Annotated in this window: 53 protein-coding genes (1 of these 53 running past the window's edge); 37 read left to right on the top strand and 16 right to left on the bottom strand. The window is 70.1% G+C overall.

Going from position 1 to position 57671, the window contains the following annotated elements:
• Positions 1-3593 carry the 3' portion of an FtsK/SpoIIIE domain-containing protein gene (locus tag ACGFW5_RS32385; protein ID WP_393837903.1) on the top strand. It extends 874 nt beyond the left edge of the window, so the window shows 3593 of its 4467 coding nt (coding positions 875-4467); the start codon falls outside the window, past its left edge; it ends in the stop codon at positions 3591-3593.
• 235 nt (positions 3594-3828) lie between these two features.
• Here the strand turns inward: ACGFW5_RS32385 and ACGFW5_RS32380 are convergent, their stop codons facing one another.
• Positions 3829-4089 carry a WXG100 family type VII secretion target gene (locus ACGFW5_RS32380; RefSeq protein ID WP_393837902.1) on the bottom strand — a complete coding sequence of 87 codons (261 nt, stop codon included), beginning with the start codon at positions 4087-4089 and terminating at the stop codon, positions 3829-3831.
• 191 nt (positions 4090-4280) lie between these two features.
• Between ACGFW5_RS32380 and ACGFW5_RS32375 the strand changes: the two genes are divergently transcribed.
• From ACGFW5_RS32375 to ACGFW5_RS32365, 3 genes are all read left to right on the top strand, one after another.
• Complete coding sequence (locus ACGFW5_RS32375) at positions 4281-4541, top strand: hypothetical protein (protein ID WP_393837901.1); 261 nt, start codon at positions 4281-4283, stop codon at positions 4539-4541.
• Between the two features lie 38 nt (positions 4542-4579).
• Positions 4580-5416, top strand: coding sequence for a hypothetical protein (locus ACGFW5_RS32370; RefSeq protein WP_393837900.1), 837 nt, complete (start codon positions 4580-4582; stop codon positions 5414-5416).
• A 63-nt stretch (positions 5417-5479) separates the two neighbouring features.
• Positions 5480-6181, top strand: coding sequence for a hypothetical protein (locus ACGFW5_RS32365; protein WP_393837899.1), 702 nt, complete (start codon positions 5480-5482; stop codon positions 6179-6181).
• Between the two features lie 25 nt (positions 6182-6206).
• Here the strand turns inward: ACGFW5_RS32365 and ACGFW5_RS32360 are convergent, their stop codons facing one another.
• From ACGFW5_RS32360 to ACGFW5_RS32345, 4 genes are all read right to left on the bottom strand, one after another.
• The gene (locus tag ACGFW5_RS32360; protein ID WP_393837898.1) at positions 6207-7670 is read right to left on the bottom strand and encodes a PE-PGRS family protein; all 1464 of its coding nucleotides are present in this window, start codon (positions 7668-7670) and stop codon (positions 6207-6209) included.
• A gap of 285 nt (positions 7671-7955) precedes the next feature.
• Entirely contained in the window at positions 7956-8234 is a 279-nt protein-coding gene (locus ACGFW5_RS32355; RefSeq protein ID WP_393837897.1) for a hypothetical protein, read from the bottom strand.
• Between the two features lie 15 nt (positions 8235-8249).
• Positions 8250-9164: a hypothetical protein gene (locus ACGFW5_RS32350; RefSeq protein ID WP_393837896.1), complete on the bottom strand. Its 915-nt coding sequence runs from the start codon at positions 9162-9164 to the stop codon at positions 8250-8252.
• A gap of 103 nt (positions 9165-9267) precedes the next feature.
• On the bottom strand, positions 9268-11340 hold the full coding sequence (locus ACGFW5_RS32345) for a hypothetical protein (protein ID WP_393837895.1): 2073 nt from the start codon (positions 11338-11340) through the stop codon (positions 9268-9270).
• An 861-nt stretch (positions 11341-12201) separates the two neighbouring features.
• On the opposite strand from ACGFW5_RS32345, the gene ACGFW5_RS32340 reads away from it, so the two are divergent.
• From ACGFW5_RS32340 to ACGFW5_RS32270, 15 genes are all read left to right on the top strand, one after another.
• Entirely contained in the window at positions 12202-12957 is a 756-nt protein-coding gene (locus ACGFW5_RS32340; RefSeq protein ID WP_393837894.1) for a hypothetical protein, read from the top strand.
• A 48-nt stretch (positions 12958-13005) separates the two neighbouring features.
• Complete coding sequence (locus ACGFW5_RS32335; RefSeq protein WP_393837893.1) at positions 13006-13824, top strand: hypothetical protein; 819 nt, start codon at positions 13006-13008, stop codon at positions 13822-13824.
• On the top strand, positions 13821-15128 hold the full coding sequence (locus ACGFW5_RS32330) for a CpaF family protein (RefSeq protein ID WP_393837892.1): 1308 nt from the start codon (positions 13821-13823) through the stop codon (positions 15126-15128). Before ACGFW5_RS32335 ends, ACGFW5_RS32330 begins: the two co-directional genes overlap by 4 nt.
• Positions 15129-15138: 10 nt before the next feature.
• Positions 15139-16122 (top strand): type II secretion system F family protein, encoded by a 984-nt coding sequence (locus ACGFW5_RS32325; RefSeq protein ID WP_393837891.1) that lies wholly within the window; start codon positions 15139-15141, stop codon positions 16120-16122.
• The gene (locus tag ACGFW5_RS32320) at positions 16119-17045 is read left to right on the top strand and encodes a type II secretion system F family protein (RefSeq protein ID WP_393837890.1); all 927 of its coding nucleotides are present in this window, start codon (positions 16119-16121) and stop codon (positions 17043-17045) included. Before ACGFW5_RS32325 ends, ACGFW5_RS32320 begins: the two co-directional genes overlap by 4 nt.
• Before the next feature lie 44 nt (positions 17046-17089).
• Entirely contained in the window at positions 17090-17335 is a 246-nt protein-coding gene (locus ACGFW5_RS32315) for a hypothetical protein (RefSeq protein ID WP_393837889.1), read from the top strand.
• Positions 17336-17416: 81 nt separating this feature from the next.
• Positions 17417-17797, top strand: coding sequence for a TadE family protein (locus ACGFW5_RS32310; protein ID WP_393837888.1), 381 nt, complete (start codon positions 17417-17419; stop codon positions 17795-17797).
• Complete coding sequence (locus tag ACGFW5_RS32305) at positions 17797-18261, top strand: TadE/TadG family type IV pilus assembly protein (RefSeq protein WP_393837887.1); 465 nt, start codon at positions 17797-17799, stop codon at positions 18259-18261. The genes ACGFW5_RS32310 and ACGFW5_RS32305 overlap by 1 nt, the downstream gene beginning before the upstream one ends.
• The gene (locus ACGFW5_RS32300) at positions 18258-18764 is read left to right on the top strand and encodes a pilus assembly protein TadG-related protein (protein ID WP_393837886.1); all 507 of its coding nucleotides are present in this window, start codon (positions 18258-18260) and stop codon (positions 18762-18764) included. Before ACGFW5_RS32305 ends, ACGFW5_RS32300 begins: the two co-directional genes overlap by 4 nt.
• Before the next feature lie 37 nt (positions 18765-18801).
• Positions 18802-19464, top strand: coding sequence for a hypothetical protein (locus tag ACGFW5_RS32295; RefSeq protein WP_393837885.1), 663 nt, complete (start codon positions 18802-18804; stop codon positions 19462-19464).
• Positions 19461-20516 (top strand): hypothetical protein, encoded by a 1056-nt coding sequence (locus ACGFW5_RS32290; protein ID WP_393837884.1) that lies wholly within the window; start codon positions 19461-19463, stop codon positions 20514-20516. The genes ACGFW5_RS32295 and ACGFW5_RS32290 overlap by 4 nt, the downstream gene beginning before the upstream one ends.
• A 101-nt stretch (positions 20517-20617) precedes the next feature.
• Positions 20618-23599, top strand: a complete 2982-nt coding sequence (locus ACGFW5_RS32285) for a BTAD domain-containing putative transcriptional regulator (protein WP_393837883.1) — start codon at positions 20618-20620, stop codon at positions 23597-23599.
• Between the two features lie 16 nt (positions 23600-23615).
• Entirely contained in the window at positions 23616-24335 is a 720-nt protein-coding gene (locus ACGFW5_RS32280; protein ID WP_393837882.1) for a prepilin peptidase, read from the top strand.
• An 89-nt stretch (positions 24336-24424) separates the two neighbouring features.
• Positions 24425-25624: a cyclic dehypoxanthinyl futalosine synthase gene (gene mqnC / locus ACGFW5_RS32275; RefSeq protein ID WP_393837881.1), complete on the top strand. Its 1200-nt coding sequence runs from the start codon at positions 24425-24427 to the stop codon at positions 25622-25624.
• A gap of 15 nt (positions 25625-25639) precedes the next feature.
• Positions 25640-26275 carry a hypothetical protein gene (locus ACGFW5_RS32270; RefSeq protein WP_393837880.1) on the top strand — a complete coding sequence of 212 codons (636 nt, stop codon included), beginning with the start codon at positions 25640-25642 and terminating at the stop codon, positions 26273-26275.
• A 718-nt stretch (positions 26276-26993) separates the two neighbouring features.
• Here ACGFW5_RS32270 and ACGFW5_RS32265 read toward each other — a convergent pair.
• Positions 26994-27998, bottom strand: coding sequence for a chitinase (locus tag ACGFW5_RS32265; RefSeq protein ID WP_393837879.1), 1005 nt, complete (start codon positions 27996-27998; stop codon positions 26994-26996).
• A 144-nt stretch (positions 27999-28142) separates the two neighbouring features.
• Between ACGFW5_RS32265 and ACGFW5_RS32260 the strand changes: the two genes are divergently transcribed.
• A complete protein-coding gene (locus ACGFW5_RS32260) occupies positions 28143-28835 on the top strand; it encodes a demethylmenaquinone methyltransferase (RefSeq protein WP_393837878.1) in 693 nt (230 codons plus the stop codon).
• Positions 28836-28903: 68 nt separating this feature from the next.
• On the opposite strand, the gene ACGFW5_RS32255 is transcribed toward ACGFW5_RS32260, so the two are convergent.
• Complete coding sequence (locus ACGFW5_RS32255; protein ID WP_393837877.1) at positions 28904-29464, bottom strand: GNAT family N-acetyltransferase; 561 nt, start codon at positions 29462-29464, stop codon at positions 28904-28906.
• A 101-nt stretch (positions 29465-29565) separates the two neighbouring features.
• On the opposite strand from ACGFW5_RS32255, the gene ACGFW5_RS32250 reads away from it, so the two are divergent.
• On the top strand, positions 29566-30849 hold the full coding sequence (locus ACGFW5_RS32250) for a geranylgeranyl reductase family protein (protein WP_393837876.1): 1284 nt from the start codon (positions 29566-29568) through the stop codon (positions 30847-30849).
• 155 nt (positions 30850-31004) lie between these two features.
• Here the strand turns inward: ACGFW5_RS32250 and ACGFW5_RS32245 are convergent, their stop codons facing one another.
• The 6 genes from ACGFW5_RS32245 to ACGFW5_RS32220 form a co-directional block, all read right to left on the bottom strand.
• The gene (locus ACGFW5_RS32245) at positions 31005-32171 is read right to left on the bottom strand and encodes a methyltransferase domain-containing protein (protein WP_393837875.1); all 1167 of its coding nucleotides are present in this window, start codon (positions 32169-32171) and stop codon (positions 31005-31007) included.
• Positions 32168-33133 carry an ATP-grasp ribosomal peptide maturase gene (gene tgmB, locus ACGFW5_RS32240; RefSeq protein WP_393837874.1) on the bottom strand — a complete coding sequence of 322 codons (966 nt, stop codon included), beginning with the start codon at positions 33131-33133 and terminating at the stop codon, positions 32168-32170. Before tgmB ends, ACGFW5_RS32245 begins: the two co-directional genes overlap by 4 nt.
• Positions 33134-33140: 7 nt before the next feature.
• Positions 33141-33437: a putative ATP-grasp-modified RiPP gene (gene tgmA / locus ACGFW5_RS32235; RefSeq protein WP_393837873.1), complete on the bottom strand. Its 297-nt coding sequence runs from the start codon at positions 33435-33437 to the stop codon at positions 33141-33143.
• A gap of 16 nt (positions 33438-33453) precedes the next feature.
• Positions 33454-33828 (bottom strand): hypothetical protein, encoded by a 375-nt coding sequence (locus tag ACGFW5_RS32230; RefSeq protein WP_393837872.1) that lies wholly within the window; start codon positions 33826-33828, stop codon positions 33454-33456.
• A 345-nt stretch (positions 33829-34173) separates the two neighbouring features.
• Complete coding sequence (locus ACGFW5_RS32225) at positions 34174-34383, bottom strand: DUF397 domain-containing protein (RefSeq protein ID WP_393837871.1); 210 nt, start codon at positions 34381-34383, stop codon at positions 34174-34176.
• Between the two features lie 11 nt (positions 34384-34394).
• On the bottom strand, positions 34395-35249 hold the full coding sequence (locus ACGFW5_RS32220; protein WP_393837870.1) for a helix-turn-helix domain-containing protein: 855 nt from the start codon (positions 35247-35249) through the stop codon (positions 34395-34397).
• A 245-nt stretch (positions 35250-35494) separates the two neighbouring features.
• Between ACGFW5_RS32220 and ACGFW5_RS32215 the strand changes: the two genes are divergently transcribed.
• Positions 35495-35950 carry an ATP-binding protein gene (locus tag ACGFW5_RS32215; protein ID WP_393837869.1) on the top strand — a complete coding sequence of 152 codons (456 nt, stop codon included), beginning with the start codon at positions 35495-35497 and terminating at the stop codon, positions 35948-35950.
• Positions 35951-36028: 78 nt separating this feature from the next.
• Here the strand turns inward: ACGFW5_RS32215 and ACGFW5_RS32210 are convergent, their stop codons facing one another.
• From ACGFW5_RS32210 to ACGFW5_RS32200, 3 genes are all read right to left on the bottom strand, one after another.
• Entirely contained in the window at positions 36029-36601 is a 573-nt protein-coding gene (locus tag ACGFW5_RS32210; protein WP_393837868.1) for a dihydrofolate reductase family protein, read from the bottom strand.
• Positions 36602-36697: 96 nt separating this feature from the next.
• Entirely contained in the window at positions 36698-37240 is a 543-nt protein-coding gene (locus tag ACGFW5_RS32205; protein ID WP_393837867.1) for a hypothetical protein, read from the bottom strand.
• A 143-nt stretch (positions 37241-37383) separates the two neighbouring features.
• Positions 37384-38208 (bottom strand): C40 family peptidase, encoded by an 825-nt coding sequence (locus ACGFW5_RS32200; RefSeq protein WP_393837866.1) that lies wholly within the window; start codon positions 38206-38208, stop codon positions 37384-37386.
• Between the two features lie 724 nt (positions 38209-38932).
• On the opposite strand from ACGFW5_RS32200, the gene ACGFW5_RS32195 reads away from it, so the two are divergent.
• The 15 genes from ACGFW5_RS32195 (at position 38933) to recQ (ending at position 57391) form a co-directional block, all read left to right on the top strand.
• Positions 38933-39292: an NADH-quinone oxidoreductase subunit A gene (locus ACGFW5_RS32195; RefSeq protein ID WP_030494815.1), complete on the top strand. Its 360-nt coding sequence runs from the start codon at positions 38933-38935 to the stop codon at positions 39290-39292.
• A 17-nt stretch (positions 39293-39309) separates the two neighbouring features.
• Entirely contained in the window at positions 39310-39864 is a 555-nt protein-coding gene (locus tag ACGFW5_RS32190; protein ID WP_393837865.1) for a NuoB/complex I 20 kDa subunit family protein, read from the top strand.
• On the top strand, positions 39861-40586 hold the full coding sequence (locus ACGFW5_RS32185; protein ID WP_393837864.1) for an NADH-quinone oxidoreductase subunit C: 726 nt from the start codon (positions 39861-39863) through the stop codon (positions 40584-40586). Before ACGFW5_RS32190 ends, ACGFW5_RS32185 begins: the two co-directional genes overlap by 4 nt.
• Positions 40586-41908, top strand: coding sequence for an NADH-quinone oxidoreductase subunit D (locus ACGFW5_RS32180; RefSeq protein WP_393837863.1), 1323 nt, complete (start codon positions 40586-40588; stop codon positions 41906-41908). The genes ACGFW5_RS32185 and ACGFW5_RS32180 overlap by 1 nt, the downstream gene beginning before the upstream one ends.
• Positions 41909-41925: 17 nt before the next feature.
• Positions 41926-42738, top strand: a complete 813-nt coding sequence (gene nuoE, locus ACGFW5_RS32175) for an NADH-quinone oxidoreductase subunit NuoE (RefSeq protein ID WP_393837907.1) — start codon at positions 41926-41928, stop codon at positions 42736-42738.
• Entirely contained in the window at positions 42738-44099 is a 1362-nt protein-coding gene (nuoF, locus tag ACGFW5_RS32170) for an NADH-quinone oxidoreductase subunit NuoF (protein WP_393837862.1), read from the top strand. The genes nuoE and nuoF overlap by 1 nt, the downstream gene beginning before the upstream one ends.
• Positions 44096-46630, top strand: coding sequence for an NADH-quinone oxidoreductase subunit G (locus ACGFW5_RS32165; protein WP_393837861.1), 2535 nt, complete (start codon positions 44096-44098; stop codon positions 46628-46630). The genes nuoF and ACGFW5_RS32165 overlap by 4 nt, the downstream gene beginning before the upstream one ends.
• Positions 46627-48021: an NADH-quinone oxidoreductase subunit NuoH gene (nuoH, locus tag ACGFW5_RS32160; RefSeq protein WP_393837860.1), complete on the top strand. Its 1395-nt coding sequence runs from the start codon at positions 46627-46629 to the stop codon at positions 48019-48021. The genes ACGFW5_RS32165 and nuoH overlap by 4 nt, the downstream gene beginning before the upstream one ends.
• Before the next feature lie 19 nt (positions 48022-48040).
• Positions 48041-48709: an NADH-quinone oxidoreductase subunit NuoI gene (nuoI, locus tag ACGFW5_RS32155; RefSeq protein WP_393837906.1), complete on the top strand. Its 669-nt coding sequence runs from the start codon at positions 48041-48043 to the stop codon at positions 48707-48709.
• Positions 48706-49587 carry an NADH-quinone oxidoreductase subunit J gene (locus tag ACGFW5_RS32150; RefSeq protein WP_393837859.1) on the top strand — a complete coding sequence of 294 codons (882 nt, stop codon included), beginning with the start codon at positions 48706-48708 and terminating at the stop codon, positions 49585-49587. Before nuoI ends, ACGFW5_RS32150 begins: the two co-directional genes overlap by 4 nt.
• Positions 49584-49883 carry an NADH-quinone oxidoreductase subunit NuoK gene (gene nuoK, locus ACGFW5_RS32145; RefSeq protein WP_100578793.1) on the top strand — a complete coding sequence of 100 codons (300 nt, stop codon included), beginning with the start codon at positions 49584-49586 and terminating at the stop codon, positions 49881-49883. Before ACGFW5_RS32150 ends, nuoK begins: the two co-directional genes overlap by 4 nt.
• Before the next feature lie 15 nt (positions 49884-49898).
• Entirely contained in the window at positions 49899-51854 is a 1956-nt protein-coding gene (gene nuoL, locus ACGFW5_RS32140; RefSeq protein ID WP_393837858.1) for an NADH-quinone oxidoreductase subunit L, read from the top strand.
• A 4-nt stretch (positions 51855-51858) separates the two neighbouring features.
• Complete coding sequence (locus tag ACGFW5_RS32135; RefSeq protein WP_393837857.1) at positions 51859-53454, top strand: NADH-quinone oxidoreductase subunit M; 1596 nt, start codon at positions 51859-51861, stop codon at positions 53452-53454.
• A complete protein-coding gene (nuoN, locus tag ACGFW5_RS32130; RefSeq protein WP_393837856.1) occupies positions 53451-55103 on the top strand; it encodes an NADH-quinone oxidoreductase subunit NuoN in 1653 nt (550 codons plus the stop codon). Before ACGFW5_RS32135 ends, nuoN begins: the two co-directional genes overlap by 4 nt.
• A 419-nt stretch (positions 55104-55522) precedes the next feature.
• Positions 55523-57391: a DNA helicase RecQ gene (recQ, locus tag ACGFW5_RS32125; RefSeq protein WP_393837855.1), complete on the top strand. Its 1869-nt coding sequence runs from the start codon at positions 55523-55525 to the stop codon at positions 57389-57391.
• Positions 57392-57671 lie beyond the last annotated feature (280 nt).

The raw sequence follows: 57671 nt of genomic DNA, 5'->3' as shown, positions 1-57671 counted from the left end.
AGTGGGTCAGTGACAACCGCGACGGCAAGCAGCGGAACAAGAAGTCGCTCAAGCAGTACAAGCAGGAACTCGCCGAGTACGAAGCCGAGTTGGTGCGCCTGGGCAAGGAGGACCAGCGCAACCGCAGGGCCGACAACCCCGACCCGGCCCAGGTGCTGCTCTTCGCCACCGGGCCCCGCCGCCGGCTGTGGGAGCGCCGCCGTACCGACGTCGACGTACTGCGGCTGCGGGTCGGTGTGGGCACCCTGCCCGCCGACATCGAGCTCGCCCACGGACAAGGCGCCGCCTACGGAGAGGAGCAGCCCGAACCGCCGCTCCTGTCCCACCTGCCGGTCACCGTGTCGCTCCCCGGACTCGGCGTCGTCGGTGTCTCGGGCGACCGTCCGCGCGCACTGGCCACCGCGCACTGGCTCGCGGTCCAGGCCGCCGTGCTGCACAGCCCACGCGAGCTCTCCCTCGTCCTTTTGGCGGCGTCCTCCCAGGCCGGAGCGGACTGGCACTGGGCGCACTGGCTGCCGCACGCCGCGCCGCAGCAGGGCCAGGACTGCGTCGCCCTGGTCGGCAGCGACAGCGAGGCCATCGCCCGGCGCGTGAACGAACTCCTCAACGAGCTGGCCCGGCGCAAGGCCGCCCAGGAGAATTCGGGCGCCATGATGAGCGGCGCCCCGGGGGACGAGCCGCACATCCTGCTCGTCCTGGACGGAGCACGGCTGCTGCGCCGCATGCCCGGCGTACCGCAACTCCTCCAGGAGGGGCCGCGGTACGGGATCTTCGCGCTCTGCCTCGACGAGGACGACCGGCTGCTCCCCGAGGAGTGCAAAGCCGTCGTGTGCTGGACTCCGGGGTCGCCGACCCACGTACAGCTGCGGGGCTCGGGCCTTGAGTCGGTCGGCGAGGTGCTTGCCGACCAGGTCGGCCCCGACTGGTGCGACCTGCTCGCCCGTTCCCTCGCCCCGGTCCGTGACGTCAGCCGTGACGACGCGGGCGGAGCTCTGCCCACCGCGGCCCGGCTGCTGAGCCTGCTCGACATGCCCGACCCGAGCGGCGCCGACATCGAGCGGATCTGGCGGGCCGGCGGTTCGACCACGGCGGCCCCCATCGGCGTCGCGGCCGACGGCACCTTCACCCTGGACATCCGCAGGGACGGTCCGCACGCGCTGGTGGCGGGTACGACCGGCGCGGGCAAGTCCGAACTCCTCCAGACGATCATCGCCTCGCTGGCCGTCGCCAACCGGCCCGACGCCCTCAACTTCGTGCTCATCGACTACAAGGGCGGCAGCGCCTTCATGGACTGCGCCCGGCTCCCGCACACCGTCGGCATGGTGAGCGACCTCGACGCCCACCTCACCGAGCGGGCGCTCGCCTCGCTCGCGGCCGAACTGCACCGCCGCGAGACGATCCTCTTCGACACCGGCACCAAGGACATCGAGGACTACAACGACACCCGGAAGTTCCGCCCCGAGCTGGAGCCGATGCCGCGGCTCGTCCTGGTCATCGACGAGTTCGCCTCGCTGGTCGCCGAACTCCCCGACTTCATCGCCGGGCTCGTCGACATCGCCCGACGCGGCCGCTCCCTCGGCGTGCACCTGGTGCTCGCGACCCAGCGGCCGGCCGGTGTGGTCAGCGCCGACATCCGGGCCAACACCAACCTGCGCATCGCGCTGCGTGTGACGGACGGCACCGAATCCATGGACGTCATCGACGCCGCGGACGCGGGCGCCATCGCCAAGTCCACGCCGGGCCGCGCCTACGTACGCTCCGGCGCCCAGTCCCTGGTCGGCGTCCAGTCCGCGCGGATCGGTGGCCGCCGTCCGGCGACGGGAAAGAGCGGGCCCAAGGCGGTGCTCGCGCCGTTGCACTGGACCTCGTTCAGCCGCCCGCTGCCGAGGTCGGCGGAGTCGGAGGACGACGGCACGATGGTCACCGACCTCGCCGTGCTCGTCGACGCGATCAGGGGCGGCTCCGACACCATGGGTTTCCCGCCGCCCCGCAGCCCCTGGCTGCCCCCGCTGCCCGAGCACGTCACGCTCGAAGCGCTCACCGCCGCGGAAGGCCCCGCCCCCGCCCACGGCGACGTGCCGCCCATCGGGTTCGCCCTCACCGACCTGCCCGCCCAGCAGGCACGCAAGCCCTTCGCGCTCGACCTCGTCGAAGGCGAACACACCATGCTCGCCGGCGGCGCCCGCTCCGGGCGCTCGACGGCCCTGCGCACACTGGCCGGCTCCCTCGCCCGCACCGCGTCCCCGCGTGACGTCCACGTCTACGCCATCGACTGCGGCTCCAACGCGCTGCTGCCACTGGTGCGTCTGCCGCACGTCGGCGCGGTGGTCAACCGCGACGAACCCGACCGCGTACGACGGCTGCTCGACCGGCTGCTCGGCGAGATCAGCCGACGTCAGCAACTGCTCGCCATGGAGGGCGCGTCCAGCGCGGCCGAACAGCGGGCCTCGGCCGCCCCCGAGGACCGGCTCCCCTGGATGGTGCTGCTGCTCGACAGCTGGGAGGGCTTCTTCTCGACGTTCGAGAACTACAACTACGGCCAGCTCATCGAGCAGGCCCAGCGGATCTTCCGGGAAGGCTCCGCGGTCGGCCTGAAGGTCGTCATGACGTCCGACCGCAGCGGCCTGAGCGGCATGGTCTCCTCGGCCTTCCAGGACCGTCTGATCCTGCGGTTCGCCGACCCCAACGACTATTCGATGGCAGGCCTTCAGCCACGCGAAGTACCCAAGAACATGCCTCCGGGCCGTGCTCTGCGGATCACCGACACCGGTACGGAGGAGACGCAGATCGCTCTCCTCGACGAGGACCCGAGCGGCCAGGCCCAGGTGCGGATGCTCCGCGAGATCGCCGAGGAGGCGCGGAAGGTGCACGGGCGTACACCGGCCCGGTTCCGCCCGATGCGCGTGGACGCGCTTCCGGCCCGGATCACGGCAGGCGAGGCGATGGCGCTTGATCCCGACTTCGTGGTGCCGTCGAAGCTGTGGGCGCTGCTCGCGGTCGGCGGCGACGAACTGGCGCCCGTCGGCATCGATCTGGAGGAGTCGGGCCCCGGCTTCGTCATCGGCGGCCCGCCGAAGTCCGGCCGGTCGACGGCCCTGATGTGTGCGGCCGAGTCCCTGCTCGCCCAGGGCACGCCGCTGGTGCTGGTCACACCCCGCCGCTCGCCCCTGCGCGATCTGGAAGGACGCGAAGACGTCCTGGGGGTTCTCGACGGGGAGGCCAGGGAGGACGACCTGGAGGAACTGGTGGAGAAGGCCGGGGGCCGCCCGTATGTGATCCTGGCGGACGACGCCGAACTGCTCTACGACACACGGCTCGACGAGGCTCTGGAGGCCGTCCTGCGCAAGGGCGTCGACGGGGGCCTCGGCCTCATCGCGGCCGGCACGACCGACAGCCTCGCCTCCCAGTACCGCGGCTTCGTCACCGCGGCCCGCAAGTCCCGCAACGGCCTGCTCCTCAACCCCCAGAACTCCCAGGAGGGCGAGCTGTTCAGCATCCGCCTCCCCGCGAACACGGGCGGCGGCAGGCCGGGCGGCGGACTGCTCGTCTCGGGCGGGGCGTTCCGGCCGGTGCAGGGGGTGCTGCGGGGATGAGACGAGGCCGCTCGCCCTCGCGCCCGGCCCGGTGACGCGGCTGCGGGCGTGAGCCCCCGAGCCGTGCCGCCCCCGAGCCCGGCCCGTTGGCACGGGCTGCGGGACTTGGCCGCCGAGTCTCCCCGCACCCGGCCCCGCACCCGGCCCCGCACCCGGCCCCGTAACGCGCCGCAGGGGCGCCCACCCATGGTGGACGCCCCTGCGATGCTTGCCGATCCGGCCGTTGGGGTGCGGATCAGGTGGCGCGCTCGATGTTGTCGGCGTTGGTGGACGCGGACTTCTGCGCGTCGTGCAGCGTGTCGACCCACTTGGAGAACGTGCCCCGGGCGTCTTCCCAGTCCTTGCGGAACTGGTCGGCCTTGGGGCCCTTCCAGTAGCCGGTGCTGCCGGACGTCGACGAGTTCAGGTTGGTGATGATCGTCTGCAGGTCGCCCGCGCTGCGACCGAACAGCTTCGCCAGGTCCCTGAGTTCCTTGAGACTTGCACCGCGTTCCATTGCGTTCCTCTCCCCGTGTCACTGCTCACTGACTAAACAGAAAATACTTCTGTACCGGGCGACGGTATCGCACCTTCCGCATCACCTGTAAAGCCCCGGACAGCACCGTGAACGAGGGGGCAGGGGCCGCCCGAGCTCCGTCACGACGTGCGGCTATGCTGAATTGCCCTGTGACATCGGGGGAGGCTGCTATGGCAAATCCGGACATTCAAGAACTCAACCATCGTGCTGCGGAGTTGCGCTCGCTCGCCGATCACGTCGAGTCCCTGATGGACCAGCCACGGACCTACAGCACCAGCACCATGAAAACGTGGGCCGGGCCGAACGCCACGGACGTCCGAGGGAAGCTCAGCAGCTGGCGCACCACCTGTTCCACGGTGGCCGAGTCGCTGCGGACCGAGGCTCAGCAGGCCAGCCAGGATGCCAAGGACCTGCAGCACCCCAAGAAATGAACCGCGCGACCAGCCGGCCCCGGGGAGAATCGAGAGTCATGCCGTCGTTCGACAGTTCCCGCGCCCGCTTCAGGCTGGCCGACCGTCACATCGCAGTCTTCGCTCATCTGCTGGATGGTGAGACGCCGCCCGACGAGCTCTGGGAGAGTCTGCTGGAGCTCCAGCGGATCGGCATGGTCGGAAAAGAGGGCGAACTCGCGCCTCTGCTGCGTGACCTGCTCGGGGCGCTGGCCGACCCGGTAGTCGTGATCCAAGTGGAGATCACCGGAGAACACGGTCCGATCAACCACGGCGTGGTCGTCGGCCGGGACGCGGTCATCTCGCACGATGGGTGGCCCGGCGAGGAGGAGGCCGAGTACGTCTCCATCGAGCCGAGCACCTTGGTCTGGGAACTCGCCCGCAAGGTCAACCTGCACCGCGGGGAGCCGAAGGACACTCCCGTGACCGCGCGCATCGAGACGTCGATGGGCGCCCTCGATGCGGCGTTCGCCGCTCTCGAAGAGGCGGCCGGCGACGAGGGCGCGGCCCGTGTCCGGGCTCACGCCGCCCTGGCCGAGACGAGCGGCCTGGACTCCACCGAACTGGACCAGTTCCTCGAACTGGTCGTCTCGCTCAACTCCACCTGGCGCATCACCACCGCCTGGGACGGCAAGCACGAGGGAGAGCGCTCTGCCATGATCCGCTCCCTCGCTGTCTGGGACTGCGGCCCGCACGGCTACTGGGTCCGGGAACAGCCCGAAGAGCCCATCCTGCCCGGCCAGGTGACCCCGGACAGCCCCCTTGTCGTGGCGTGGACAACTCCCGGCACCATCTGGGAGCGCGTTGCCGACCTGCTCCCCGACGAGGAAGACCTGATCGACGCGCCCATACGGTGACGGGCGCCTGCTCGGCGCGGCGGCCCTCGGCGCCGCCCCGAATGAGAACGGAAGCGAGAGGCAATGGTGTTCGGCAGAAAAGCGGAGGCGGAGCCCCCGTCCTTCGAACCGGTGCACTGGGACAGTGTCAGCAAGTTCACGATCGGCACCGCGTCGCGGTCGACGACCCGTCGCGGTACCGTCCAGGGGCCGCTGGCGGTGCGGGTGGAGAAGCACGCCGGTGGCGTCGTCCATCTGGTCCCCAGCGCGTATGTGGCGCTCCCCGCATCCGAAAAGCCCTCGGCGGAGGCCGGCTTCCGGCTGTGCGAGGACGAAACCGGATCGCGCCTGCTGTGCTCCGTCACCCTGGACGCGGGAACGGAAGAGGACGGCTCGCGCCGCTACCGGCTCCACGACGGGCAGGGCCAGGAAGTGGGTTCCGTCTTCAGGGGCTCGGCCAGTCGACGTCTGGTCCAGCACGGCTGGTGGCTTGAACAGCCGGGGCACCCCGAGGTGGTGGCCCGTTATCACTGGGCCAAGGGGAGTGCCGGTCAGATCCTCGGCCGCACGGCCGGAAAGGCGCTCGGCAGTGTGGTGGGCTCGGTCATGGGGCTCGGCGCCGAGGGAGGCGACACCAGCGGGGCCCCCAAGCCCGTGACCTGGAAGTCCGGCGAGCAGGTGGCCATGACCTCGGCGCTCTCGGGCCACCTCAAGTGGTATTTGGCCCGGGCGAGTTGGCTGGACCGCCGACTGGCCTTCGCCCTCGCGGTGCTGCGCGAGTACTGAGCCGGAAGCAGGGTGGGAGCGGACGTCAGAACCAGTGCATGGGGTTGGCTTTCTTGGCCAGGCTCTTCGCCCCGTTCGCCAGACCCTTCGCCTTTTCCCCGGCCCAGTGCGCGGCCTTCTTGCCTCCGGCTTTGATCTCGTCCAAGTGCTCGATGACCTTCGCGCCACCGTAAATGATGCCGGTGCCCACCGCGAGGCCGATGGTGACGGGATTGGGAGCGATCATCGCCGCGGTCATGGAGGCGTTGAAACCGAGCTCCGCCACGTCGGCCACGTATCCGACGCCGTTTCGTTGGAAGGCCTTGACGGGGTTGCCCTGGGAGATGACGTTGGCCGCGCTCAGGCCGGTCGCGGCGACGCTGCCCACGATGCCGACGCCGCGCAGGAAACCGGCCGTCTTGGCGGCCGCCCCCAGACCCGCACGGAACGCCGAGGCCCCCCTGGTGGCGGTCGTCACCGTGTCGACACTGGTCGGCACGCTGTTCGCGAAGCGCTGCATGGTGCTTGCCTTGCTGAAGACCTTCACCAGGCTCGCGTTGCCGGCACGCGCCACCGCCTGCCCGGAGTGCGTGAAGCCGCCGTACGTCTTGGCGAACTCATCCGAACCGACGACGAAGTCGATGACTCCGTTGGCGCCGACGTGCTCCATCAGGGCGCTGGAGCGAAAGGCGTTCCATGCGTCGCCAAAGAGATCCCCGCGGACGCCGCCCGTGCCCGGGATGCTCGCTGCCCGCTGGTACAGCGAGCTGCGCGAGAGAAGGTTGCCGAGCTGGCCCGGCAGCCAGCTGCCGGGAGCGGAAAGGGAACGGATCTTCGGCGACCACTTGATGACTGCCGTGCCGCCCTTTTGGAGCCATGGGGTGTTCGAGGCCCGCATCGACGCGCCGACCCGTATTTTCCAGGCGCGGAAGACGCCCTGTTTCAAGGAGTTGCCGACCACGACCTTGGCCAGTGAGCCGCCCTGCAGCGTGACCACGGCGGTGGCTTTGGTGATGGAGCTCCAGTCACCGAACAGACCGAGCAGCGTGTTGACGGTCTGCTCGTGCGGCTGGAGGCCCGGGATCCGGGTGATGGCATGCGACTCCATCCGCTGGATCCAGTCGTTCAGGGACTCGTCCGGCTGCCGCTTGAATTCATAGGCGTGGGCATCGCCGCTGGCCGCGAGGGAGTTGGCGAGGAGGATCGCGTCGGGCGTGAGCAGATCACCCTCGTACTTCTTGAGGTCTTCGGCGCTGAACCCGGCCCAGCGCAGGCCCGCTTCGGGGTCGCCGTCATCCAGCCGCGCGATGGTGGCGCGCTTGCGCAGGTCGGGAGCTGTGTCCTTGAGCCAGGAACGCATCGGTCCGAGGCTGGACAGCTTGCTGGTGACACCGAGTCGTGAGGCTCTGGTGAAGGCCTCGTCCACTCTGTCCTGCACTCCGCCATGGCCGTCGATGAGCTTGGCGAGGCCTTCCAGATGCTCCGGGTTGACCGACCTCGTGTCCCCCATTGCCCCATCCCCCTCTGTCCCCGGACCGGCTCGGTCGGCACGGATTGCTGCCTTTTGGCCTGTTGCATGTGGGGTTGATGATACGGCGAGGCATCTGGAAGTACCGGGTGGATGCGAGAGGGGCCCGGCTCATGAGAGTGAACTCCGGTGGCAGTACGGCCAGTTGGGGCGCGGCGGCACGGAGCCCCGAGGTGACTCTCCCCTCGGGGGCGGGCACCCGACCGGGCCCGGTCGCGAGGCCGGCGCCGCACCGCCGCAAAGGGCCCTGCGCGGCGCCGATCGCGCTCAGCCTCCGCCGTGCGGGTTCATCTTCGCCTGGTCCTGGCGGGCTTTCTCCACGAGCCGGTTCTCCTCGGCGGGGAACGAGTCAAAGAGGGTCTTCAGCCGTTTCATGCGGCCGTCGTGGTCGGTGCGCCAGTTGTCGGCCTTCTTGCCTATCCAGGTCTTCGGCATCATGGACTCGACGTTCCTGATGGCCGTGCGGATCTCGCCCACGGCGGTCTCTATCGCGTTCATGTCCTTACGGCAGTTGTAATCCAGGCGGTCTTCCTGCGGTACGCCCATGTCATCTCCCCTGTCTCACTTGAAGGTGGCGCGGATCGCGAGGGCGGGCGTCGGCTTGTGTTCCGGATCGACCACGGAACCCAGGGCCAGTAGCTGGTCGCCGCTTCGCGCGAGGAACCAGGGCAGCTGGCACGGGTTGTCCAGCGCCGGATACTGCCCCGCCGGGCAGGATTTGGCTTCTTCGGAGCCCCGTGCCATGACGGTCAGGGCGCCGGCCGGGTCGATGTGCACGAGGTACACGAAGCCGGCCGGGCCCTTCTGCGGATCCTTCAGTACGCGGGCGTAGACCCCGCCGTCGCCGGCCTGGGTCATGCCCTCGAACGCCGTCTCGGAGAGAGGCGTGCCGGCTCCCGGCAGGGTGCCGTGCACCGTCACGGTCTTCGGCGCCTGGCCGGGGGCGAGCACGTGGAGGTCCGGGAGTCGGCCGTTGGTCGCGTAGACCGTTCCGTTCGCCGTCACGGTTGCGCGTGCACGTCCTTGTTCGGCCGGAAAGGCCAGGATCTCGTCCGCCTTGCCGTCCTTCACGGACCACACGCTGGAGTCTTCGGTGACGATGACAGTGCCGTCCGGGCGTACCCCGATCGGCTCGGGACGGGTGAACGGGTGCGTGGACGGGATGGGGGTCGCCGTACCCCCGGGACGGACTCGCGAGAGCCCGTCATTTCCGCCGGTCACCAGGGAGCCGTCCGGAGCGACGGCGAAGCCGGAGTCGGCGCTGCTCGTTGTGACCTTCGCGAACTGGCTGACCTTGCCGTCCGGCGTCATACGCAGAATGGGGATGTCCGGGGTTTTGAAGCCGTCCGCCAGAAACACATTCCCCTTTCCGTCCGAGGCGACATGGCCGCTCGTGATGGAGGAGGCGCGGTTGAGGTCGTACTCCGTGCTCACCTCGCTCAGCGCGAAAGCGGCCACCTTTCCGGTCTCTGCCACGGGGACTTTGGGACCGTTCTCGGTCTTGTCGGCCGAACAGGCACCCAAGAACAACACGAGCGCACCGGTCGTGGCGGCCGCGAGGGTTACTCGCGTGCGCGTCTTAATGACCATCAGGTGACACCTCGGCGTGGTCGAAGCCGCCGTAGAAGACGCTCTGGTATTGGCCCGCCGACGACGGCAGACGATTCCACCAGCCCTGGAAATCGATGTCATTACTGGCATTGGGGGAAATGGTTCCTGTCTGCGGGTCGTACCAGGACGCGCCCGTGGGCGGAGGGACCGCGCCCGACCTGATCAATCCCTGGGCAATCGAAGAGGTGAAGGCAACCTTCTGATCCTTCGCGCTGTCCACGTTCAGGGCGTCCTGCTTCGCGGCATTGTCCGTGGAGAAGGGATCCGTCTGGGGAGCGACGACCGTCCTTCCGATGAGCGCCAGGTTCTGGGAGTACTTGAGGCCCTTCTCGGCAATCTTCTGACTGAGCTTCGACGCCGCCTCGCCCAGCTTGGGGGCGGGCACGAAGCCGAACAGGCTTCCTGCGGTGTCGAGGATGATCTTGTTGGTCTTGTGCTCCTCGTCGATCTGCTGCGCGTCGGTGTAGCTCTCATTCACCTTCGCCTTCGTGAGCATTCCCGCGGTATCGCCGATGGCGGTCAGTGCCTTCGTCGGGTCCTTGCTTGCGGCTGCCGACGAGACCTTCTCGTGCAGTGCTACGTCGAACATCGCCGCCGCGCCCGGGTTGTTCTTGACGAACAACTGCATGACCTTGACCGTGTCCGCGTTGTTGCCGATCAGGCTGTGGTATTTGGCGGAGTAGCCGGCAGTCCCGCTCTTGGTGGACATCCCCGTGCCACCCAGATCGTCGGCCCAGGTAGCCGTGATGCCGGCCAGCGCGACCGCGGTGCCGTTGGGGTAATTTACGTAATTCGCCTTCTTGTAATGCTTGTCCGTACGGCTGTCGAAGAGGTCCTTCTGCTTCGCGGCCGCCGCGAGGATGTTGGCGGCGGCCACGCCCGACTCGTCGATGTGCCCCGGGGTCTGATCGGTGGCCGCCAGCGTGAGTACCTGGCGCACCCCGTCCGAATCGTCGAGTGTCACCGGGCCGGGCGTCTGCCACTGGTAGTCGACGAGGTCCGCGGCATAGCGCTGGCCGGAGTCGTTGTCGGCCAGCAGGTGCCGCGACGCGTCCGCGTTCTCTCCCAGGCGGTTGATGACGGCGAGTGCCGGGTCGTTGGCCCGGATGCCGTCGACGATGCTCTGGTTCTCGTCCGGTCCCTTGGAGAAGGAGGCGTAATCGGGGTCGAGGCCGAGGGAGTGGTACCAGCCGCCGTCGCCCTTGCCCACGTAACCGCCTGCCGAATACGGCGGCATCGCCGACGCGTAACCCGGCCGCATGGTCGGCTGCTTGCTCCGCCAGTCCAGCATCGCCCCGCCGACCTTGGTCAGCACGTCCGTGTCCCACTCGTTGCCCTTGGGCCCGTACTTGAAGAGCATGCCGACGGACCACATGTCGTCGCCGGGCGGGTTGGTGAGGGCCTTCGCGTACTCCGGGTTCGGGGGGATCTTGCCGGCCGACTGGAGCTTGAAGATGCGGTTGATGCCCGTGGCGTACTGGGCGACCAGGTTCTGCGAGTCCTTGCTGAGGACGTCACCGCCGTGGGTGCCGTCCTCCGTGTGCAGGGCGCGGGGGACGCGGGCCGCGTCGACGACGCCGCCCGCGTTGGCGAACGCGGCCAGGTAGGTGGGGTCGTCCTGGTGGTCGGCGAGGGAGCGGGCGATGGCCTCGATGTCCTCGCGGGAGCTCGCGCCCTTCGGGTCGTCCAGCGCCTTCTTGAGCGTGGCGGCCTCCTGCTTGGCCTCCTTGGCGCTCTGCGCGTTGACGTCCGTCATGTCCCACGGGATGTTGATGATGTCGCCGTCCGGAGTGCACATGCCGGACGCGTCGCCTTCGAGCAACAGGCTGCGAGCCAGATCGGCGCGCTTGGACATGCTGCGGGCGTCGTCGCCCACCGCCTGCGTCTGCTGACCCAGCAGGGACAGGTCGAGGCCGCTTTCCCAGGACGTGAAGTTCTTGCGGATCAAAGCCCCGTGTTTGGCGAGGGCGCCCTCCAAGTCCTGGAGGCGATCCGCGAGTTTGCGTACCCGCACCGGGTCGACGCCGACGTAATCCCCCATGGACGCAATGCCTTTCACTTCGCTCTTGTTACGACAGCGCGACGTCGCGGGGGCCGACTTCTGGACGATTCCAGCCTTGTCGGGCTCCCGAAAATTGCCGCGCGCGATGCGCCGCCGCCCGTGGGCCTTCGGCCTGCTGCACGATATGCGCTGCGACTCGGTGTCCGCCCCGACAGGCAACAGCCTGCCATCGTACGGTGTGAGCGGATTTACCCCGCTCCCTTTGGCAAACGAGGGTTCACCCTTGACCTTGTCGTGGCCGAGCCGCCCGCGAAGTCCAGAAACGCTCTCCAGTGACGTGTTCGTGACGCCTGTGCCTTTTTGTGCGCCCGCCCCGAGGGCGGTGGGCATCGCAGCGCCGCGGCTCGCCATGGCCGGATCTGCCCTGTCGGACGTGGTGCCGGGTCGCTGGCCGGAGCGCGTTCGGCAGGACGGTGCGGAGGTCGGCGGCGGGTGCGTCGGAGGTCGGGGCGGGTGTGTCGGAGGTCGGCCCCGGGCGGCTTCGCCGCTTGTGGGGGAGCCGGGCGTCCGATCCGGCCGTACGGATTGCATAGTGATAACAGGACGCGACGGCGAGGTCGCAAGGGTGCCTTTCCGTCCGGGTTGTGGCGGTGTTGGTGGGGCGCGTGATGTTCGCGATCTTTAACTCACCTTGAGGTGACTATGGGCTGCTGCTACGGTGCGATCATGTGATCTGACAGTGTGGTGACGGCTCCGCGAACCGCCCGAAGAGGGACGGGGCGGCCGGACCGGTTCAAGTCGTCGTGGCCTGAAGTGACTCGATTTCGGCCCTACGTGGACTATGGCCGGTTTTGTTCAACTCGACGCTGTCGCAAAAGAATGACCACGGGGAGAAGCGACGTGAAGGTCCAGGAGCGCGGCGGGGCGGGAACGCACCGGGGGGCGGCGCCCGGTCAGCCGGTCGGCGAGCGGCTTCCGGTGCCGCCGCGCGAACGCAAGCCCGCCCTCGCGGCCCTCGCCGTGCTGCTCATCCTGATCGGCGCGCTCGGAGCGACCGTTCTGGTGCTGCGGGCCGGTGACCGGGTCGAGGTCTACGAGCTCAAGAGTGACGTGGCCGCAGGCCGCGCCGTCACGAAGGGCGATCTCACCACGGTGATGGTGGCCGCGGACAACGGGGTCGACTACATCTCCCCGGATCAGTACGGCGCCCTGACCAAGCTCCGGGCCAAGTCCAACCTCTACACGGGCACCGTCCTCGTGGGCCAGATGTTCGCGCCGGACGGGGGCATCGAGGCGGGCAAGGCCGCCGTCGGCGTCTCGCTCAAGGAAGGCCAGTACCCGACCAACCTCAAGGACGGCGAGACGGTGGCCGTCTACCGGGTCGGCAACTCCGCCGGTTCCGGTGGTTCGAGTGGTTCGAGTGGTTCGAGCAAGGGAAGCGGATCGGGCGGCGCCGCCAACTCCGGGTCCACGAGCGGGAGTTCACCGCTGGTCGAGCGCGCGATCGTCAGCGACACCGGCACCCAGGACAAGTCCTTCGGCAGCGGCAACCTCGCCCTCACGCTCACCGTGAACACCGCCGACGCGGCCGCACTCGCCCAGGCCGCCTCCGCCGGCGAAGTCGCCGTGGTGCGCGTCGCGCCGGGCAACGGCTGAGTCGCGCGGCGACCCGGCGACGTAGCAGAGACAGAAGACGCGGAAGACATGGCGCTCATCGCACTCGCATCCGACAAGGGCTCTCCCGGTGCCACCACCGCGGCCCTGGCCCTGGCCGCCGTATGGCCCCGACGCGTGCTGCTCGCCGAGACGGACCCGGCGGGCGGCGACCTCGTGTACCGCTGCACGGCCACCAACGGCGGCCCCCTCAACCCGAACACCGGACTCCTCTCGCTGGCCGCGGCCGCCCGCCGCGGGCTCGCCGCCGACCAGCTGTGGGACCACGCCCAGCCGATGGCCGGCGGGCTCGAACTGCTCGTGGGACTCGGCGCCGCCGAGCAGGCGGCCGGTCTCGCCGGCAGCTGGCCGACGCTCGGCCGGGCCTTCGCCTCGCTCGGCGAATCGCCGCACGCGCCGGCCGACGTCATCGCCGACCTCGGCCGCATCAGCGGAGGTTCGCCCGCGATCGACCTGCTGCCGCACGCCACGCTCGCCCTGCTCGTGTCGCGTACCGAACCCGAACACCTCGCGCGCGTACGGGACCGGGCCGCGGCCCTGTCCGCGCAGCTCCACGGCAGCCCCCGCGGCAACGCGCTCGCCACCCCCTTCATCGGCGTGATCCTGGTCGCCGAGGCCGGCGCTTCGGTCAAACTCGCCCACCAGGTCAACGACATGCTGGTGGCCGGGCAGACCGGCGCCCGCGTCGTCGGCACCCTCGCGCACGACCCGTCCGGAGCCGCCCTGCTCGCCGGGCGCGGCCGCGGACGGCTGGACAAATCGCTGCTCATCCGCAGCGCGCGGAAGGTGTCCGCCGACCTGTACCAGCAGTTCGGCGCCGCCTGGGCCGGAGCCGGGGCCGGCCGATGAGCGTGGTCGACCACGCGCTGGTCAAACGGTTCCGCCAGGAGGCCGGTGACCGGATCGCCGAACAGCGACGCCTGGACCAGGTGCGCGGCGTGGCGGCGATGTCGGGCGAGGACGAGCGTCAGTACGCCCGCGCCGTCATCGCGCAGATACTGGAGGAGTACGCCCGTACGGAGATCAACTCCGGGCGCACTCCGCTCGACGCCGAGACCGAGGAGCAGTACGCCGCCGCCGTGCACGCGGCGCTCTTCGGCGTGGGCCGGCTCCAGCCGCTCCTCGACGACCCCGACGTCGAGAACATCGACATCAACGGGTGCGACCAGGTCTTCGTCGGATACGCGGACGGCCGCGAGGTCCGGGCGGACCCGGTCGCCGAGACCGACGAAGAGCTCATCGAGCTCATCCAGGTGCTCGGTGCCTACTCCGGTCTGTCCTCGCGCCCCTTCGACTCGGCCAACCCGCAGCTGGACCTGCGGCTGCCGGACGGTTCGCGTCTTTCGGCGGTCATGGAGGTCGCCCGCCGGCCCGCCCTGTCCATCCGCCGGGCCCGCATGGGCAAGGTCTTCATGGCGGACCTGGTGGGGAACGGCACGCTCACCCCGGAGGTCGCGCACTTCCTGGCCTGCGCGGTCAGGGCCCGCAAGAACATCATGATCGCGGGCGCCACCAACGCCGGAAAGACCACGCTCCTTCGGGCGCTCGCCAACGAGATACCGACGCAGGAACGCCTCATCACGGTCGAGCGGGCCCTGGAACTCGGCCTCGACCAGTTTCCCGAGCTCCACCCGAACGTCGTGGCGTTCGAGGAGCGGCTGCCCAACTCCGAGGGCCTCGGCATGATCCCGATGGCCGACCTGGTGCGCCGTTCGCTGCGTATGAACCCCTCGCGCGTCATCGTCGGTGAGGTTCTGGGCGACGAGATCGTGACCATGCTGAACGCCATGTCGCAGGGCAACGACGGCTCGCTCTCCACCATCCACGCCAACAGCTCCGCCGAGGTCTTCAACCGCATTTCGACGTACGCCCTGCAAGCGACCGAGCGGTTGCCCATCGAGGCCAGTCAGATGCTGATCGCGGGCGCGGTGAACTTCGTCGTCTTCGTGGAACGGCGCAACAACTACGAGAGCGGCGGCCGTCTCCAGCGCATGGTCACCTCGGTCCGCGAGGTGAACGGCTGCGACGGTCGCGTTCTGTCCAGCGAGGTCTTCGCCGAGACGTCGGACGGGCGGGTCGTCCCGCACGCCCCCGTCTCGTGCATCGAAGAGCTTGCCGTGCACGGTTACCGGCCTTCCGGGGCCTGGGGGTGAGTGGGGCCGTATGAACAGCATTCCCTCCATGGGAGGTCTCTTCGAGGCCCAGACGCTGTATGCGCTCGCGGCGGGCCTCGCGGTCGGCTGCGGGCTCGCCCTGCTCGTCGTCGCGATCCGCGGCGTCGAGGTGAAGGCGGGCGGCAGGAGCAGACGCAGCGAACGCGCCGGCGAGCTGGTGCAGTTCGTGGGCAAGCGCGGCTCGATCGCGGTGGGCGTCGCCCTGCTGGTGCTGCTGCTCACGCGGTGGACGGTGGCCGGCATCGCCACCGGCCTGCTCGTCTTCTTCTGGGACCGGCTCTTCGGCGGCGCGGCGCAGGAGAAGGCCGCGATGAAGCGCGTCGAGGCGCTGGCCGCCTGGACGGAGTCGCTGCGTGACACCATCGCGGGCGCGGTCGGCCTCGAACAGGCCATCCCCGCATCGGCGCGGGCCGCCGCCCCGGCGCTGCGACCCCATCTCGACGCGCTAGTCGACCGGCTGCGGGCCCGTACGCCGCTGCCCGACGCGCTCCAGTTGCTCGCCGACGAGATCGACGACGCGTCCGCCGACATCATCGTCGCGGCGCTGATCCTCAACGCGCGCCTGCGCGGCCCGGGTCTGCGCCAGGTGCTCGGGGCGCTCGCCAAGTCGGCCCGCGAGGAGATCGACATGCGTCACCGTGTGATGGCGCAGCGCTCCTCGACCCGGCGCAGCGTGCAGATCGTGGTCGCCGTGTCGATCGCGTTCGTGCTCGGACTCTCGGTCTTCAATCGTGACTTCGTCAAGCCCTACGACTCGACGGTCGGCCAGCTCGTACTCGCCTGCGTCTGCGGCCTGTTCGCGCTCGGCTTCTGGTGGCTGCGCAAGCTGTCGGTGATCGAGACCCCGGACCGCTTCCTGGTCCGGGACGAGCCGGAGCCCCGCTTCGTACGCCCCGACGCCCCCTCGGGCAGGCCCGGGAACCGGGACGCCGACGGACAGCGTCCTGTTACCGCTGGGGAGGGAGTGCGGTGACTGACATCATCACGGGACCGGTGCTGATCGGCGCGGTCCTCGGCCTCGGCATCTACGTACTGATCAGGGCGCTGACCCGGACCAGGCGTTCGGCGGTGTCGCAGGTCGCGCGGATCGACGCGATGCGCTCGTCCGGCAGTGTGTACACCCCGCAGCCCGAGGCGCACGGCTCCGGCCGGCTCTCGGGCGTGCGCGCGGGGATCGGCGCCCGGGTCGCCGAGCTGTACCTCAGGCAGGGCTGGGAGCAGCGCTCGATCCGCGCCGACCTCGCCGTCCTCGAACGCGGCTGGGAACGGTTCCTTGCGACCAAGGTGCTGCTCGGCATCGCGGGGCTGATCTTCGGCCCGCTGCTCTTCGTGATCGTCGCGCAGCTCGGCTTCGGCAGCAGCCCGATCATCCCGGTCTGGCTGGCCCTTCTGTGCGGGGCGGTCTTCTTCTTCCTGCCCGACCTCGAAATCCGTCGCGACGCCGCGGACAAACGCCGTGACCTGCGCCGGGTCATCGGCGCCTACCTCGACCTGGTGGCCATGAACCTGGCCGGCGGCCGAGGACTGCCCGAGGCGCTGATGGCAGCCGCCGAGGTCAGTGACGGCTGGGCGCTGCGCCGGCTGCGCAGCACCCTCGCGGACGCCCGGATCACGGGCACGAGCCAGTGGCTCGCGCTGGGCCGGCTCGGCGAGGAGCTGGGCGTCGAGGAGCTGAAGGACCTCTCCTCCTCGCTCTCCCTGGTCGCGGACGACGGCGCGAAGGTACGAGAGTCCCTGGCGTCCCGCGCCGAAACGATGCGGCATCGCGAGATGGCCGAGATCGAGGGAGCGGCGGGTGAGAAGTCCCAGTCGATGCTCGTCGCCCAGCTGCTGCTCTGCGCCGGCTTCCTGGTCTTCCTGATCTTCCCCGCCGCGATGCGCGTCTTCCAGGTCTGAGCGCGCACTCCCCCCACCGTCTGTCGAGAGGAAACGAACTCATCATGAACCGCCCGCAGTTGCGTCACCCGGCCATCGACTTCCTGGTCACCTTCCTCCAGGGCCGTATCCAGCGCGCCCGCTCCGGCGAGCTCGACCGCGGCGCGTCCGCGGTCGAGTGGGTCATCATCTCCGCGGTCGTCGTGGCGATCGTCGGCGTGGTGGCCGCGGTCATCAACTCGGCCCTCAAGGGCGGCGCCACCAAGGTCGGCGACTGCATCAAGGGCGCGAGCGCCGACAAGACCTGCTGAGACGCCGCTCCCTTGCGCACCAGACTCCGGGCTCTTGTACGCCGCCGGGTGGAGGCAGCCTCCACCCGCGGCGATTCCGGCATGACCGCGATCGAGTTCGTGCTGCTGACCCCGGTGCTGTTCTTCATGATCTTCGCGACCGTGCAGTTCGGCCTGTACTTCTTCGCGGATCACGTGGCCCAGGCCGCGGCCCAGGCCGGGGCCCGCAAGGCGCGCGCCATGGCCGACGAGCAGCCCGACGCCTGGCGCGGCGAGGCACGGGACCAGGCGTCCAGCTACATCGCCCAGCTCGGCCCGCAGCTCGTGCTCGCCCCCGACGTCCAGGCGGTCGAGCCCAAGGCGAACACGGTGGGCATCGAGATCACGGCCAAGGTGCCGACGGTCTTCCCCGGCCTGCACCTCACGGTGCACGCGGTGTCGCAGGGGCCGGTCGAACGTTTCGTACGCGAGGGGGCGAACTGATGGGCGCGCAGCCGGTACGCGGCGCGGCGCACCGCATCCGCGACGCCGTGCGCCGTCGGGCCGCGGCGGCGTCGGACCGGGGGCTTTCCACCATCGAGGTGGTCATCCTCGCCCCGGTGATGATCCTCTTCATTCTGGTCCTGGTGGCCTTCGGCCAGCTCGTCGACGGGCGGGGCGCGGTGGACAGCGCGGCCCGGGACGCGGCGCGGGCCGGCTCCATCCAGAAGGACCACGGCACGGCGCTCAGCGAGGCCGAGGCCGCGGCCAAGGCCGACCTGGCCGACGTCTGCTCCGGTCCGGTGAGCGTGCGCCAGACCAGTACGGGCTGGACCGACACCGAGTTCTTCACGGTCGAGGTCAGCTGCCGCATCCGGGGCCTCGCCATGCTCGGTCTCGACGTCCCCACGACGCTGACCGGCACGTCGACCTCGCCGCTCGACCCGTTCAAGAGGAAGACGGCATGAGCGCGCCACGAACCACCACCGGCCCGCGGACTCCCCACGCCTGGCCCCGGGCCCCGCACGCCTGGTTCCGGGCGCGGCGGGCCCGCCTCGACGACCGGGGGTCGGCTGCCGCCGCCGTCATCATCTTCGCGGTCCTCTTCCTCGGCCTCGCGGCGTTCGTCATCGACGGCGGCCTGTCCATCTCCAAGCGGGAGCGCGCCGCCGACATCGCCGAACAGGCGGCGCGGTACGCGGCCCAGGACATCGACAAGGAAGCCCTGTACGACGGCTCCGGCGCCGGTGCCCCCATCCGCTACCAGAACTGCGGCGCCCGCGTGAAGGCCTTCGCCCAGGCCTCGGGACTCTCCGACGCCGACGTCGCGGCGTCCGGCTGCCTGGGCGGCGACGCCCAACAGGTCCAGGTGGAGATCCAGTTGACGTACAAGCCCGTGTTCACCGGGTTCTTCTACGGCGGCGAGGTCGTGGTGCGCGGCCGGTCCGTGGCGAAGAACGAGGTGGGCTGAGATGCATCCCTTTTCTCTCACGGAGGTAGGACCCCCGATGCGTAACCACAGGACCACGACGGCCGCGGCTGCCCTGGCGGCAGCGGGCGCGCTTCTGCTCACCGGGTGCGGTGGGGGTTCGAAGGGGGGTGACTCGAAGAAGATCGCGGGCGCGGACTCCACGTCCTCGGCTTCCGCCACGCCGTCGGCCTCCGCGTCGGCCCCGGCGGATGCGGCGGACCGGCCGAAGATCGTGATGCCTGCGGACGTCAAGCATGTGTACGAGGGCGGCAAGACCGGCGACCCGGTCAAGGACGCCGTCCTGGCGGACAACGCGCAGAACCTCGAAGCCATCGATACGGCGATCACCGGGGACCAGGCGTCCACCGAGTCGGCTCTGAAGTACTACAACAAGGACAAGGCGCTGATCGCAGCCGCCGACTACATCAAGTCCTACTACGTGGAGAACCGGAGCTTCGCGGGGACGACGCGTTACTACCACCGCAACGTCACGGTAAGCGGTGAGTCGGCCGCCCTGAGCTACTGCGCTGACGCAACCCAGACCTATCCGAAGGACCGTAAGACCGGCAAGGTGGACCGATCCGTGCCCGGGTCGGCTTCCGATTACACCTTTTTCACGGAGCAACTGCAGAAGAACGACAAGGGCGTATGGCAGTCCGTCAACGTCACATCGGGACCTGGAGGGACGAAGTGCATGTGAGTGAACGCATCACGCTGCGCAGGTCGGTAGTCGTCGCGCTGTCCCTGGCCGTCACGGCAGTCCCGTCCACGGCATATGCGGGTGGCGGCAAGAACGGCAACGGCAGCCAGAGGGGAAGCGTCGCGGCCGGATCCGGCGACGGCAAGATCTCCGTCGAGACGAAGGTCGTCCCGAAACCCACGGGCGGAAGCAGCAAGGACGACTCCGGTACGAACGGCACGCTGACCTCGTCCGACAGCAACTGGACGCCGCCCGCCTGCTGGTACGAGCCCGCGTTCTCGCCGAAGGAGCTGGAGGCCACGGTCAAGGACCTGCGAACTCCTTCGGGTATCCCCCTCATCGGTGGACTCATCGACGGGGTCAAGGGGTTCGTTGCCGATGTGTATGACCTGCGCTACAAGAACGGGGAGTACAAGAACTACAACCTCGACCAAGAGGGCAAGGGGATGTTCTGGGCGGGGGTCGTGAACCCCAACCGCAAGGACGACCCGGCAGCGAACTCCTGCACGGACATGCCGTTCTGGGTGCCCAGCGGCACCACGCCGTCGAATCCCAAGGCGTTGAACCCCAAGACGCTCGCCGAGTACGCCTATGACGAGCTCGAACTGCCTCCCTCGAACGTCACCATGGCGCCCAGCGGCACATCGACGGTGAACCTGCCTACTTGGGTCTGGTCCACCGACGCCCGCTTCACCAAGAAGTCGGTGACCGCCAGTCTGCCCGGCTCGGGGCTGTCGGCGACCACCACCGCCGAACCGGTCTCGGTACGGATCGACCCGGGCACGACGGACGCCCAGCTCTACCCGGATGCCGGCGGCTGCACGATTCACCAGGGCCAGGTGGGCGAGCCGTTCGCGTCCGGCAAAGCGGGCCAGGATCCCCCGTGCGGGGTGAAGTACCTGCGGCCGGGGTCGTACACCCTCAAGGCCACCGTCACCTGGAAGATCACCTGGTCGAGCACCGACGGCCAGGGCGGAGCCCTGCCCGACGGTATTTACACGGGTAAGCCGCAACCTGTCACCGTCCAGGAAATCCAGTCCATCAACCGCTAGCCCCGCAGGGGGAGTCGGGGCCACAGGTCCCGGCCCCCGGCCGCCCGTTCCGACCCAGGCCCGGCCCGCAGGGCCCGCACTCACCTTCAGGAACCCACCCCATGGCACGCACCCCCTCCCGCGCGACGGGTCCGGCGAATCGGACGCCGCAGCCGTTGCCGCGTCGTCGTACGCCCGGTGACTTCGTCAAGGCGTTCCTCGCGTTCGTCGCGCTGCTCGGGCTCGTGGTGGGGGTGCCCGCGGCGCTCGCGTCGAGCGCGGGGTGGCCTCTGCCGCACCGGATGCCGTCGCTCGACATGGTGCAGCAGCAGATCTCCGTGAAGGTGTTCGTCAAGCTCCTCACGCTGATCGTGTGGCTGGCCTGGGCGCAGTTCACCGCCTGCGTGCTCGTGGAGGTCAAGGCCGCCGTGTCCGGGGTCGGGCTGCCCTCGCGCGTGCCGGGCGCAGGGCCCAGCCAGCTGCTCGCCCGTCAGCTCATCGCGGCGGTGCTGCTCATCACCGCTACCGCCGCGAGCCTCGCGCCAGGACTGAGCGGCGGCCAGCACGTCGAGAACACGCACAAGCCGACCGTCGCCGCGGCCCAGCAACTGCCGGGCCTGCACCAGGCCGCCACCGTCGCCGAGGCGATGAAGGAGCAGGCGGCCGCGCAGGCGAGCGCGGCGCTGGAACAGGGGCACGCCGGCGACGCCGAGGCGGGGGCCACCAAGTTCTACCGGATCCACCCGCCCGAGGGCCGCCACCACGACTCGCTGTGGGAGGTCGCGGAGCGCCACCTCGGGGACGGGCGCCGCTACCACGAGATCTACCAGCTCAACAAGGACCGGGTGCAGCCGGACGGCTCCAAGCTGTCCGAGGCCAGCCTGATCCGGCCCGGCTGGATCATGGAGATGCCGGCCGACGCGCACGGCGGGGACCTCGTCGAGATGCCCGCCCCCGCGCCCAAGGCGTCGCCCGCGCTCCAGCGGCAGATCGCCGAGTACGCCAAGTCGGGCGACCACGCCCGGCCCGCCGCCGAACAGGGCGGTGGGGCGCGGGCCGAGACGCCGGCCACCCCCAGCGCCGGACCCGAGCGGGAAGCCCCCTCCGCCCCCGCGCGGGAGCAGGCCCCGCAGGCCGGCGCCGAGTCCGCCACCGCGTCCTCGTCCTCGTCCTCGTCCGAGAGCGGGTTCGGGCTCGCGGACGCGCTCATCGGGGCGCCGCTGCTCGCCGCGGGCGTGCTGGGAGCGCTCGGCCGCCGGCGCCGGATGGCGCTGTGGCAGTCCGCGATGACGGCCGTCGCCGGACGGCGCGGCATGGAGCCTCCGGTGCCGACCGGCGCCGACGCCGATGTCCACGACGCCCTGCTGATCGGCGCCGACCCGGAGGCCGTGCGCTTCCTCGACCTCGCGCTGCGCGGGCTCGCCGCTTCCCTCGACGAGGCGGGCCGCCCGCTGCCCGTCGTGTACGCGGCCTGGTTCACGGCGACCGAGCTCCACCTGCAACTGGCCCAGCCGTCCGGCGAGCCGCCCGCCCCGTGGCGGGAGGGCCGGGACGCCACCCTGTGGCGCCTGGAGCGCACGGCCGGATCCGTCTACGACCACGTGACCCCGGAGACGGCGGCGGCGCCCTACCCAGGCCTCGTCAGCCTCGGCACGCTCGACGGCGCCCGGCTGCTCCTGAACCTCGAAGCCGCCCCCGGCCTCGTCTCCCTCAGCGGTCCCGGCGCGGCGCGGGCCGCCGTGCTCTCCTCGGTCGCCGCCGAACTCGCCACCAGCGGCTGGTCCGACCGCATGACCGTCACCCTCGTCGGCTTCGGCCGCGAACTGGGCGCCCTCGCCCCGACCAGGCTGCGCCACCTCGACTCCGTCGCGGTGCTCCTCGAAGACCTCGGCGCCGAGATCCAGCAGCGCCGCGCCGCGCTCGGCGCGGCGGGCCACGACTCCGTCCTCACCGGGCGCACCGGCCCCGCGCAGCACACCCGCTGGGCCCCGCACCTGGTGATGATCGCGGAGACCCCGAACGAGGCCGAGGCGGCCGCGCTGGCCGAACTGACCGCGGGCGCGGGCCGGTTGGGCATCGGCTGCCTGGTGGGCGTCGAAGGCGAAGGCCACCGCCTGGGCGCCGCCTGGGACCTGGAGGTGACCAAGGAGGGCATCCTGGCCGCCCCCCTGCTCGGCCTGGAACTCACCGCCCAACTGCTCCCGGCCGCGGTGCACGAGGCCGTCGTACGCCTCTTCGCCACGGCCGACGCGATGTCGGGCCCGGACGGCGACGACCCGGGCCCCGCGGCGCACGCCTTCCTCGTGGACATCACCGAACAGGGACGCCCCGCCGTCTACGCCCGGCTGGTCGGAACGTACGAGATCATCGGCCTCGAAGCGCCCGACGACGAGCGCAGCGCCCTGCTCCATGAGGCGTTGGCCCTGCTCCTCCTGCACCGCGAGGGCGTCCACCCGCTGGTGCTCGCCTCCGCGATGTGGCCGCGCGGGGTGACCGACGAGGTCCGCGACGCGCTGCTCGGCCGGCTCCGGGACTGGCTCGGCACCGACGAGGACGGCTCACCCCGGCTGCGTACGGACGCCGGCGGACGCCTCACCCTCGCCCCGTCGGTCGTCTCGGACCTCGACGTGCTGCGCTCGCTGCACTACGAGGCGACCGAGGGCCGGGGCGCCCGGCGTGCCTCGGTGCGCGAGCGGCTGCTCACCGACGCCCTCGGCCTGGTGCGCGGACCGCTCCTTGCCGACCGCGCCGCCGGCCGCTACGGCTGGCTCGGCCACGAGATCATCGACACCCAACTGCCGCTCCTGGTCGCGGACGTGGCGCTCGCCCTCTGCGCCCACCACAGGGAACAGGACCGGCCGCAGAAGGCCATCGACGCGCTGCGCACCGCGCTCGCCAGCTCCCCGTCGGACGAGCGGCTGTGGAACGAACTGCTGCGGGCCACCCACGACACCGGTGACGAGAGCGCCCTGCGCGCGCTGGTCACCGAGCTCATCGGCCGAAGCGGCCCCCGCGGCCTGCCCCCGCGGACCGTCGCCCTCCTCGACGAACTGCTGCCGTCCTGGCGCGGCGACGCGGGCCCGGCAGCGGCGTCGGCCGGCTGACGGGCACCCTGGTCCAGTGAACGCGACACTGACCGCCGTGGCGGCCGGGTGGGGCGCGGGCGCGGGTTACCTGCTGCCGCGCCCCCTGCACCGGCTCTCCGTCGAACCCGACCAGCCCTGGCGCGCCACCTGCCCGGCCGGGCATCCGCTCGCCGGGTGGCTGGGCCGCGCGCGGTGCGGGGCCTGCGGCAGGAGTTACGGCCGCCCATCGGTTGCCGTGCTGGTCACCGCGCTCGTCTGCGCCGCGCTCGCCGCCACCACCGGGCCCCGCCCCGAACTGGCCGTCTGGCTGCTGCTCGCCCCGTTCGCGGTGCTGCTCTGTCTGGTCGACCTGTCCGTACGCAGGCTCCCCGACGTCCTCACCCTCCCGCTGGCCGGCGCCGCGGCCGCGCTGCTCGGGCTCGCCGCGCTCCTGCCCGGGCACGCCGGGTCCTGGCCCACCGCGCTCCTCGGCGGGCTCGCGCTCGGCGGCGGCTACTTCCTGCTGTTCCTGATCAACCCGGCAGGCATGGGCTTCGGCGACGTGAAGCTCGCGCTCGGCCTCGGTGTCGCGCTCGGCTGGTACGGCTGGCCGTGCCTGATGGGCGGCGCGCTCCTCGGCCTCGTCCTGGGCGCGCTGTACGGCATGGGGCTCGTCGTGCTGCGCCGGGCGAGCCGCAAGACGGCGTTCCCGCTCGGCCCGTTCCTGATCGCGGGCGCCTTCGGCGGGCTGCTGCTCGGCGCGGCCGCCGCCTAGGCGGGGTCGCGGCCCCCGATCAGCGCGGCAGGGGCGCTGGCGTACGCTGGATCGGTCCGCCCGTAACCCCTATGAAAGGGACACCTCCGGTGACTGAGAAGGCCGATCTTCAGTCCGTTCTCGACCGCGCCGCTGAGGGTGGGCGGATCACCCCCGAGGAAGCGCTCGACCTGTACCGCTCCGCGCCGCTGCACGCGCTCGGCGCCGCAGCCGACGCGGTGCGCCGCCGCCGGTACGCCGGTACCGAGCACATCGCGACGTACATCATCGAGCGGAACATCAACTACACGAACGTCTGCGTGACGGCGTGCAAGTTCTGCGCGTTCTACGCCGCTCCCAAGGACACCGCCAAGGGCTGGACGCGCGACCTCGACGACATCCTGCGCCGCTGCGCGGAGACCGTCGAGCTCGGCGGCACGCAGATCATGTTCCAGGGCGGGCACCACCCCGACTACGGCGTCGAGTACTACGAAGAGCACTTCGCGGCGATCAAGAAGGCCTACCCCCAGCTGGTCATCCACTCCCTCGGCGCCTCCGAGGTCGAGCACATGGCCCGCATCTCCAAGGTGAGCGTGGAGGAGGCCATCAGCCGCATCCACGCCGCCGGGCTCGACTCCTTCGCGGGCGCCGGCGCCGAGATCCTGCCGGAGCGGCCGCGCAAGGCGATCGCCCCGCTCAAGGAGTCCGGCGAGCGGTGGCTTGAGATCATGGAGACCGCGCACGGGCTCGGCGTCGAGTCGACGTCCACCATGCTCATGGGCACCGGCGAGACCAACGCCGAGCGCATCGAGCACCTGCGCATGATCCGCGACGTACAGGACCGTACGGGCGGCTTCCGCGCGTTCATCCCGTACACCTACCAGCCCGAGAACAACCACCTCAAGGGCCGCACCCAGGCGACCATCTTCGAATACATCCGCATGATCGCGATCGCCCGGATCTTCCTCGACAACGTCGCCCACATCCAGGGTTCCTGGCTGACCACGGGCAAGGAGGCCGGGCAGCTCACCCTGCACTACGGAGCGGACGACCTCGGCTCGATCATGCTGGAGGAGAACGTCGTCTCCTCCGCCGGTGCCAAGCACCGCTCCAACCTGCGCGAGATGATCGACATGATCCGCACGGCCGACCGCGTGCCCGCCCAGCGCTCGACCACCTACGAGCACCTGGTCGTGCACGACGACCCGGCCAACGACCCGGTCGACACGCGCGTGCAGTCGCACATCTCCTCCACCGCGATCGCGGGCGGCACCGCGCACCCGGAGCTCAAGCTCCTCGCCTCCAACTGAGGCTGTGATCCACGGGTGTTGACGCTCCACGCCGCCGAGCTGCTGCTGCCAGGGGACCGCGAGCCGGTCCCGGGCGGTGCGGTCCTGGTGGACGGCGACCGGATCGCGGCGATCGGGCGGTACGAGGACGTGGCGGCCGCGCACCCCGCGGCCCGCGTCCGCCGCTGGCCCGGTGTGCTCACGCCCGGCCTGCTCAATCGGCACGGCGCGGCGCTGCTTGAGCACACGTACTTCCCCGACGACACCTTCGAGGCCGACGAGCTCGGGACCGAACCGCTCACCGGCGCCGCGCTCGCCGCCCTCGCGCCGGGCGAGGCCCGCCGGGGCAACAGCGCGCGCCGCTGCACCCAGAAGCTCCTCGCGCACGGCGTGGTCGCGGTGACGGCCCGTCTCACCACCCCGGCGGTACGGACTGCCGTGCGGCGCGCGGGACTTGAGGTGCTGCCCGGTTCCGAGCCCACGGGCCCGGCCGCGCTCGACCCCCTCGCGGACGCCCTGCCCCGTGACGCCTTCCGCGGCACGCTCGCGGCGGGCGGCCCCGCCCGGTTCGCGGTGTTCGCGGTACGCGACGAGGTGGCTCTCGCGGAGGAGGGGGCGGGGGGGTGTGTCGCCACGGTGATTGGCGGGCGGCTGTTGCACCGCCGCGCTTAGCTCCGCGGCGGCTTCCCGCACGGGCCGCTCGCGCCGTTCCCCGCGCCCTTGAACCCCGTTTTCGTCTGCGGGCCGTGCTCGCGTCTCGCGCAGTTCCTCGCGCCCCTGTACGCCGGTTTTCGGGTGCGGGCCGTGCTCACTTCTTGCGCGATTCCTCGCGCCCCTGAACCCTGCTTACGGGGTGCGGGCCGTGCTCGCTTCTTGCGCAGTTCCCCGCGCCCCTGAGCCCCGCGTGCGTCTGAGGCCCGTGCTTGCTTCCCGCGCCGCTGTAACCCGCGTTCGTCTGCGGGCCGTGCTTGCGTCTCGCGCAGTTCCTCGCGCCCCTTGACTGCTCGGTGCCGGGCGGCACAGTCAGCCTGTCCGGCGTTTGAGGACGAGCGCCCTTCAGGCGCGAACGGGGTCTGGGGCGGAGCCCCAGGAGTCTGTACCTCAACCGGACTCTCACCCCCGGAGGGTTTCGGGAAGGGGCGGGGTGGGGCATCCCCCGGGGTCTGGGGCGGAGCCCCAGCAACCCCGCCGCTTTCGGGTGCGGACCGTGCTGGGGCACCCGCGCAGTTCCCCGCGCCCCCAGTAGGGCAGCCGGCACGCCGAGACGTCCCGCACCCCCTGCGGCGGAGCCGCGTAAAGGGCACACCCCCGCGTCCCCGTCCCTGGCGGTACTGGAGCCGGCCGGGATGCAAGGGCACAGCCCCGCGTCCCTCGGGGGCGTACGGGGGGCTCAGTCCTGCGACAGGGTCTTCGCGAAGGCGCCCGGGGCCTGGTCCACCCCGCTGCAACTGGCCTGCGCAACGGCCGAGTTGACGCCACCCCCGCACTGCTGGTCGCGGTACGACACCCACATCGACACCCGCCCGACCCCCTTCTCCCGGGCGAACGCCCGAACCTTCGCCGCGTCGTCCAACGAGAACGTCTCGCCCTTGACGTCGTTGACGCCGATCATCGGCGTGATCCCGAGCATCTGCCAGGCCGCCCGGTCGGACAGGCCGAGCACCTGCTTGAGCTGGGCCTGTGTGGCAGTCGCCGCCCGCACCGCGTAGTCGCCCATGTTCCCGCCGAACGACGTCCCGTAGTTCATCGCCATCGCGTTGACGGCCGAGACCACCACCCCGTGATCCTTGGCGGACTTCAGGAGCGCCGTCGCCTCGGGCGTCAGCCCCGTCGGCATCGCGGCGAGCGTGAACGTCACCTTGAGCCCCGCGCGCTGCTTCTGGAGCAGGGCTATGGCCTCGGCGCGCCGGGACAGGGCGGCCGGGTCGGTGAGAGCCGCGCCCTCGATGTCGAAGTCCGCCTCGGCGGAGCCGGCCGCGTCCAGCGCCGAGCCGTAGGCGGCGGCCAGCTGGTCCGGGGTGCGGCAGGTGAGCGCGAGTTCCTTGCCCGCCTGCCCGCCGAAGGACACCCGCACCGCGGCGCCCGACTTCTTCAGGGCGGCCACCCGGTCCTTGACGTCGCTGTCCACGATGGCGGTGTCGTCGTCCCACACCGGCCGGCAGGTGGTGCCGTGGGCGATGACGAAGGCCAGGTTGTAGACGGCCGGTGCGCCGACGGCGTCGTTCGGCACGGCGGTGGTGGCGCTGACGTAGGGCGAGTACGTGGTGTTCAGCGCGCCCGGCGCGGGATGCGACCCGGCCGTGGCGGGCGCGTCCGGCGTCGAGGAGCATCCCGCGCACAGCAGCGCGGCCAAGGCGCAGGCCCCGGCGATCGGCACTCTCAGGAAACTCCGCATGGTCGTGTGCACCCGCTCTCGTGTTTCCGCGCCCCCGTGGCACAGACCGCGCCCCCGTGGCACAGAAAGGAGAATGTACGTGCCCGCGCTGTGCCGGTGAGGGCCGGGCGCCCCGCTCACAGCCGTACTGCTTGAATGGGAAGCGTGACCCGCGCATCCCTGGACAAGCAGCCGCACGAAGTCGCCTCGATGTTCGACGACGTCGCGGCACACTACGACCTCACCAACGACGTGCTCTCCCTCGGCCAGACCAGACTGTGGCGCAAGGAGGTCGCGAAGGCGGTCGACGCACGGCCCGCGCAGAAGGTCCTCGACCTCGCGGCCGGGACGGCCACCTCCTCGCAGCCCTTCGCCGCGGCCGGCGCGTACACCGTGCCCTGCGACTTCTCGCTCGGGATGCTCAAGGTCGGCAAGGAGCGCCAGCCGCACATGCCGTTCACGGCGGGCGACGCCACGAAGCTGCCCTTCCGCGACGACACCTTCGACGCGGTGACCATCTCCTTCGGGCTGCGCAACGTCCAGGACACGGACGTCGCGCTGCGCGAGATGTACCGGGTCACCAAGCCGGGCGGGCGGGTCGTGATCTGTGAGTTCTCGCAGCCGACGTGGAAGCCTTTCCGGACGGTGTACACGGAGTACCTGATGCGGGCGCTGCCGCCCGTCGCGACGGCGGTGTCCTCCAACCCGGAGGCGTACGTCTACCTCGCGGAGTCCATCCGGGCATGGCCCGCCCAGGACGCGCTCGCGGCGCGGCTCCAGGGGGCGGGCTGGTCGAAGGTGGCGTGGCGGAACCTGACGGGCGGGGTCGTCGCCCTGCACCGGGGCTTCAAGGCGTAGCCGGGCCGAGCGACGGGATTTCGCGTCCCCGGGGTCCAACCGCGGGCCCCTACATCACCCCGGGGTGTTCAGGCGCCCAGCTCCATGCGGAAGCACAGCGCCTCCACCCCCGACACCGGGGACAGATACGTCGTGGACAGCGTCATGCCGAGGCGTTCCGTCACCGCCACCGAACGTCTGTTGCCGGGATGGACCATCGCCACCACGTGCGGGACACCGGCGGCGCGCACCCGGGCCACGGTCGCCCGCGCCGCCGCCGTCGCGTAGCCGCGCCCCCAGTGCGCGCGGCCCAGGCGCCAGCCGATCTCGATCTCGCCCGCCGGGCCCCACGCGCGCGGCCACGGCTGGGCGCCGGTGAAGCCGATGACCTCGTCGTCCTCGTCCAGCATCGTCCACAGGCAGAAGCCGAGTTCGGCGTCGTGCTTGCGTTGGCGCGCGGTCAACTCCTCATACACGGAGACCTCGGCCGAGCGGCCCCCGTGGAACTCCATCACCTCCGGGTCGCCGAACACCCGGTGCCAGGCGTACGCGTCCTCCTCCGTGGGCACGCGCAGCCGGACCACCGGCGGGGACTTCTCCGGTACGAGGGACTTCTCCGGTACGGAGGACTCGGGGGAGACAGAGCTCATGGCGTGGGCAACCCTTCGCGACGTCGATCAACGGCCACCCATAGACTGCACACGTCCTGTGCTTCTCGGCACGCAAATTCGAGTCTTCGGGAGATCCCGCTGTGACCGAGCCGCTCTCCGAACACACCGCGGACGTGATCGTCGTCGGCGCCGGTCCTGCCGGTTCGACGACCGCGTACTACCTGGCCAAGGCCGGACTCGACGTGCTGCTCCTGGAGAAGACCGCCTTCCCGCGCGAGAAGGTGTGCGGCGACGGACTGACCCCCCGCGCCACCAAGCAGCTCGTCTCGATGGGGATCGACATCTCCGAAGAGGCCGGCTGGCTGCGGAACAAGGGCCTGCGGATCATCGGTGGCGGCGTCCGGCTCCAGCTCGACTGGCCGGACCTCGCCTCGTACCCGGACTACGGACTCGTGCGCAAGCGCGACGACTTCGACGAGCAGCTGGCCCGCCAGGCGCAGAAGGCGGGCGCCCGCCTGTACGAGCGCTGCAACGTCGGCGCCCCGATCCTGGACGAGCGCACCGGCCGTATCACCGGCGTCAACGCCAAGCTCGGCGAGGAGAAGACCCCGGTCACCTTCCACGCCCCGCTCGTGGTCGCGGCCGACGGCAACTCCACCCGTCTCTCCCTCGCCATGGGCCTGCACCGCCGCGAGGACCGCCCGATGGGCGTGGCCGTACGCACGTACTTCACCTCCCCGCGCCACGACGACGACTACCTGGAGTCCTGGCTGGAACTGTGGGACCGACGCGGCCCGCAGGACCGCCTGCTGCCCGGTTACGGCTGGATCTTCGGCATGGGCGACGGCACGTCCAACGTCGGCCTCGGCATCCTCAACTCCTCCTCCGCCTTCCGCGAGCTCGACTGGCGCGAGATCCTGAAGGCGTGGTGCGCGTCCATGCCGGAGGACTGGGGTTACACCCCGGAGAACATGACCGGCCCGATCCGCGGCGCCGCCCTCCCCATGGCCTTCAACCGCCAGCCGCACTACACCAAGGGCCTGCTGCTGGTGGGTGACGCGGGCGGCCTGGTCAACCCGTTCAACGGCGAGGGCATCGCGTACGCCATGGAGTCGGGCCAGATCGCCGCGGACGTCATCGTGCAGGCCCACGCCCGCGCGACCCCCGCCCAGCGCGAACTGGCGCTGCACGCCTACCCGAAGATCCTCAAGGACACGTACGGCGGCTATTACACGCTGGGCCGCGCCTTCGTGAAGCTGATCGGCAACCCGAAGGTCATGAAGATCGCCACCCAACGCGGCCTCACGCACCCGCTGTTGATGAAGTTCACCCTGAAGATGCTGGCGAACCTGACGGATCCGACGGGCGGCGACGCGATGGGCCGCATCATCAACGGGCTCTCGAAGGTGGCCCCGAAGGCCTGATCACTCCACGGTGATGGTCGCCTGACCGTGGCTAAGGACCTGGTAGAGCGCAGGCCGCGATCACACTTCGGTGACTCCCGCTCACGGTTCGATGACACGGGACCACAGGTGTGGACCGCCAGTAGGTGAGGCGGTCGTGGGCGAGTCGGAAGGGGCTACAAGTCCCAGTGGCGGCCGGTGGGGATGTGCCATGCGCGCGCGGTTCCCCAGGGTTCGCGGGCGTATCCGAATCGGTCTTGGGAGGGTCGCCCGTGCTCGTTCCACCAAGCCCATGCGGCCTCGGCCTTCTGCCACAGGCCGGGGAGGCCACCGTGGGTCACGGTCGCGTCGCCGACGAAGGGTGTGCGGGCCCATGAACCGTCGGGCTGCTGGAGCTGGATGGACATGGTTCCGTCGTCGGCCGAGTGGTAGACGAGTTCGGCGTCGCGCAGTTCCAGCGCGAGGAGCAGCCGGAAGGGGTAGTTACTGCGGATGTCCGCTGCGGTGACGGTGGTGGCGCGGGTGGCGGTTTCGGGGGCGAGTGGGGCGCGGTCTCGGCGGGGGTAGGCGGTCGCTTCGCTGCGAGCGGGCATGAAGCGCCCGCCGGAAGCGGTGAAGTGTCCGAACGCGCGGTGATCGGCGTCGACGGAGAGGCGGACGAGACCGCCCTCGATGCCGAGGTCGAGGTCGGTGAGGATGATTCCGTCGGGGCGGGTCCGGTCGATCCAGGCGGGTGGGATGTGAGGGACTGAGCAGGTGGCGATGATGCGGTCGTACTCGATGCCGGTGGGGAAGCAGTCGCGTCCGTCGCCGTCGATGATCTGTGGCCTGTAGTTGATCTGGGCGAGTCGTTCCCGCGCGGTTGCGATGAGGGCGCGGTCGATGTCGATGGAGTGGACAAGGCCATCGCCGAGGCGGGCGCACAGGAGCGCGGCGTTGTAGCCGGTGCCGGTGCCGATTTCGAGGACTCGGTGGCCGTCTTCGATGGTGAGGTCTTCGAGCATGCCGGCCATGAGGCTCGGCAGGGTGCTGGACGAGGTGGGGAACCCGGTCCACGCATTGGTGTCGACCTGTTCGGCGGTGTTGGGGTCGAGTGCGGTGACGAGCGTGGTGTCGCGGTAGACCTGTGGCAGGCGGTCTTCGTGGATGCTGTGCTGCAAGCGCCACACCGTGATGCCGCGGTCGTTGGTCTCCTGCTCGTACCAGCGGGGGACGAAGACGTGACGGGGGACGGTGGCGAACGCTTCGGCCCAGGGCTCGGACCGAATGGCGCCCTTCGCCTTGAGCTCTTCGACGAGGTCCGCGAGGTGGGGGCGGGCGGCGTAGTGGGGGGTGGCGCTCATGGGGTGACTCCTAGGAGCTCGTCGGCGATTCCTTCGGCGATGGGGTGCCCGGTGTGGTGTTGTATCCAGTCCCATTGCCCGCAGGGGTTCGCTTCGAGGAACGTCCAGTCACCGGACGGCGAGACGATGAAGTCGAGTGCGGCGAAGCGGAGTTCGAGGCGCCGCATCAGGCGTTGCACCCGTTCGGCCACGGCTGGCGGAGTTTCGGTCTGTTGGTACGTGAGCGACTTGTAATCGCTGCGCCAGTCGATGTGTCCGGCCGCGGTGCCGGAGTGAACCTCCGCCGCGTACAGCCGCTCGCCCACGACGGTGAGGCGGACTTCGTGGGCCTTGTCCATCCAGGCTTGGAACAAGTGCGCTGTGGTGTCGATGCCGGTGAGGTCGTCGAGGTCGCTGTCGTTGAGGCGGTGGGTGTAGACCGTTTTGAGCTCGTCGCCCTCGATGAACACGGGGCTTGCGACCGGCTTGCAGATCAGTGGGCCGGGGATGTCGTCGGCAAAGGACCGGACTGCATCGGCGTTGTTCGTGATCAGGGTCGGGGGGATAGTGAGACCGCAGGTGCGGGCGGCGGCGAGCTGGAACGGTTTGTACTCGGCGCGGGACATGGCCGAGGGGTGGTTCACCCATCGGCAGTCCAGGGCGGTCAGGATGCCGCCGAAGCCGGCGCGAGCTTGGGCTGCGGCGAACCTGCGCTCGGGCCCGGACATGCCGGCGGCGAAGCGGAAGGGGTTGGGTGCGCGGAAGTAGCAGGCGCCCACATCTGCCAGGTCGACAGCACGTAGGGGCATGGCGAGTGCGCCGTGCCAGGCGTGCACGTTGTCGATCCGAGCGGCGAGGGAGGCGTCTTGGGGGAACTCGGCCGCGTCCATGCGGAACACGGTCGCTCCGCGTTCTTGCAGGGTCTTCACGACGCGGTCAGTGGGCCAGTCGTCGCGGGCGGCGATCACCAGAACCGTGGACATGGCGGCGTCAGTCCTTTGCACCCTCGTCGATCGGCGGCGGGTTGCTCGGGCTTCCGTCTGGCACGGTCGCGTTGTTGGTCTGCATGTACGGGAGCACGTCAGTGTCGACGCCGACCGAGATCTGCTGCTCTTCGTCGTACAGGGCTTCGGGGAGCGGTGTGACTTGGGTGGAGTCGGGGAGCGTGGCGTATCGCAGAATCCACGGTCGTGAGGCGGAGCCCGAGGGTTGTTCGGTGCTCTGTGGGATGCGGCCCCCTTCGGGGGCGAGCGGGAAGGCTGCGTGCGGGTGAGCGATGGGGTTCACGTGATCTTCCTCAAGGTCATTTGAACATCGCTGGATCGGGGCGGTCGTCGCACCAGTTGGGCGAGACGAGTGGCAAGTATCGAGCGGGGCGGATGTGCCACTCGGCGATCTCTCCGGTGCGGAGGGGGAGGGTGAACCCGATGCCCCGCCCCTGGCAGAGGACAGCCATCGCGGCGACATAGCCGCTGTCGGCCCAGTCGACCGCCCGGCGCGACTCGCGCGCGCTGACCGCGAAGACGTGCGCCGCCCGCAGCTCGCACCGCAGCGCGCGGACGGCGCGGAATGCCGTGGGCAGCATGGTGAGTCGGGCCGCGGTGGGCACGGGGGAGTGGGCGGTGGGGTAGCGGAGGGTTTCGTACCAGTACCCGAGGTGTGGGGAGGTGTCCGCCAAGCTGGGAGCGGACAGCCGCGTTGTGGTTGCGTTGGCGGGGCGCGGGTGAGGTGCTGGCATGGAGGGTGCCTCCCGATCCGGCGGCATGATTGCCCCGCTCCGGCGAGGAGTGGAGGCAGGATCAACCCGATGGTGCCTGCCTGCATCAGTCAGCAGGGCAGGCAAGTTGGGCCGCCGTGGGGACAGCCTCCCAGGGAGGACGGACACCAGAGCGGTACGCCGTGAAGGTAGCGGCGGGCAGCGTTCCAGGGCAAGACTGCACCGGTGCATGCATGCCGATTGGCATATGCCTGTGCTCCCAGCCCAGGTCAGGCCGGGGGCACGGGTGCGCGACGGGACTCCGCGCTATTTCACGAAGTGGTCGAACTCGCCATTCTTGACCCCTTCGAGGAAGGCCGCCAGGTTGGCCTTGGTGGTGATGATCTCGGCACCCGGCGTCAGGCTTTCGCGAACCCGGATCGTGCCCTCCTCGGCGCCGGCCTGGAGTTCGATGCAGTTCTCGCCACCGCCGCCGGAGGCGGTCGCCTTCTGCCAGTTGCTGGGTGTTGCGCTCATGCCTTGGGTTCTCACAGTTCTCGTGCGATGTGGTGGATGAGGTGCCGCGACTCGTCGGGGTCGAGCGAGGCGTGCTCGGCGATGTCGAGCAGAGCCCGGTACTTCTTCAGGTCGGCCTCCGCATCGAGGAAGCGGCCACCGAACGCGCTGTCGATCTGCACGGTGTCGAGTTGCGGTACAGGGCCGCTGGCGTACAGGACGGGCTGCGTCACCTCGATGAAGTCCTCGCTGGTGAAGGGGATGACGCGGACCACGACGCTCGGCCGGTGCGAGAACTCGACGAGGTGTTCAAGCTGGTCTCGGGCGACCTTCCGCCCTCCGAAACGCATGCGCAGCGCTGCCTCATGGATGATCGCCTCGAAGCGCGGTGGGTGGGGCCGATCAAAGATCGAGGCTCGTTTGATCCGGTGCTCGACGCGGGCTTCCACTTCGTCCGCAGGCAGCTTGGGAGTCACCCCGGAGAACAGGGCGGACGCGTACTCCCTGGTCTGGCCGGTGCCCGGCAGCGTGACGCTCTGCAGGGAACGCAGGCTCACCGCATGGTGTTCCAGCTCCGCAATGTCCAGGAAGCCAGGTGCAAGCATGCCCCGGTAGTCGTCCCACCAGTACTGCCCGCGATGCTCCTGGGCGATTCTGCACAACTCAGTGAGGAGCCGCTCGTCGTCGCATTGATAGAAGGAGGCGAGGCGCCTGATGCGTTCCTCGCTGACCCCGAGACGTCCCGCTTCGATGTGCGAGATCTTCGCCTGGTCGATCGACAGCAGACCGGCCGCTTCCCGAGCCAACTTGCCCGCTCGCTCGCGCAACTTCCGCAGCTCGGCGCCCAGTCGTGCCTGGCGTGCGGTCGGCGTGTCTCTCGGCGGCATGGGTCCCTTCCCCTTCTCTGCCCTGAGTGTGCCGGGTAACGGTGCCATGGGTCCACCGGGTGACACCAGGTGAGCGTTCTACTTGCACCGGTGCATGCATGCACCCTACGGTTCTGGCAGCGCCGCACCGCACGCCGGTAAGTCCGAAGTGCAGCCGCACGTACGCCAGTTGAGGCGTGCCCACCGTGCGGCCATCGCCACGCGTGGCGGGTGGCGCGCGCTACGACCGCGTTGGGAGAGACGCCATGACGCTCACGGCACCGACACCGCACGCCCCGCCTGAGATCGGCCCCGCCAGAACGCACCGGCTGACCACCGCGAACCGCAGAACCGCGGCGGCCGAGATGCGCGCGATAGTGGCCGCGCTGCTCCAGGTTGCCGGACACGGGTCACTCGTGGACTCCGCCAGGCTCTGCACGAGCGAGCTCGTGACCAATGTCCACCGGCACACGGAGAGCCGGCTCGTGCACGTCGAGGTCGTGCTGGGCGAGGACGAGGTGACGGTGCGCGTCTACGACGATCAGCCCCACCCGCTGCCCGTGCCGACCGGAGCGGATTCCGCCCACCGCGAGTGCGGGCGCGGCCTGCTGCTCGTCGATGGGCTGGCCGACGCATGGGGCACCTCGTACTACGGCGCACCGCGGGCGACCACGAAGGCCGTGTGGTTCCGCATGGTCAGGGGCGGGCGGGGGGCGTCGTGAGTGTCACGGAGACGGACGGATGAGCGCCGCCGAGCCGGAAGACCGGTCCCCCCGGGAGTGAGCCCGCCCCGCCACGCGTCAGCGCACCACCTCGAACACGTTCTTCTGCACCCCGTTCCCATACGCCTCGCTCTCCACCAGCCGCAGCCGCTGCGCATCCTTGTCCGCCGTGCTGAACAGGCGCTTGCCCGCGCCCAGCAGGAGGGGGAAGACCAGCAGGTGGTAACGGTCGATCAGGCCCGCGTCGGACAGGGCGTGGTTCAGGGCGGCACTGCCGTGCATGATGACCGGGCCGCCCTCGGTCTCCTTCAGGGCGGCGACCTCGTCGAGCGAGCGCAGGATCGTCGTGTCGCCCCAGTCCGGCACGAGGGCGTCCTGCGTGAGGGTGGTCGAGACGACGTACTTGGGCATCGCCTTGTAGCCGGCGAACTCCTCCATACCGGGCCACACCGGGCTGAACGCCTCGTAACTGGTGCGGCCGAGCAGCATCGCCGTGGCCTCCTCCTGCTCGCGGCTCTTGATCTCGAACGCCTCGGGGACGAACTCGATGTCCTTGAACGTCCATCCGGAGTTGCGGTAGCCCGGCTCACCGCCGGGTGCCTCCATCACGCCGTCGAGCGAGATGAACGCGGTGCTGATCAGGGTGCGCATCGGGAGCCTCGGTTTCTACGCGTGCGACGGGGGCTTGCACCGCATTCTGACCCCGGGTCACCGGGAAACTCATCGCGCGCCGCGCCCCCGCCCCGCTCAGCTGCGCCGCTCCACCTCGTCCGTCCACCGCACCGGGACCTCCCCGGCGAACCGGGACAGACCGGTGCGCAGTTCGTCCGGTGGGAGGCCGCGGCCCTGACAGCGCGCTATGTACTCGTGGCGCCTGCCGTCGTGCAACGTCACCCACACCGCGCGATGGTGCTCGTACCCCCCGGCGCTGCTCTGGTCGCCGTGCTCCCAGATCGCCACGGTGCCGACCTCGATCTCGCGCACCTGCGACCAGGGCGCGTCGAACCGGGAGGCCAGGTGTATCCCCGCCGGGTCCGCGCGGATGACCGGGCGCAGCGCCCCGTACACGCAGGCGATGACCAGGAACGCCCCGGCGCCGATGACGAACAGCGCGAAGCCCCAGCCGAAGGCGAGCTTCGACCAGTCGACGGGGCCCCGCCAGGGGCGGATGCCGGTGAGCATCCACAGGCCGAGCACCAGGAACACGATCCCGATCGCGGCGAACATGCCGAGTCCGTCGGCGTAGACCTCGTAAGGACTCGGTTCCGCGTCCCGCACCTGCTCGTCCATTCCCCCACCCCCTGGAGGAATGCTGCCCGGGAACAGGCAGAGTTCAACACATTCCGGGCATGCCGAAGGGCCGTCGCTCCCGAGCGGGGGAGTAACGGCCCTTGCAGGCGGTGCGGGTGCGGCTCAGAAGGCCGCTGGACGCCTCAGAGAACGCGGACGGCGCCCGAGGGGGAGTCCCAGTCCAGGCTGCGCTCGACGACGCCGGTGGACGGGTTCTGCGCGCCGACGAACTTGCCGCCGCCCACGTAGATCGCCACGTGGTACGCGGAGCCCTTGCCGCCCCAGTAAAGGATGTCGCCCGCCTGGAGGTTGGACAGCGACACATCGGTGCCGGCCGTCGACTGGTCCTGCGAGACGCGCGGCAGGTCGACGCCGACCTGGCGGTACGCGGCCTGCACGAGCCCCGAGCAGTCGTACGCGCTGGAGCCGGTGGCGCCGGAGACGTACGCCTTGCCGACCTGGGCCAGCGCGAAGTTCACGATGGCGGCGGCGGAGCCGGTGGCGTTGGACGCCTTGAACGACGTCGCGCCGGTGGACTTGGCCGACGTGGCCTTCAGCGTGGTGCGCTCGGCGGAGCGGGAGGCGCGCTCGGCGGCGTCGGCCTTCGCCTTGGCCTCCGCTTCGGCCTTCGCCTTGGCTTCGGCGGCCTTCTGCTCGGCGTCGGCCTTGGCCTGCTTGGCGTCCTTGGCGGCGGTGGACGCGGCGGCGTCCTGGGCGGCCTGGAGCTGGAGGTCGGCGGCAACTGCCTTGGTGGCCTGGGCGGAGGCGGCCGCGGTGGTCGCGAGGTCGCCCGTCAGCGTCGGCATCTCGATGGTCTCGGTGACCGGCTGAGCGGCGATGGCCGGGGCGGCCGCACCTGCCAGCGCGATGGTGCTGAGTACGCCACCGGCAACTCCGGCCCGGAGCGAGACCTTCGAGGCGCTGCGGCGGGGCTTCCGGTGGCTGGGTATGTGAGCGGTGTGGGACATGGGAATAACCGCTATCAGGGGTTCAGGGTTCCCTTCAAGAAACGTGTGCTGCGCCACAGTTGGCCCCGGAACGTGTGAATCCGCTTCACGACGGCGCTTATTGACGCCGTAACGGACAAACCTGGCAGCCGCGATCAGGGCTGTGATCATGCGTTTTCCATGAAACGCCCGAATTGCCCGGCGCTTACCATCCCCTCACGTCGATGGCCAAGCCCCGTTGATTGCACGACCGTTGGTGTGTGACGCAGGTCACAGTGTGAGGGGCCCCGGCCGATGGGAAGACGCGGGCGGCTCTCGTGAACGGGTGCACGCGTCCACCCCGGAGGGCCGAAGTCGCCCTCAGGGGTGAGCGGCGGCCGCTTATCACTGATGGTGCGCATCTCGCCAATTTGCCTGTAGCGCACATCGCTTGATAATGCCAGACCGCCGACGACCAGCGGTAACAGCGCCGGATGTCACGTCTCGTGATCACTCAGGCGCTTCGCGTATGAAGATCACCGCTCATCCGACTTCATGATCCTTCGTCAGGTGGTGGAGATCACAAAGGCGTTGGCGTACCCCGTGTCGCAGATCACAGACCGGCGGGCATAAGATGCGGGGCAGTCGGGCTTGTGAACTGCCTCACATGTACGCGATCTTCGCGCGGTACAGCGCGACGACGAGGCGGTTCGCGGGGCCCGCTGTGCGGTCCAACGGTCAAGGACGACTGGAAGGAGCGAGGAGCGTGAATGCCTACGCGCCCATCCTCGTGCTCGGCGCCCTCGGGGCAGGGTTTGCGATCTTTTCCGTGGTCATGGCCACGCTAATCGGCCCAAAAAGGTACAACCGGGCGAAACTTGAGGCGTACGAGTGCGGCATCGAACCCACTCCCACGCCGGCCGGCGGCGGTCGCTTCCCGATCAAGTACTACCTGACGGCGATGCTCTTCATCGTCTTCGACATCGAGATCGTCTTCCTCTACCCCTGGGCGGTCACCTTCGACGCCCTGGGGCTTTTCGGGCTCGTGGAGATGCTGCTCTTCGTGCTCACCGTCTTCGTCGCCTACGCGTATGTGTGGCGGCGCGGCGGCCTGGAATGGGACTGAGGGGCTGAGGGGCACTTATGGGACTCGAAGAGAAACTGCCAAGCGGCTTCGTACTGAGCACGGTTGAGCAGGCCGCGGGCTGGGTGCGCAAGGCGTCCGTCTTCCCCGCCACCTTCGGCCTCGCCTGCTGCGCCATCGAGATGATGACGACGGGCGCGGGCCGTTACGACCTGGCCCGCTTCGGCATGGAGGTCTTCCGCGGCTCCCCGCGCCAGGCCGACCTGATGATCGTGGCCGGCCGGGTCAGCCAGAAGATGGCGCCGGTCCTGCGGCAGGTCTACGACCAGATGCCCAACCCCAAGTGGGTCATCTCCATGGGCGTGTGCGCCTCGTCGGGCGGAATGTTCAACAATTACGCGATTGTTCAGGGCGTTGACCACATTGTTCCGGTTGATATCTACCTGCCCGGTTGCCCACCCCGGCCCGAGATGCTGATCGACGCGATCCTCAAGCTCCACCAGAAGATCCAGAGCTCCAAGCTCGGGGTCAACCAGGTGGAAGCGGCCCGCGAGGCGGAGGAGGCCGCGCTCAAGGCGCTCCCCACCATCGAGATGAAGGGGCTGCTGCGGTGAGCTCTCCTGATACGCCCGGCACCCCGGAACAGAGCGGTGTGCCCGCCCCGCGCGAGAACACCGGCGACGTCATCGGCGTACGCAAGGGCATGTTCGGGGCCGCCGACGGCGGTGACACCAGCGGCTACGGCGGCGTCATCAAGACCGTCACCCTGCCCGGCGCCACCTCGCGGCCCTACGGCGGCTGGTTCGACGAGGTCGCCGACGAACTCGAAGGCGCCCTTGAGGAGCAGGACCTGCTCCCCGAGAACGCGATCGAGAAGACGGTCGTCGACCGCGGCGAGCTCACCTTCCACATCGCGCGCGAGCACCTGGTGCGCGTCGCCCGCACCCTGCGCGACGACCCGGCCCTGCGCTTCGAGCTCTGCACGGGCGTGAGCGGCGTCCACTTCCTCGGAGACAAGGGCCGCGAGCTGCACGCCGTCTACCACCTGCGCTCCCTCACCCACGGCCGGCTCATCCGGCTCGAAGTGAGCGCCCCGGACAGCGACCCGCACGTGCCCTCGCTCGTCGAGGTCTATCCGACCAACGACTGGCACGAGCGCGAGACCTACGACTTCTTCGGTCTCGTCTTCGACGGCCACCCGGCCCTCACCCGGATCATGATGCCGGACGACTGGCAGGGCTTCCCGCAGCGCAAGGACTACCCCCTCGGCGGCATCGCGGTCGAGTACAAGGGCGCCCAGATCCCGGCTCCGGACCAGCGGAGGTCGTACACCTGATGACCACTTCACCTTCGTCTCCCCGCGAGACGACCGAGGGGACTGTATATACGGTCACCGGCGGCGACTGGGACGACGTCGTCCAGTCCGCCGCCAAGGCCGACGACGAGCGCATCGTCGTCAACATGGGCCCCCAGCACCCCTCCACGCACGGCGTGCTCCGGCTGATCCTGGAGATCGAGGGCGAGACCGTCACCGAGGCCCGCTGCGGAATCGGTTACCTGCACACCGGAATCGAGAAGAACCTCGAATTCCGCACCTGGACGCAGGGCACCACCTTCGTCACGCGCATGGACTACCTGACGCCGTTCTTCAACGAGACGGCGTACTGCCTCGGCGTCGAGAAGCTGCTCGGCATCACCGACCAGATCCCCGACCGGGCCTCGGTCATCCGCGTGCTGCTCATGGAGCTCAACCGGCTCTCCTCGCACCTGGTCTGCATCGCCACCGGCGGCATGGAACTCGGTGCGACCACGATCATGATCTACGGCTTCCGTGACCGTGAACTCATTCTCGACCTCTACGAGCTGATCACCGGCCTGCGCATGAACCACGCGTTCATCCGCCCCGGCGGCCTCGCCCAGGACCTGCCCCCCGGCGCGATGGACCAGCTCCGCGCATTCGTGAAGACCATGAAGAAGAACCTGCCGGAGTACGACAAGCTCGCCACCGGCAACCCCATCTTCAAGGCCCGCATGCAGGACGTCGGCTACCTCGACCTCACCGGCTGCATGGCGCTCGGCGCCACCGGCCCGATCCTGCGCTCGGCCGGCCTGCCGCACGACCTGCGCAAGACCGACCCGTACTGCGGCTACGAGAGCTACGAGTTCGACGTGCCGACCGCCGACAGCTGCGACTCCTACGGCCGCTTCCTGGTCCGCCTCGAAGAGATGCGCCAGTCGCTCAGGATCGTCGAGCAGTGCCTGGACCGGCTCGCGCCGGGCCCGGTCATGGTCGAGGACAAGAAGATCGCCTGGCCCGCGCAGCTCGCGCTCGGCCCGGACGGGCTCGGCAACTCGCTCGACCACATCAAGAAGATCATGGGCACCTCGATGGAGTCCCTGATCCACCACTTCAAGCTGGTGACCGAGGGCTTCCGCGTCCCCGCCGGGCAGACCTACGTGGCCGTCGAGTCACCCAAGGGCGAACTCGGCGTGCACGTCGTCTCCGACGGCGGCACCCGCCCCTACCGGGTCCACTTCCGCGACCCGTCCTTCACCAATCTCCAGGCCATGGCGGCGATGTGCGAGGGCGGCCAGGTCGCCGACGTCATCGTCGCCGTCGCGTCCATCGACCCCGTGATGGGAGGCGTCGACCGGTGACCGACATCCACTTGGGCATGCCGCAACTGCCCGCGCCCGACTACCCGGCCGATGTACGCGCCCGGCTCGAAGCGGACGGCAAGGAGATCGTCGCCCGCTACCCCGACAGCCGCTCCGCACTGCTGCCGCTGCTCCACCTCGTCCAGGCGGAGGAAGGATACGTCTCGCGCACCGGCATGGCCTTCTGCGCGGACCTCCTGGAGCTGACCACGGCCGAGGTCACCGCCGTCGCCACCTTCTACTCCATGTACCGGCGGGGGCCCTCGGGCGAGTACCAGGTCGGTGTCTGCACCAACACGCTCTGCGCGGTGATGGGCGGCGACGCCATCTTCGAGGAGCTGAAGCGGCACCTGGACGTCGGCAACAACGGGACGACCGACGACGGCAAGGTGACGCTCGAACACATCGAGTGCAACGCCGCCTGCGACTTCGCGCCCGTCGTGATGGTCAACTGGGAGTTCTTCGACAACCAGACCCCCGAGAGCGCCAAACGGCTCGTCGACGACCTGCGCGCGGGCCGCGAGGTGGAGCCCACCCGGGGCGCGCCGCTGTGCACGTACAAGGAGACCGCGCGCATCCTGGCCGGCTTCCCCGACGAGCGCCCCGGCGCGGTCGCCGCCACCGGTGGCGCGGGGCCCGCGTCGCTGGCCGGACTCCGGCTCGCCAAGGGCGAGGTGGCCGGCGCACGCGTGGTGCACCCGCGGGGCGAGGGACCCAAGGACGCGCCACAGCCCGGCGCCCAGCACATGAGCTCGCACGACGCACCGCAGCAGACCTCAGCGTCCGACCCGGCGCACCCCGCCGGTCCCGCCGCCGAGGAGGGGGAGTGATGACCTTGGCCACCGGGATCGAAGGAAACGGGAACGGGAGCAGCCCGGAAAAGCTCCTGGTCCCCGTCCTCTCCGCCTTCTGGGACGAGCCCGAAGCGTGGACGCTGGACACCTACCGGCGCCACGACGGATACGAGGGCCTGCGCAAGGCGCTCGCGATGACCCCGGACGACCTCATCGCGTACGTCAAGGACTCCGGTCTGCGCGGCCGCGGCGGCGCCGGCTTCCCCACCGGGATGAAGTGGCAGTTCATCCCGCAGGGCGACGGCAAACCGCACTACCTGGTCGTCAACGCCGACGAATCGGAGCCCGGGACCTGCAAGGACATCCCGCTCCTGTTCGCCAACCCGCACTCCCTCATCGAGGGCATCGTGATCGCCTGCTACGCGATCCGCTCCTCGCACGCCTTCATCTATCTGCGCGGCGAAGTCGTCCCCGTACTGCGGCGGCTGCACGAGGCCGTGCGCGAGGCGTACGAGGCGGGGTTCCTGGGCGAGGACATCCTCGGCAGCGGTCTGAACCTCGACGTCACCGTGCACGCCGGCGCCGGCGCGTACATCTGCGGCGAGGAGACCGCGCTCCTGGACTCCCTCGAAGGCAGGCGCGGCCAGCCCCGGCTGCGCCCCCCCTTCCCCGCGGTCGCCGGTCTGTACGCGTGCCCCACTGTGGTGAACAACGTCGAATCCATCGCGTCGGTTCCCGCGATCCTGAACCGGGGCAAGGACTGGTTCAAGTCGATGGGCAGCGAGAAGTCCCCCGGCTTCACGCTGTATTCGCTCAGCGGGCACGTCACGAGCCCCGGCCAGTACGAGGCGCCGCTCGGCATCACCCTGCGCCAGCTGCTCGACATGAGCGGCGGGATGCGCAAGGGCCACCGCCTCAAGTTCTGGACGCCGGGCGGCTCCTCGACCCCGATGTTCACCGACGAGCACCTGGATGTGCCGCTGGACTACGAGGGCGTGGGCGCCGCCGGTTCGATGCTCGGCACCAAGGCGCTCCAGTGCTTCGACGAGACCACCTGCGTGGTGCGGGCGGTCACCCGCTGGACGGAGTTCTACGCCCACGAGTCCTGCGGCAAGTGCACCCCCTGCCGTGAAGGGACGTACTGGCTCGTCCAGTTGCTCCGCGACATCGAGGCCGGCAAGGGAGCCATGGGCGACCTCGACAAGCTGAACGACATCGCCGACAACATCAACGGCAAGTCGTTCTGCGCGCTCGGCGACGGCGCGGCCTCGCCGATCTTCTCCTCGCTCAAGTACTTCCGCGACGAGTACGAGCAGCACATCACGGGCAAGGGCTGCCCCTTCGACCCCGCCAGGTCCACCGCCTGGGCGGACGACAGCACGGAGGTGAACGCATGACTGTGACGACGAGTAGCGCTTCCTCCGGGGGCGGCGAGGCGGCCGGGCCGTCGAAGGCCGCCGAAGAAACAGTCTCGCTGACCATCGACGGCATCGGCATCAGTGTCCCCAAGGGCACCCTGGTGATCCGCGCCGCCGAACAGCTCGGCATCGAGATCCCGCGGTTCTGTGACCACCCCCTGCTCGACCCGGCCGGCGCCTGCCGCCAGTGCATCGTCGAGGTCGAGGGCCAGCGCAAGCCGATGGCGTCCTGCACCATCACGTGCACCGACGGCATGGTGGTCAAGTCCCAGCTCTCCTCGCCGGTCGCAGAGAAGGCACAGCGCGGCGTGATGGAACTCCTGCTCATCAACCACCCGTTGGACTGCCCGGTCTGCGACAAGGGCGGCGAATGCCCCTTGCAGAACCAGGCGATGCAGGTCGGCGACACGGACTCGCGCTTCGAAGGCAAGAAGCGCACCTATGAGAAGCCGGTCCCGATCTCCACCCAGGTGCTCCTGGACCGCGAGCGCTGTGTGCTGTGCGCGCGCTGCACCCGCTTCTCCAACCAGATCGCCGGCGACCCGATGATCGAGCTGATCGAGCGGGGCGCGCTCCAGCAGGTCGGCACCGGCGAGGGCGACCCGTTCGAGTCGTACTTCTCCGGCAACACCATCCAGATCTGCCCCGTCGGCGCGCTGACCTCGGCCGCGTACCGCTTCCGCTCCCGCCCCTTCGACCTGGTGTCGTCGCCCTCGGTGTGCGAGCACTGCGCGGGCGGCTGCGCGACCCGCACCGACCACCGGCGCGGCAAGGTCATGCGGCGCCTGGCGGCCGAGGACCCCGAGGTCAACGAGGAGTGGGTCTGCGACAAGGGCAGGTTCGCCTTCCGGTACGCGCAGAAGCCGGACCGTCTGACCACGCCGCTGGTGCGCACCGCGGACGGCGTACTCGAACCGGCGAGCTGGCCCGAGGCGCTGGATGCGGCCGCCGCCGGACTCGCGGCCGCGCGCGGCCGGGCGGGGGTGCTCACCGGAGGCCGGCTGACCGTCGAGGACGCGTACGCCTACGCCAAGTTCGCGCGTGTCGTCCTGGACACCAACGACGTCGACTTCCGGGCCCGTGTGCACTCCGCCGAGGAAGCCGACTTCCTGGCGGCCAGGGTCGCGGGGCGCGGCCGGGACCTCGACGGGCGGGGCGCGACCTACGCCGTCCTTGAGGGGGCGCCGGCCGTCCTGCTCGTCGGCTTCGAGTCCGAGGAGGAGGCGCCGGGCGTCTTCCTGCGGCTGCGCAAGGCCTGGCGCAAGCACGGCCAGCGCACCTTCTCGCTCGCCACCCACATGACCCGCGGCCTCGCCAAGGCGGGCGGCACCCTGCTGCCGGCCGCGCCCGGTACCGAGACCGAATGGCTCGACGCGCTCTCGGGCGGCGTCGGCCTCGACGCGGACGGCGCGAAGGCGGCCGAGGCGCTGCGCTTGGAGGGCGCCGTCCTCATCGTCGGCGAGCGCCTGGCGGGCGTGCCCGGCGCGCTGACCGCCGCGGTACGCGCGGCCGCGGCGACCGGCGCCGAACTGGTGTGGATCCCGCGCCGTGCCGGTGAGCGCGGCGCCGTGGAGGCGGGCGCGATCCCGTCGCTGCTGCCCGGCGGCCGCCCGGCCACCGACCCCCGCGCCCGCGACGAGGTGGCCACCGCCTGGGGCGTGCGCGAACTCCCGCACCGCTACGGGCGCGACACCGGCCAGATCATCGAGGCCGCGGCCACCCGCGAGCTGGCCGCGCTGCTCGTCGCGGGCGTCGACCCGGCCGACCTGCCGGACCCGGCGCGCGCCCGCCAGGCCCTCGAAGAGGCCTTCGTGGTCTCGCTCGAACTGCGGCCCGGCGAGGTCACCGCCCACGCCGACGTGGTGTTCCCGGTCGCCGCGGTCGCCGAGAAGCCCGGCACCTTCCTCAACTGGGAAGGCAGGGCACGCCTTTTCGAGGCCGCCCTGAAGCCCGAGCAGCTGACCCGCACCCCCTCGCCCACCGACGCGCGCGTGCTGCACATGCTGGCCGACGCGCTCGCCGACACCGGTGGCGCCCTGGGACACGGCCACTTCGCCCTGCCCGATCTGCGCGCCGTACGGAACGAGATGACACGGCTCGGCACCTGGGACGGGCCGCGCGCGAGCGAACCGTTGGAGCCGGCGCACGTGCTGCCCCGGCCCGCCGAGGGCGAGGCCGTCCTCGCCGGTCACCGGATGCTGCTCGACCGGGGCAGCCTCCAGGAGGGCGACGAGGCGCTGGCCGGCACCCGGCACGCGTCCGTGGCCCGCCTCTCGGCGGCCACCGCGGCCGAGTCCGGCGTCAAGGACGGTGACCTCCTCGCCGTCACCGGCCCGGCCGGCAGCATCCAACTCCCGCTCCAGGTCAGCGAGATGCCCGACCGGGTGGTATGGCTGCCGCTGAACTCCGTCGGCGCCGGAGTCGTCGCCGACACCGGCGCGGTCCCCGGACAGGTCGTCCGCATCGGACCGGCCGTTACGGATGCCCCCTCGGAGGTGGTGGAGGCGTGATCACGCTCGCTGCGGAGGACCTGTCCCTGTTCGGCCGCGACCCCTGGTGGCTCGTCGTCGTCAAGGCCGTCTTCTGCTTCGCGTTCCTGATGGTGACCGTGCTGTTCTCCATCGTGTGGGAGCGCAAGGTCGTCGCCTGGATGCAGCTGCGCATCGGCCCCAACCGGCACGGCCCCTGGGGCATGCTCCAGTCGCTCGCCGACGGCATCAAGCTGATGCTGAAGGAAGACGTCATCGTCAAGCGGGCCGACAAGGTCGTCTACGTCCTGGCCCCGGTCATCGCCGCGATCCCGGCGTTCATGGCGATCGCCGTGATCCCGTTCGGGCCCGCGGGCAACGAGGTGTCGGTCTTCGGCCACCGCACCACGATGCAGCTCACCGACCTGCCGATCGCCATGCTGTACGTCCTGGCCGTGGCGTCGGTCGGCATCTACGGCATCGTGCTCGCGGGCTGGTCGTCCGGGTCCACGTATCCGCTCCTCGGCGGCCTGCGCTCCTGCGCGCAGATGATCTCCTACGAGATCGCCATGGGCGCGGCCTTCGCCTCGGTCTTCCTCTACTCCGGGTCGATGTCGACCTCGAAGATCGTGGAGGCGCAGGGCGACCGCTGGTACATCGTGCTGCTGCCGGTCTCGTTCATCATCTACATCGTCACGATGGTCGGCGAGACCAACCGGGCCCCGTTCGACATGCCGGAGTCCGAGGGCGACCTGGTCGGCGGCTTCAACACCGAGTACTCGTCCATCAAGTTCGCGATGTTCATGCTCGCCGAGTACGTCAACATGGTCACCGTCTCGGCCGTCGCGACCACCCTCTTCCTCGGCGGCTGGCGGGCGCCCTGGCCCATCAGCACGTTCTGGGAGGGCGCGAACCACGGCTGGTGGCCGATGCTCTGGTTCGTCATCAAGGTCCAGCTGCTGCTGTTCTTCTTCATCTGGCTGCGCGGCACGCTGCCCCGGGTCCGCTACGACCAGCTGATGAAGCTGGGGTGGAAGGTGCTCATCCCGGTGTCGGTGGTCTGGCTGATGCTGGTCGCGACCGTGCGGGCGCTGCGCAACGAGGGGTACGACTTCTCGAAGATCGTGCTGTACGTCGGCGCCCCCGTCATCGCGGTGCTGCTGCTCTCCTTCGTCGTGGACGTCTTCCGGAGCAAGAAGGACGGGGCGGACGAGGAGGCGAAGACGCCACCCGCCGCCTTCGACCCGATGGCCGGGGGATTCCCGGTGCCGCCGCTGCCCGGACAGACCCTTCCGCCCGTACCCCGCCGACGGCCGGCCTGGGGGTCCCCCCGTGCGAGCGAAGCCGAGCGTGGGGGAGGGCGCGAGTTGATTGTCAGTGGTGGGGCGGATACCCAGAGTGACGGAGAAGGAAGGGAGGGCGACGGTGTCTGACACGCCATCCGACAAGTCGGTGAGCAGGAAGCCGGGCAAGCCCGGAGAGCCGGCGGGACCGCAGGAACAGCAGGACACGTTCCTCAACCCCGTGGCCGGCTTCGGTGTGACCTTCAAGGCCATGTTCAAGAAGCGGCTGACCGAGCAGTATCCGGAACAGCAGAAGGTCACCGCGCCGCGCTTCCACGGCCGCCACCAGCTCAACCGGCACCCCGACGGCCTGGAGAAGTGCGTCGGCTGCGAGCTGTGCGCCTGGGCCTGTCCCGCCGACGCCATCTATGTGGAGGGCGCCGACAACACGGACGAGGAGCGCTACTCGCCGGGCGAGCGCTACGGCCGCGTCTACCAGATCAATTACGCGCGCTGCATCCTGTGCGGCCTGTGCATCGAGGCATGCCCCACCCGGGCGCTGACGATGACCAACGAGTTCGAACTGGCCGACTCCTCGCGCGAGAACCTGATCTACACCAAGGAGCAGCTGCTCGCCGGGCTCGACGACACCATGGTCGACAGCCCGCACGCGATCCACCCGGGCATGGACGAGCAGGACTACTACCTGGGCCTGGTCACCGAGGCGGCGCCCGGCACCGTCCGGCAAGTCGCGCTCAGCAAGGGGGAGCGGCCCCAGGAGGCGGCCTCCACCTTCGGTGCGGACGAGCCCGCGTCCGGCAAGGTGGTGGGGGCATGAGCGCGCCCGCCGTCGCGCTGGCCGTCGCGGCCTCGGGCACCTCCACCGGCGAGGCCTTCCAGTTCTGGGTGCTCGGCACGGTCGCCGTGATCGGCGCCCTGTGCACGATCCTCATGAAGAAGGCCGTGCACAGCGCGCTCTGCCTCGCCGGGACCATGATCATCCTCGCGGTCTTCTACCTCGCCAACGGGGCGTACTTCCTGGGCATCGTCCAGATCGTCGTCTACACCGGCGCGATCATGATGCTGTTCCTGTTCGTCGTCATGCTGGTCGGTGTCACCGCCGCCGACTCGCTGAAGGAGACCATCAAGGGCCAGCGCTGGTGGGCCGCGGCCTGCGGGCTCGGCTTCGGGGTGCTCCTGATCGCCGGCCTCGCCAACGCCTCGCTGAAGAGCTTCAACGGGCTCGGCCAGGCCAACGCCAACGGAAACGTCGAGGGGCTCGCCACCCTCATCTTCACCAAGTACGTCTTCGCCTTCGAAATCACCGGCGCCCTGCTGATCACCTCGGCGGTCGGCGCGATGGTGCTCACCCACCGGGAGCGCACCGAACGCGCCAAGACCCAGCGGGAGATGTCCGAGGAGCGCGTACGCGGCAGGCACCTGCCCCCGCTGCCCGCCCCCGGCGTCTACGCCCGGCACAACGCGGTCGACGTCGCGGGCCTGCTCCCCGACGGCACCCCCTCCGAGCTCACCGTCAACCAGACGCTCCGCGGCCGCGGCCAGATCCGTGACGTGTCCAGTCAGTCGCTCGCCGACCTCAAGGCACTGGAGCAGCGCTCCGAGGACCGGCTCGGCCGGGACCACGACTCCCAGCGCGGCCGTGACACCGGCCGCGACCACGACCTCGGGCGCGACCAAGAGGAGGCCACCAAGTGAATCCGGTCAACTACCTCTATCTGGCAGCCCTGTTGTTCACCATCGGCGCCGCCGGCGTGCTCATCAGGCGCAACGCGATCGTGGTCTTCATGTGCGTCGAGCTGATGCTCAACGCCTGCAACCTCGCGTTCGTCTGCTTCTCCCGGCTGCACGGCAACCTCGACGGCCAGATCATCGCGTTCTTCACGATGGTCGTCGCCGCCGCGGAGGTCGTCGTCGGCCTCGCGATCATCGTGTCGCTCTTCCGTTCCCGCCACTCGGCCTCGGTCGACGACGCCAGCCTGATGAAGCTGTAAGGGGTCGCTGGAACCGTGGGAAATACAGAGAACCTCATCGCGCTGCTCATCGCGGCGCCTCTGCTCGGAGCGGCCGTCCTGCTGTGCGGCGGCCGGCGCCTGGACAAGGCCGGCCACTGGCTCGCCACCCTGCTCGCGGCCGCGTCGTTCGTCATCGGCGCGGTCCTCTTCTTCGCCATGCTGGGCCGCTCGGCCGAGCACCGGACAGTGACCCAGCACCTGTTCAGCTGGGTGCCGGTCGAAGGCTTCCAGGCCAACGTCGGCTTCCAGCTCGACCAGTTGTCGATGACCTTCGTCCTGCTGATCACCGGTGTGGGCACCTTGATCCACATCTACTCGATCGGCTACATGGAGCACGACGAGAACCGCCGGCGCTTCTTCGGCTACCTCAACCTGTTCCTCGCGGCGATGCTCCTGCTGGTCCTCGCCGACAACTACCTGCTCCTGTACGTCGGCTGGGAAGGCGTGGGCCTCGCGTCCTACCTGCTCATCGGCTTCTGGCAGCACAAGCCCAGCGCGGCGACCGCCGCCAAGAAGGCCTTCCTGGTCAACCGGGTCGGCGACATGGGTCTGTCCATCGCCATCATGGTGATGTTCACGACGTTCGGGTCGTTCGCCTTCTCCACGGTCCTCGGCGGGACGGCGAACGCGAGCTCGGGCCGCAACACCGCCATCGGTCTGATGCTGCTGCTCGCGGCGTGCGGCAAGTCGGCGCAGGTGCCGCTCCAGTCCTGGCTGGGCGACGCGATGGAGGGCCCGACCCCGGTCTCGGCCCTGATCCACGCGGCGACCATGGTGACCGCGGGCGTCTACCTGATCACCCGCTCCGGCGCGGTCTTCAACGCGGTGCCCGACGTCCAGACGGTCGTCGTGGTCGTCGGCGCCGTCACGCTCCTGTTCGGTGCGATCGTCGGTTGCGCCAAGGACGACATCAAGAAGGCCCTCGCGGGCTCCACGATGTCGCAGATCGGCTACATGATCCTGGCCACCGGCCTCGGCCCGATCGGCTACGCCTTCGCGATCATGCACCTGGTGACGCACGGCTTCTTCAAGGCCGGGCTCTTCCTCGGTGCCGGCTCCGTCATGCACGGCATGAACGACGAGGTCGACATGCGCAAGTACGGCGGCCTGCGGAAGTACATGCCGGTCACCTTCGCCACCTTCGGCCTCGGCTACCTGGCGATCATCGGCTTCCCGGGCCTGTCCGGGTTCTTCTCCAAGGACAAGATCATCGAGGCGTCGTTCGCCAAGGGCGGCACCGAGGGCTGGATCCTCGGCGCGGTCACCCTGCTCGGCGCCGCGATCACCGCGTACTACATGACGCGCGTGATGGTGATGACCTTCTTCGGCGAGGAGCGCTGGAAGAACACCAAGACCGCGTCACCGGCCGAGCCCGACGTGGAGCCCGCCGCCGAGACGCACGGCACCCACGCCGAACCGCACCCGCACGAGTCCCCGAAGACCATGACGATCCCCATGATCGTGCTCGCCTTCGGCTCGGTCTTCGCCGGTGGCATCTTCGGCATCGGCGACCGCTTCGTGAAGTGGCTGGAGCCGGTCACGTCCTTCGACCACGGCGACTCGCCGGTCGGCCAGTGGACCGTCACCGCCGCCACCGTCGTCTGCCTGCTCATCGGGGTGGGCCTCGCGATCGTCCAGTACGGCCGGGGGTCCGTACCGGCGCTCGCCCCCCGCGGCTCGCTGCTCACCCGGGCCGCCCGCCGCGACCTGCTCCAGGACGACTTCAACCATGTGGTCCTGGTCCGCGGCGGCGAACACCTCACCCGCTCGCTCGTCTACCTCGACCACAGCCTGGTCGACGGAGTCGTCAATGGAACCGCCGCCTCGGTCGGCGGGCTCTCCGGCCGCCTGCGCAAGCTGCAGAACGGCTTCGCCCGCAGTTACGCGGTCTCGATGTTCGGAGGTGCTGTGGTGATCATCGCCGCGACTCTGCTGATGAGGGCGGTGTAACACGATGTCCTTCCCCCTCCTCACCGCGACGGCCGCCCTGCCGGCGCTCGGCGCGGTCGCGACCGCGGCCGTCCCCGCCGCCCGGCGGACCGCCGCCAAGTGGCTGGCCCTGCTGGTCTCGGCCGGCACCCTGGTGCTCGCCGCGATCCAGCTCGTACGGTTCGAACCGGGCGGCGCGCGCTACCAGTTGACCGAGTCGCACGCCTGGATCAAGGACTTCGGCGTCCGCTACGAACTGGGCGTCGACGGCATCGGGGTGGCCCTGATCGGGCTCACCGCGCTGCTCATCCCGTTCATCATCGCGGCCGGCTGGCACGACGCCGACCCGCTGGAGACCCACGCTGAGCCCAATAGCAGCTTCGCTGCGGGCCGCTGGCGGCCGACCCAGGGCTTCTTCGCCCTGATCCTCGCCGTCGAGGCGATGGTGGTGCTCTCCTTCGAGGCCACCGACGTCTTCGTCTTCTACATCCTGTTCGAAGCCATGCTCATCCCGATGTACTTCCTCATCGGCGGCTTCGGCGACCGGGCCCACGCGGGGGGCGACGAGGCGGCGGCGACCCAACGCTCGTACGCGGCCGTCAAGTTCCTGCTCTACAACCTGGTCGGCGGGCTCATCATGCTGGCCGCGGTCATCGGCCTGTACGTGGTGGCCGGCTCGTTCTCGCTGGACGAGATCGCCGCGGCCCGCGCCAGTGGCTCGCTCCACATGGCGACCGGCACCGAGCGGCTGCTGTTCCTCGGCTTCTTCTTCGCCTTCGCGGTGAAGGCCCCGCTGTGGCCGCTGCACACCTGGCTGCCCAACGCGATGGGCGAGTCGACCGCGCCGGTCGCGGTGCTCATCACCGCGGTCGTCGACAAGGTCGGCACCTTCGCGATGCTGCGCTTCTGCCTCCAGCTCTTCCCGGAGGCCAGCAAGTGGGCGACGCCCGTGATCGTGGTTCTCGCGGTGATCAGCATCATCTACGGGGCGCTGCTCGCCGTCGGCCAACGCGACATCAAGCGCCTGGTGGCGTACGCGTCGATCTCGCACTTCGGCTTCATCATCATGGGCATCTTCGCGATGACCAGCCAGGGCCAGTCCGGCGCCACGCTGTACATGGTCAACCATGGCATCTCGACGGCGGCGCTGATGCTGGTGGCCGGCTTCCTGATCTCGCGGCGCGGCTCCCGGCTCATCTCGGACTACGGCGGCGTCCAGAAGGTCGCGCCGGTCTTGGCCGGCACCTTCCTGATCGGCGGCCTCGCCACCCTGTCGCTGCCGGGCCTGGCGCCCTTCGTGAGTGAATTCCTGGTCCTGGTCGGCACGTTCAGCCGCTACCCGGTGGCCGGTGTGGTCGCCACCCTCGGCATCGTCCTCGCGGCGCTGTACGTCCTCGTCCTCTACCAGCGGACGATGACGGGGCCGGTCAAGGCCGAGGTGCAGGGCATGCCGGACCTCAAAGTCCGGGAACTGCTCGTGGTGGCCCCGCTGATCGCGCTGCTGATCTTCCTCGGCGTCTACCCGAAGCCGCTGACGGACATCGTCAACCCGGCGGTGCAACACACCATGTCGGACGTACACAAGAAGGACCCCAACCCTGCGGTGGAGGCGGCCAAGTGAGCTCATCAGCTGTCCACAGCCTGTGGACCACGGCGGCCCAGGGAAAGCTGGACAAGATCCCCACACCGCACATCGAGTACGCCCAGCTCGCGCCCACGCTGATCGTGGTGGGTGCGGCGGTCGTCGGCGTCCTGGTGGAGGCCTTCGTCCCGCGCCGCAGCCGCTACTACGTGCAGGTGTTCCTCTCGGTGGTCGCGCTCGCCGCCGCCTTTGCGGCAGTGGTCGGCCTCGCGGCCGGCGGCTACGGCACGACCAAGGCGCACATCGCGGCCATGGGCGCGGTCGCCGTCGACGGCCCCGCGCTCTTCCTCCAGGGCACGATCCTGCTGGCCTCCATCGTCGCGGTCTTCACCTTCGCCGAGCGCCGCCTCGACCCCGAGGCGCACGGCAGCCGGGTGGACTCCTTCGCCGCGCAGGCGGCCTCGGTGCCGGGCAGCGACAGCGAGAAGGCCGCGTTCAAGGCCGGTTTCACCACCACGGAGGTCTTCCCGCTGGCGCTGTTCGCGGTCTCCGGAATGCTGGTGTTCCCGGCGGCGAACGACCTGCTGACCCTGTTCGTGGCCCTGGAAGTCTTCTCGCTCCCCCTCTACCTGCTGTGCGCGCTCGCCCGCCGCAAGCGGCTCCTGTCGCAGGAAGCGGCGGTCAAGTACTTCCTGCTCGGCGCCTTCTCGTCGGCCTTCCTGCTCTTCGGCATCGCGCTCCTGTACGGCTACGCGGGCTCCGTCTCGTACGCCACGATCGCCGACGTCGTCAGCGGCTCGGTCCAGAACGTCGACCCGGCGCTCGCCGGCACCATGGGCAACGACGCGCTGCTGCTCATCGGCGGCGCGATGATCCTGATGGGCCTGCTGTTCAAGGTCGGCGCGGTGCCGTTCCACATGTGGGCCCCGGACGTCTACCAGGGCGCCCCGACCCCGGTGACGGGCTTCATGGCGGCCGCCACCAAGGTCGCCGCCTTCGGCGCGCTGCTGCGTCTGCTGTACGTGGTGCTGCCCGGCATGAGCTGGGACTGGCGGCCGGTCATGTGGGGCGTCGCGATCATCACGATGCTGGGCGGCGCGGTCGTGGCGATCACCCAGACCGACATCAAGAGGCTCCTGGCCTACTCCTCGATCGCGCACGCCGGGTTCATCCTGGCCGGTGTCATCGCCACCAACGCCGACGGCATCTCGTCGGTCCTCTTCTACCTGGGGGCGTACTCCTTCGTGACGATCGGCGCGTTCGCCGTGGTCACGCTGGTACGGGACGCGGGCGGCGAGGCGACCCACCTGTCCAAGTGGGCGGGGCTCGGCCGGCGCTCGCCGCTGGTCGCGGCGGTCTTCGCGGTCTTCCTGCTCGCCTTCGCGGGGATCCCGCTGACCTCCGGGTTCTCCGGGAAGTTCGCCGTGTTCAAGGCGGCGGCGGAGGGCGGGGCCGGGGCGCTGGTCGTGGTCGGTGTGATCTCCTCCGCTGTCGCGGCGTTCTTCTACATCCGGGTGATCGTGCTGATGTTCTTCAGCGAGCCGAAGGCGGACGGGCCGACGGTGGCGGTGCCGTCGCCGCTGACCATGACGACGATCGGGGTGGGGGTCGCGGTCACCCTGGTGCTGGGTGTGGCGCCGCAGTACTTCCTTGACCTTGCGCAGCACGCGAGCGTGTTTGCGAGGTAGGTGGCTTTTGCGGGGCCCCGGCGTGCACCAATGCCGGGGCCCCGCCCCATACCCCGCCCCGCACCTGAACGGCCCTCGTCCTCAATCGCCGGACGGGCTGAGGTGGCCCCCACGGGCCGGTGTGGGGCAGCCGAGCGGGCTGGGAATGTGCATGCTGCCCGGGACCGGTTCCGCCGGGGGCGCGGGGAACTGCGCGAGAGGCGGGCACGGTCCGCAGGCGAGAGCGGGACGCCGGACGGGCTGAGGTGGCCCCCATGGGCCGGTGTCGGGCAGCCGGGCGGGCTGAGGATGTGCGTGCTGCTCGGCACCGGGCCGGGCAGGGGCGTGGGCCGGGGTTGTGGATAACTCGGGGGGGTGTTTGTGGGGGCGCCTATCGTTGCTGGGGTGAACGGTGACGGACCAGTGCGGGGGACAGAGCGATGAGCGCAACCGGCGGAACGCAGATCGTGGAGACGGAGAGCGAGGCCCTGCGAACGCTCCACCGCGTCTTCGGCTACGACACCTTCCGCGGCGCCCAGGGCGACATCATCGAGCACGTCGTGGCCGGCGGCGACGCCCTCGTGCTCATGCCCACCGGCGGCGGCAAATCGCTCTGCTATCAAATCCCCGCCCTCGTCCGCCCCGGCACCGGCGTCGTCGTCTCTCCGCTCATCGCCCTGATGCAGGACCAGGTGGACGCCCTGCGGGCGCTCGGCGTGCGCGCCGGGTTCATCAACTCCACGCAGGATTTCGACCAGCGCCGCACCGTCGAGGCCGAGCTCCTTGCCGGGGAGCTCGACCTGCTCTACCTGGCGCCCGAACGGCTCCGCGTGGAAGCCACCCTCGACCTGCTCTCCCGAGCCAAGATCTCCGTCTTCGCCATCGACGAGGCGCACTGCGTCGCCCAGTGGGGCCACGACTTCCGCCCCGACTACCTCGCCCTGTCCCTGCTCGGCGAGCGCTGGCCGGACGTACCGCGCATCGCGCTCACGGCGACCGCCACGGACGCGACCCACCAGGAGATCACCCAGCGCCTGGTGATGCCGGACGCCCGGCACTTCGTGGCGAGCTTCGACCGGCCCAACATCCAGTACCGGATCGTGTCCAAGAGCGACCCGAAGAAGCAGCTCCTCAGCTTCCTCAAGGAGGAGCACGACGGCGACGCGGGCATCGTCTACTGCCTCTCACGTGCCTCCGTGGAGAAGACCGCGCAGTACCTCAGTGACAATGGCGTCCGGGCCGTCCCGTACCACGCGGGGCTCGACGCCGGGACGCGCGCGGTCAACCAGTCCCGCTTCCTCAGGGAGGACGGCCTGGTGGTGGTGGCGACCATCGCCTTCGGCATGGGCATCGACAAGCCGGACGTCCGGTTCGTCGCCCACCTCGACCTGCCCAAGTCCGTCGAGGGCTACTACCAGGAGACCGGCCGGGCCGGGCGCGACGGGCTGCCGTCGACGGCCTGGATGGCGTACGGGCTCCAGGACGTCGTCCAGCAGCGCAAGATGATCCAGGGCGGCGAGGGCGACGAGGCGTTCCGGCGCCGGGCCGCCGCCCATCTGGACGCGATGCTGGCGCTCTGTGAGACCGCCTCGTGCCGGCGGGCCCAGCTCCTCGGCTACTTCGGCCAGGAGGCGCCGGCCGAGAACTGCGGCAACTGCGACACCTGCCTCACCCCGCCGAAGACGTGGGACGGCACGGTGGCCGCGCAGAAGGTGCTCTCCACGGTCGTACGCCTTCAGCGCGAGCGGGGCCAGAAGTTCGGTGCGGGCCAGATCATCGACATCCTGCTCGGCCGCAGGACCGCGAAGATCATCCAGTTCGACCATGACGCGCTGTCCGTGTTCGGCATCGGGGACGAGCTCTCCGAAGCCCAATGGCGCGGCGTGGTACGGCAGTTGCTCGCGATGGGGCTGCTCGCGGTGGAGGGGGAGTACGGGACGCTGGTCCTGACCGAGCCGAGTGGCGAGGTGCTGGGTGGCCGGCGCGAGGTCCGGATGCGCACGGAGCCGGAGAAGCCGGTGCGGCCGGCGCGGGCCTCCTCGAAGAAGCCCGCCGCGGCGGTCGACCTGCCGGCCGAGGCGCTTCCCGTCTTCGAGGCGCTGCGGGTGTGGCGGGCGGCCGAGGCGAAGGAGGCGGGGGTTCCGGCGTATGTCATCTTCCACGATGCGACGTTGCGGGAGATCGCTACGGTTCGGCCGGGGTCGTTGGAGGAGTTGGCCACGGTTGGGGGGGTGGGGGAGAGCAAGCGGGCCAAGTATGGGGAGGCCGTGCTTGGCGTCCTGTCCGGGCTGAGCGGGCCCGGCGAGTAGACCCCCTGGGGCGGGCCCCGGGCCCCGGGGGTTTGCCCGCCCTCCCGCCCGTGCGGCTACTTGGGGGTGCAGCTCCCTGGGGCTCCGCCCCAGGCCCCGGGGACGTTTTCCCACCCGCCCGCCCGTGCGGCTACTTGAGGGTGCAGCGCCCTGGGGCTGCGCCCCAGACCCCGGGAGTTTTCCCGCCCACCCGCCCGTGCAGCGCATTGAATGGGCTGAGCCCTGGGGCTGCGCCCCAGACCCCATGCGGGGGCTCCGCCCCCTGCACCCCCGTTCGCGC

Source organism: Streptomyces sp. NPDC048416, from assembly GCF_043200435.1.
GTDB lineage: Bacteria > Actinomycetota > Actinomycetes > Streptomycetales > Streptomycetaceae > Streptomyces.
Note: the sequence above shows the minus strand (reverse complement) of the source record. Positions and strands in the feature narration are given on the sequence as shown.

Bases quoted from the DNA above. Each gene is read 5' to 3' on its own strand.
- ACGFW5_RS32380 (WP_393837902.1), bottom strand. From the start codon at position 4,089: ATGGAACGCGGTGCAAGTCTCAAGGAACTCAGGGACCTGGCGAAGCTG.
- ACGFW5_RS32375 (WP_393837901.1), top strand. From the start codon at position 4,281: ATGGCAAATCCGGACATTCAAGAACTCAACCATCGTGCTGCGGAGTTG.
- ACGFW5_RS32370 (WP_393837900.1), top strand. From the start codon at position 4,580: ATGCCGTCGTTCGACAGTTCCCGCGCCCGCTTCAGGCTGGCCGACCGT.
- ACGFW5_RS32365 (WP_393837899.1), top strand. From the start codon at position 5,480: ATGGTGTTCGGCAGAAAAGCGGAGGCGGAGCCCCCGTCCTTCGAACCG.
- ACGFW5_RS32360 (WP_393837898.1), bottom strand. From the start codon at position 7,670: ATGGGGGACACGAGGTCGGTCAACCCGGAGCATCTGGAAGGCCTCGCC.
- ACGFW5_RS32355 (WP_393837897.1), bottom strand. From the start codon at position 8,234: ATGGGCGTACCGCAGGAAGACCGCCTGGATTACAACTGCCGTAAGGAC.
- ACGFW5_RS32345 (WP_393837895.1), bottom strand. From the start codon at position 11,340: ATGGGGGATTACGTCGGCGTCGACCCGGTGCGGGTACGCAAACTCGCG.
- ACGFW5_RS32335 (WP_393837893.1), top strand. From the start codon at position 13,006: ATGGCGCTCATCGCACTCGCATCCGACAAGGGCTCTCCCGGTGCCACC.
- ACGFW5_RS32330 (WP_393837892.1), top strand. From the start codon at position 13,821: ATGAGCGTGGTCGACCACGCGCTGGTCAAACGGTTCCGCCAGGAGGCC.
- ACGFW5_RS32325 (WP_393837891.1), top strand. From the start codon at position 15,139: ATGAACAGCATTCCCTCCATGGGAGGTCTCTTCGAGGCCCAGACGCTG.
- ACGFW5_RS32315 (WP_393837889.1), top strand. From the start codon at position 17,090: ATGAACCGCCCGCAGTTGCGTCACCCGGCCATCGACTTCCTGGTCACC.
- ACGFW5_RS32310 (WP_393837888.1), top strand. From the start codon at position 17,417: ATGACCGCGATCGAGTTCGTGCTGCTGACCCCGGTGCTGTTCTTCATG.
- ACGFW5_RS32305 (WP_393837887.1), top strand. From the start codon at position 17,797: ATGGGCGCGCAGCCGGTACGCGGCGCGGCGCACCGCATCCGCGACGCC.
- ACGFW5_RS32300 (WP_393837886.1), top strand. From the start codon at position 18,258: ATGAGCGCGCCACGAACCACCACCGGCCCGCGGACTCCCCACGCCTGG.
- ACGFW5_RS32295 (WP_393837885.1), top strand. From the start codon at position 18,802: ATGCGTAACCACAGGACCACGACGGCCGCGGCTGCCCTGGCGGCAGCG.
- ACGFW5_RS32285 (WP_393837883.1), top strand. From the start codon at position 20,618: ATGGCACGCACCCCCTCCCGCGCGACGGGTCCGGCGAATCGGACGCCG.
- ACGFW5_RS32265 (WP_393837879.1), bottom strand. From the start codon at position 27,998: ATGCGGAGTTTCCTGAGAGTGCCGATCGCCGGGGCCTGCGCCTTGGCC.
- ACGFW5_RS32255 (WP_393837877.1), bottom strand. From the start codon at position 29,464: ATGAGCTCTGTCTCCCCCGAGTCCTCCGTACCGGAGAAGTCCCTCGTA.
- ACGFW5_RS32245 (WP_393837875.1), bottom strand. From the start codon at position 32,171: ATGAGCGCCACCCCCCACTACGCCGCCCGCCCCCACCTCGCGGACCTC.
- tgmB (WP_393837874.1), bottom strand. From the start codon at position 33,133: ATGTCCACGGTTCTGGTGATCGCCGCCCGCGACGACTGGCCCACTGAC.
- ACGFW5_RS32225 (WP_393837871.1), bottom strand. From the start codon at position 34,383: ATGAGCGCAACACCCAGCAACTGGCAGAAGGCGACCGCCTCCGGCGGC.
- ACGFW5_RS32220 (WP_393837870.1), bottom strand. From the start codon at position 35,249: ATGCCGCCGAGAGACACGCCGACCGCACGCCAGGCACGACTGGGCGCC.
- ACGFW5_RS32215 (WP_393837869.1), top strand. From the start codon at position 35,495: ATGACGCTCACGGCACCGACACCGCACGCCCCGCCTGAGATCGGCCCC.
- ACGFW5_RS32210 (WP_393837868.1), bottom strand. From the start codon at position 36,601: ATGCGCACCCTGATCAGCACCGCGTTCATCTCGCTCGACGGCGTGATG.
- ACGFW5_RS32205 (WP_393837867.1), bottom strand. From the start codon at position 37,240: ATGGACGAGCAGGTGCGGGACGCGGAACCGAGTCCTTACGAGGTCTAC.
- ACGFW5_RS32200 (WP_393837866.1), bottom strand. From the start codon at position 38,208: ATGTCCCACACCGCTCACATACCCAGCCACCGGAAGCCCCGCCGCAGC.
- ACGFW5_RS32190 (WP_393837865.1), top strand. From the start codon at position 39,310: ATGGGACTCGAAGAGAAACTGCCAAGCGGCTTCGTACTGAGCACGGTT.
- ACGFW5_RS32180 (WP_393837863.1), top strand. From the start codon at position 40,586: ATGACCACTTCACCTTCGTCTCCCCGCGAGACGACCGAGGGGACTGTA.
- nuoE (WP_393837907.1), top strand. From the start codon at position 41,926: ATGCCGCAACTGCCCGCGCCCGACTACCCGGCCGATGTACGCGCCCGG.
- nuoF (WP_393837862.1), top strand. From the start codon at position 42,738: ATGACCTTGGCCACCGGGATCGAAGGAAACGGGAACGGGAGCAGCCCG.
- ACGFW5_RS32165 (WP_393837861.1), top strand. From the start codon at position 44,096: ATGACTGTGACGACGAGTAGCGCTTCCTCCGGGGGCGGCGAGGCGGCC.
- ACGFW5_RS32150 (WP_393837859.1), top strand. From the start codon at position 48,706: ATGAGCGCGCCCGCCGTCGCGCTGGCCGTCGCGGCCTCGGGCACCTCC.
- ACGFW5_RS32135 (WP_393837857.1), top strand. From the start codon at position 51,859: ATGTCCTTCCCCCTCCTCACCGCGACGGCCGCCCTGCCGGCGCTCGGC.
- recQ (WP_393837855.1), top strand. From the start codon at position 55,523: ATGAGCGCAACCGGCGGAACGCAGATCGTGGAGACGGAGAGCGAGGCC.